59 protein-coding genes and 1 pseudogene (1 of these 60 cut by a window edge) are annotated in these 54931 nt (G+C 72.0%); 39 read left to right on the forward strand and 21 right to left on the reverse strand.

Annotated features, from left to right (window positions below; all coding sequences use genetic code 11):
- From ACFWI8_RS20140 to ACFWI8_RS20150, 3 genes are all read left to right on the forward strand, one after another.
- The coding region (locus tag ACFWI8_RS20140) for a carbohydrate ABC transporter permease (RefSeq protein ID WP_387093226.1) at positions 1-887 on the forward strand (887 nt) is incomplete at its 5' end.
- Positions 884-1753, forward strand: coding sequence for a carbohydrate ABC transporter permease (locus tag ACFWI8_RS20145; RefSeq protein WP_387093229.1), 870 nt, complete (start codon positions 884-886; stop codon positions 1751-1753). The genes ACFWI8_RS20140 and ACFWI8_RS20145, both read left to right, overlap by 4 nt.
- 20 nt (positions 1754-1773) lie before the next feature.
- Positions 1774-3117 carry an ABC transporter substrate-binding protein gene (locus ACFWI8_RS20150; protein ID WP_387093232.1) on the forward strand — a complete coding sequence of 448 codons (1344 nt, stop codon included), beginning with the start codon at positions 1774-1776 and terminating at the stop codon, positions 3115-3117.
- A gap of 12 nt (positions 3118-3129) precedes the next feature.
- On the opposite strand, the gene mqnC is transcribed toward ACFWI8_RS20150, so the two are convergent.
- Both mqnC and ACFWI8_RS20160 read right to left on the reverse strand, forming a co-directional pair.
- Positions 3130-4323, reverse strand: a complete 1194-nt coding sequence (mqnC, locus tag ACFWI8_RS20155; protein WP_387093235.1) for a cyclic dehypoxanthinyl futalosine synthase — start codon at positions 4321-4323, stop codon at positions 3130-3132.
- 76 nt (positions 4324-4399) lie between these two features.
- Positions 4400-5257, reverse strand: coding sequence for a menaquinone biosynthetic enzyme MqnA/MqnD family protein (locus ACFWI8_RS20160; protein ID WP_387093238.1), 858 nt, complete (start codon positions 5255-5257; stop codon positions 4400-4402).
- Positions 5258-5494: 237 nt separating this feature from the next.
- On the opposite strand from ACFWI8_RS20160, the gene ACFWI8_RS20165 reads away from it, so the two are divergent.
- Positions 5495-5701 carry a cold-shock protein gene (locus ACFWI8_RS20165; protein ID WP_132932419.1) on the forward strand — a complete coding sequence of 69 codons (207 nt, stop codon included), beginning with the start codon at positions 5495-5497 and terminating at the stop codon, positions 5699-5701.
- A 65-nt stretch (positions 5702-5766) separates the two neighbouring features.
- Here ACFWI8_RS20165 and ACFWI8_RS20170 read toward each other — a convergent pair whose 3' ends face one another.
- Positions 5767-6198, reverse strand: coding sequence for an RDD family protein (locus tag ACFWI8_RS20170; protein ID WP_387093241.1), 432 nt, complete (start codon positions 6196-6198; stop codon positions 5767-5769).
- A 36-nt stretch (positions 6199-6234) separates the two neighbouring features.
- Positions 6235-7074 (reverse strand): SDR family NAD(P)-dependent oxidoreductase, encoded by an 840-nt coding sequence (locus ACFWI8_RS20175; protein WP_387093243.1) that lies wholly within the window; start codon positions 7072-7074, stop codon positions 6235-6237.
- Positions 7075-7125: 51 nt separating this feature from the next.
- Here ACFWI8_RS20175 and ACFWI8_RS20180 point away from each other — a divergent pair, with 51 nt between their 5' ends.
- Both ACFWI8_RS20180 and ACFWI8_RS20185 read left to right on the forward strand, forming a co-directional pair.
- A complete protein-coding gene (locus ACFWI8_RS20180) occupies positions 7126-7764 on the forward strand; it encodes a TetR/AcrR family transcriptional regulator (RefSeq protein ID WP_387093246.1) in 639 nt (212 codons plus the stop codon).
- A 61-nt stretch (positions 7765-7825) separates the two neighbouring features.
- Positions 7826-7999: a hypothetical protein gene (locus ACFWI8_RS20185; RefSeq protein WP_311601136.1), complete on the forward strand. Its 174-nt coding sequence runs from the start codon at positions 7826-7828 to the stop codon at positions 7997-7999.
- A 6-nt stretch (positions 8000-8005) separates the two neighbouring features.
- Here the strand turns inward: ACFWI8_RS20185 and ACFWI8_RS20190 are convergent, their stop codons facing one another.
- A complete protein-coding gene (locus ACFWI8_RS20190; protein ID WP_387093249.1) occupies positions 8006-8383 on the reverse strand; it encodes a hypothetical protein in 378 nt (125 codons plus the stop codon).
- Between the two features lie 95 nt (positions 8384-8478).
- Here ACFWI8_RS20190 and ACFWI8_RS20195 point away from each other — a divergent pair, with 95 nt between their 5' ends.
- Both ACFWI8_RS20195 and ACFWI8_RS20200 read left to right on the forward strand, forming a co-directional pair.
- On the forward strand, positions 8479-9177 hold the full coding sequence (locus ACFWI8_RS20195) for a demethylmenaquinone methyltransferase (protein WP_387093252.1): 699 nt from the start codon (positions 8479-8481) through the stop codon (positions 9175-9177).
- A gap of 69 nt (positions 9178-9246) precedes the next feature.
- On the forward strand, positions 9247-10551 hold the full coding sequence (locus ACFWI8_RS20200) for a geranylgeranyl reductase family protein (RefSeq protein ID WP_387093255.1): 1305 nt from the start codon (positions 9247-9249) through the stop codon (positions 10549-10551).
- 17 nt (positions 10552-10568) lie between these two features.
- On the opposite strand, the gene ACFWI8_RS20205 is transcribed toward ACFWI8_RS20200, so the two are convergent.
- Entirely contained in the window at positions 10569-11030 is a 462-nt protein-coding gene (locus ACFWI8_RS20205) for a carboxymuconolactone decarboxylase family protein (protein WP_387093258.1), read from the reverse strand.
- A gap of 103 nt (positions 11031-11133) precedes the next feature.
- On the opposite strand from ACFWI8_RS20205, the gene ACFWI8_RS20210 reads away from it, so the two are divergent.
- The 4 genes from ACFWI8_RS20210 (at position 11134) to ACFWI8_RS20225 (ending at position 14993) form a co-directional block, all read left to right on the forward strand.
- Entirely contained in the window at positions 11134-12006 is an 873-nt protein-coding gene (locus tag ACFWI8_RS20210; protein ID WP_387093261.1) for a sigma-70 family RNA polymerase sigma factor, read from the forward strand.
- A gap of 38 nt (positions 12007-12044) precedes the next feature.
- Positions 12045-12554: a MarR family winged helix-turn-helix transcriptional regulator gene (locus ACFWI8_RS20215; protein WP_387093263.1), complete on the forward strand. Its 510-nt coding sequence runs from the start codon at positions 12045-12047 to the stop codon at positions 12552-12554.
- A gap of 2 nt (positions 12555-12556) precedes the next feature.
- Positions 12557-13807 (forward strand): MFS transporter, encoded by a 1251-nt coding sequence (locus ACFWI8_RS20220; RefSeq protein WP_387093418.1) that lies wholly within the window; start codon positions 12557-12559, stop codon positions 13805-13807.
- A gap of 145 nt (positions 13808-13952) precedes the next feature.
- Positions 13953-14993 carry an NAD(P)/FAD-dependent oxidoreductase gene (locus tag ACFWI8_RS20225; RefSeq protein WP_387093266.1) on the forward strand — a complete coding sequence of 347 codons (1041 nt, stop codon included), beginning with the start codon at positions 13953-13955 and terminating at the stop codon, positions 14991-14993.
- A gap of 2 nt (positions 14994-14995) precedes the next feature.
- Here the strand turns inward: ACFWI8_RS20225 and ACFWI8_RS20230 are convergent, their stop codons facing one another.
- Entirely contained in the window at positions 14996-15733 is a 738-nt protein-coding gene (locus ACFWI8_RS20230; RefSeq protein ID WP_387093269.1) for a class I SAM-dependent methyltransferase, read from the reverse strand.
- 92 nt (positions 15734-15825) lie between these two features.
- On the opposite strand from ACFWI8_RS20230, the gene ACFWI8_RS20235 reads away from it, so the two are divergent.
- Positions 15826-16218 carry a nuclear transport factor 2 family protein gene (locus ACFWI8_RS20235; RefSeq protein ID WP_387093272.1) on the forward strand — a complete coding sequence of 131 codons (393 nt, stop codon included), beginning with the start codon at positions 15826-15828 and terminating at the stop codon, positions 16216-16218.
- Positions 16219-16268: 50 nt separating this feature from the next.
- Here the strand turns inward: ACFWI8_RS20235 and ACFWI8_RS20240 are convergent, their stop codons facing one another.
- From ACFWI8_RS20240 to ACFWI8_RS20250, 3 genes are all read right to left on the reverse strand, one after another.
- On the reverse strand, positions 16269-16811 hold the full coding sequence (locus ACFWI8_RS20240) for a hypothetical protein (protein WP_387093275.1): 543 nt from the start codon (positions 16809-16811) through the stop codon (positions 16269-16271).
- A 121-nt stretch (positions 16812-16932) separates the two neighbouring features.
- Positions 16933-17517 carry a hypothetical protein gene (locus tag ACFWI8_RS20245; RefSeq protein ID WP_387093277.1) on the reverse strand — a complete coding sequence of 195 codons (585 nt, stop codon included), beginning with the start codon at positions 17515-17517 and terminating at the stop codon, positions 16933-16935.
- Complete coding sequence (locus ACFWI8_RS20250) at positions 17510-18064, reverse strand: SigE family RNA polymerase sigma factor (RefSeq protein ID WP_387093279.1); 555 nt, start codon at positions 18062-18064, stop codon at positions 17510-17512. The genes ACFWI8_RS20245 and ACFWI8_RS20250 overlap by 8 nt, the downstream gene beginning before the upstream one ends.
- A 172-nt stretch (positions 18065-18236) precedes the next feature.
- Here ACFWI8_RS20250 and ACFWI8_RS20255 point away from each other — a divergent pair, with 172 nt between their 5' ends.
- Positions 18237-18458 carry a hypothetical protein gene (locus tag ACFWI8_RS20255; RefSeq protein WP_387093282.1) on the forward strand — a complete coding sequence of 74 codons (222 nt, stop codon included), beginning with the start codon at positions 18237-18239 and terminating at the stop codon, positions 18456-18458.
- Positions 18459-18515: 57 nt separating this feature from the next.
- Here ACFWI8_RS20255 and ACFWI8_RS20260 read toward each other — a convergent pair whose 3' ends face one another.
- Together ACFWI8_RS20260 and ACFWI8_RS20265 are read right to left on the reverse strand one after the other, a co-directional pair.
- The gene (locus ACFWI8_RS20260) at positions 18516-19340 is read right to left on the reverse strand and encodes a C40 family peptidase (RefSeq protein WP_387093285.1); all 825 of its coding nucleotides are present in this window, start codon (positions 19338-19340) and stop codon (positions 18516-18518) included.
- A gap of 299 nt (positions 19341-19639) precedes the next feature.
- Positions 19640-20425, reverse strand: a complete 786-nt coding sequence (locus ACFWI8_RS20265; RefSeq protein ID WP_387093288.1) for a sulfite exporter TauE/SafE family protein — start codon at positions 20423-20425, stop codon at positions 19640-19642.
- Positions 20426-20749: 324 nt separating this feature from the next.
- Between ACFWI8_RS20265 and ACFWI8_RS20270 the strand changes: the two genes are divergently transcribed.
- The 14 genes and pseudogenes from ACFWI8_RS20270 to nuoN all read left to right on the forward strand — a co-directional run bounded on the left by ACFWI8_RS20270 (position 20750) and on the right by nuoN (position 36871).
- Positions 20750-21109 (forward strand): NADH-quinone oxidoreductase subunit A, encoded by a 360-nt coding sequence (locus ACFWI8_RS20270; RefSeq protein ID WP_387093291.1) that lies wholly within the window; start codon positions 20750-20752, stop codon positions 21107-21109.
- Positions 21110-21127: 18 nt separating this feature from the next.
- A complete protein-coding gene (locus tag ACFWI8_RS20275) occupies positions 21128-21682 on the forward strand; it encodes an NADH-quinone oxidoreductase subunit B family protein (RefSeq protein ID WP_132817368.1) in 555 nt (184 codons plus the stop codon).
- Positions 21616-22422, forward strand: a pseudogene (locus tag ACFWI8_RS20280) (NADH-quinone oxidoreductase subunit C); the annotation flags it as partial. The gene ACFWI8_RS20275 and the pseudogene ACFWI8_RS20280, both read left to right, overlap by 67 nt.
- Positions 22422-23780: an NADH-quinone oxidoreductase subunit D gene (locus ACFWI8_RS20285; protein WP_387093294.1), complete on the forward strand. Its 1359-nt coding sequence runs from the start codon at positions 22422-22424 to the stop codon at positions 23778-23780. The pseudogene ACFWI8_RS20280 and the gene ACFWI8_RS20285, both read left to right, overlap by 1 nt.
- The gene (nuoE, locus tag ACFWI8_RS20290; protein WP_387093297.1) at positions 23777-24634 is read left to right on the forward strand and encodes an NADH-quinone oxidoreductase subunit NuoE; all 858 of its coding nucleotides are present in this window, start codon (positions 23777-23779) and stop codon (positions 24632-24634) included. Before ACFWI8_RS20285 ends, nuoE begins: the two co-directional genes overlap by 4 nt.
- Positions 24634-25998, forward strand: coding sequence for an NADH-quinone oxidoreductase subunit NuoF (gene nuoF / locus ACFWI8_RS20295; RefSeq protein ID WP_387093299.1), 1365 nt, complete (start codon positions 24634-24636; stop codon positions 25996-25998). Before nuoE ends, nuoF begins: the two co-directional genes overlap by 1 nt.
- Entirely contained in the window at positions 25995-28532 is a 2538-nt protein-coding gene (locus ACFWI8_RS20300) for an NADH-quinone oxidoreductase subunit G (protein ID WP_387093302.1), read from the forward strand. Before nuoF ends, ACFWI8_RS20300 begins: the two co-directional genes overlap by 4 nt.
- Positions 28533-28561: 29 nt before the next feature.
- Positions 28562-29911: an NADH-quinone oxidoreductase subunit NuoH gene (gene nuoH, locus ACFWI8_RS20305; RefSeq protein WP_387093420.1), complete on the forward strand. Its 1350-nt coding sequence runs from the start codon at positions 28562-28564 to the stop codon at positions 29909-29911.
- The gene (nuoI, locus tag ACFWI8_RS20310; protein WP_387093305.1) at positions 29904-30515 is read left to right on the forward strand and encodes an NADH-quinone oxidoreductase subunit NuoI; all 612 of its coding nucleotides are present in this window, start codon (positions 29904-29906) and stop codon (positions 30513-30515) included. Before nuoH ends, nuoI begins: the two co-directional genes overlap by 8 nt.
- Positions 30512-31411, forward strand: coding sequence for an NADH-quinone oxidoreductase subunit J (locus ACFWI8_RS20315; protein ID WP_387093308.1), 900 nt, complete (start codon positions 30512-30514; stop codon positions 31409-31411). Before nuoI ends, ACFWI8_RS20315 begins: the two co-directional genes overlap by 4 nt.
- Positions 31408-31707, forward strand: a complete 300-nt coding sequence (nuoK, locus tag ACFWI8_RS20320) for an NADH-quinone oxidoreductase subunit NuoK (protein ID WP_387093310.1) — start codon at positions 31408-31410, stop codon at positions 31705-31707. Before ACFWI8_RS20315 ends, nuoK (ACFWI8_RS20320) begins: the two co-directional genes overlap by 4 nt.
- Positions 31708-31720: 13 nt before the next feature.
- Positions 31721-33616 (forward strand): NADH-quinone oxidoreductase subunit L, encoded by a 1896-nt coding sequence (nuoL, locus tag ACFWI8_RS20325; protein WP_387093313.1) that lies wholly within the window; start codon positions 31721-31723, stop codon positions 33614-33616.
- Between the two features lie 3 nt (positions 33617-33619).
- A complete protein-coding gene (locus tag ACFWI8_RS20330) occupies positions 33620-35239 on the forward strand; it encodes an NADH-quinone oxidoreductase subunit M (RefSeq protein ID WP_387093316.1) in 1620 nt (539 codons plus the stop codon).
- A gap of 24 nt (positions 35240-35263) precedes the next feature.
- A complete protein-coding gene (gene nuoN / locus ACFWI8_RS20335) occupies positions 35264-36871 on the forward strand; it encodes an NADH-quinone oxidoreductase subunit NuoN (protein ID WP_387093318.1) in 1608 nt (535 codons plus the stop codon).
- Between the two features lie 80 nt (positions 36872-36951).
- Here nuoN and ACFWI8_RS20340 read toward each other — a convergent pair whose 3' ends face one another.
- Together ACFWI8_RS20340 and ACFWI8_RS20345 are read right to left on the reverse strand one after the other, a co-directional pair.
- The gene (locus tag ACFWI8_RS20340) at positions 36952-37557 is read right to left on the reverse strand and encodes a hypothetical protein (protein WP_387093320.1); all 606 of its coding nucleotides are present in this window, start codon (positions 37555-37557) and stop codon (positions 36952-36954) included.
- A 209-nt stretch (positions 37558-37766) separates the two neighbouring features.
- Positions 37767-38357, reverse strand: a complete 591-nt coding sequence (locus ACFWI8_RS20345; RefSeq protein WP_387093322.1) for a hypothetical protein — start codon at positions 38355-38357, stop codon at positions 37767-37769.
- A gap of 252 nt (positions 38358-38609) precedes the next feature.
- Here ACFWI8_RS20345 and ACFWI8_RS20350 point away from each other — a divergent pair, with 252 nt between their 5' ends.
- The 3 genes from ACFWI8_RS20350 to ACFWI8_RS20360 all read left to right on the forward strand — a co-directional run bounded on the left by ACFWI8_RS20350 (position 38610) and on the right by ACFWI8_RS20360 (position 41387).
- Positions 38610-39620: a polyprenyl synthetase family protein gene (locus ACFWI8_RS20350; protein WP_387093325.1), complete on the forward strand. Its 1011-nt coding sequence runs from the start codon at positions 38610-38612 to the stop codon at positions 39618-39620.
- 191 nt (positions 39621-39811) lie between these two features.
- Positions 39812-40744 carry an outer membrane lipoprotein carrier protein LolA gene (locus ACFWI8_RS20355; RefSeq protein WP_387093328.1) on the forward strand — a complete coding sequence of 311 codons (933 nt, stop codon included), beginning with the start codon at positions 39812-39814 and terminating at the stop codon, positions 40742-40744.
- Between the two features lie 58 nt (positions 40745-40802).
- Positions 40803-41387, forward strand: a complete 585-nt coding sequence (locus ACFWI8_RS20360; protein WP_387093331.1) for a Uma2 family endonuclease — start codon at positions 40803-40805, stop codon at positions 41385-41387.
- 41 nt (positions 41388-41428) lie between these two features.
- Here the strand turns inward: ACFWI8_RS20360 and ACFWI8_RS20365 are convergent, their stop codons facing one another.
- The 7 genes from ACFWI8_RS20365 to ACFWI8_RS20395 all read right to left on the reverse strand — a co-directional run bounded on the left by ACFWI8_RS20365 (position 41429) and on the right by ACFWI8_RS20395 (position 49913).
- The gene (locus ACFWI8_RS20365; protein ID WP_387093333.1) at positions 41429-42325 is read right to left on the reverse strand and encodes a phosphotransferase family protein; all 897 of its coding nucleotides are present in this window, start codon (positions 42323-42325) and stop codon (positions 41429-41431) included.
- On the reverse strand, positions 42318-43274 hold the full coding sequence (gene rarD, locus ACFWI8_RS20370) for an EamA family transporter RarD (protein WP_387093336.1): 957 nt from the start codon (positions 43272-43274) through the stop codon (positions 42318-42320). The genes ACFWI8_RS20365 and rarD overlap by 8 nt, the downstream gene beginning before the upstream one ends.
- Before the next feature lie 109 nt (positions 43275-43383).
- Positions 43384-44496: a 2-oxoacid:ferredoxin oxidoreductase subunit beta gene (locus ACFWI8_RS20375; protein ID WP_387093339.1), complete on the reverse strand. Its 1113-nt coding sequence runs from the start codon at positions 44494-44496 to the stop codon at positions 43384-43386.
- The gene (locus tag ACFWI8_RS20380; protein WP_387093341.1) at positions 44486-46381 is read right to left on the reverse strand and encodes a 2-oxoacid:acceptor oxidoreductase subunit alpha; all 1896 of its coding nucleotides are present in this window, start codon (positions 46379-46381) and stop codon (positions 44486-44488) included. Before ACFWI8_RS20380 ends, ACFWI8_RS20375 begins: the two co-directional genes overlap by 11 nt.
- Positions 46382-46579: 198 nt before the next feature.
- On the reverse strand, positions 46580-47239 hold the full coding sequence (locus ACFWI8_RS20385) for a LuxR C-terminal-related transcriptional regulator (protein ID WP_387093344.1): 660 nt from the start codon (positions 47237-47239) through the stop codon (positions 46580-46582).
- Positions 47240-47361: 122 nt separating this feature from the next.
- A complete protein-coding gene (locus ACFWI8_RS20390; RefSeq protein ID WP_387093423.1) occupies positions 47362-48741 on the reverse strand; it encodes a sensor histidine kinase in 1380 nt (459 codons plus the stop codon).
- Positions 48666-49913, reverse strand: a complete 1248-nt coding sequence (locus ACFWI8_RS20395) for a sensor histidine kinase (RefSeq protein ID WP_387093347.1) — start codon at positions 49911-49913, stop codon at positions 48666-48668. The genes ACFWI8_RS20390 and ACFWI8_RS20395 overlap by 76 nt, the downstream gene beginning before the upstream one ends.
- 184 nt (positions 49914-50097) lie before the next feature.
- Between ACFWI8_RS20395 and ACFWI8_RS20400 the strand changes: the two genes are divergently transcribed.
- The 8 genes in view from ACFWI8_RS20400 to ACFWI8_RS20435 are tightly spaced (at most 44 nt apart) and all read left to right on the forward strand, a layout consistent with a single transcriptional unit that may run on beyond the window.
- Positions 50098-50493, forward strand: a complete 396-nt coding sequence (locus tag ACFWI8_RS20400) for an NADH-quinone oxidoreductase subunit A (protein WP_387093350.1) — start codon at positions 50098-50100, stop codon at positions 50491-50493.
- A 44-nt stretch (positions 50494-50537) separates the two neighbouring features.
- A complete protein-coding gene (locus ACFWI8_RS20405; protein ID WP_387093426.1) occupies positions 50538-51050 on the forward strand; it encodes an NADH-quinone oxidoreductase subunit B in 513 nt (170 codons plus the stop codon).
- On the forward strand, positions 51047-52237 hold the full coding sequence (locus tag ACFWI8_RS20410) for an NADH-quinone oxidoreductase subunit C (protein ID WP_387093353.1): 1191 nt from the start codon (positions 51047-51049) through the stop codon (positions 52235-52237). The genes ACFWI8_RS20405 and ACFWI8_RS20410 overlap by 4 nt, the downstream gene beginning before the upstream one ends.
- Positions 52237-53199: an NADH-quinone oxidoreductase subunit H gene (locus tag ACFWI8_RS20415; protein ID WP_387093355.1), complete on the forward strand. Its 963-nt coding sequence runs from the start codon at positions 52237-52239 to the stop codon at positions 53197-53199. Before ACFWI8_RS20410 ends, ACFWI8_RS20415 begins: the two co-directional genes overlap by 1 nt.
- Positions 53196-53711, forward strand: coding sequence for a NuoI/complex I 23 kDa subunit family protein (locus ACFWI8_RS20420; protein ID WP_387093357.1), 516 nt, complete (start codon positions 53196-53198; stop codon positions 53709-53711). Before ACFWI8_RS20415 ends, ACFWI8_RS20420 begins: the two co-directional genes overlap by 4 nt.
- Positions 53708-54229, forward strand: coding sequence for an NADH-quinone oxidoreductase subunit J (locus ACFWI8_RS20425; RefSeq protein WP_387093360.1), 522 nt, complete (start codon positions 53708-53710; stop codon positions 54227-54229). Before ACFWI8_RS20420 ends, ACFWI8_RS20425 begins: the two co-directional genes overlap by 4 nt.
- Positions 54229-54585, forward strand: a complete 357-nt coding sequence (gene nuoK / locus ACFWI8_RS20430; RefSeq protein ID WP_311601082.1) for an NADH-quinone oxidoreductase subunit NuoK — start codon at positions 54229-54231, stop codon at positions 54583-54585. Before ACFWI8_RS20425 ends, nuoK (ACFWI8_RS20430) begins: the two co-directional genes overlap by 1 nt.
- Positions 54582-54931 carry the 5' end (the start) of an NADH-quinone oxidoreductase subunit L gene (locus tag ACFWI8_RS20435; RefSeq protein WP_387093363.1) on the forward strand. Its footprint extends 1561 nt past the window's final position, so only the first 350 of its 1911 coding nucleotides appear in the window; it begins with the start codon at positions 54582-54584; its stop codon lies off the right edge, out of view. The genes nuoK (ACFWI8_RS20430) and ACFWI8_RS20435 overlap by 4 nt, the downstream gene beginning before the upstream one ends.

A 54931-nucleotide genomic window follows, 5' to 3' on the forward strand; every position in this document is an offset into this window, starting at 1 on the left:
GCCGTCCTTCCCGCCGTGGGCGGGAAGGACGGGTCGCGGCGGTGTTCCTCGCGCCGGCGGCCGTCGGGTTCGTCGTGTTCTACGCCTGGCCCGCCGCCCGCGGCGCGTACCTCAGCCTCACCGACTACGACCTGCTCTCCGCGCCCGAGTTCAGCGGGCTCGACAACTACCGTCGGCTGCTGTCCGACGACGTGTTCTGGAACTCGCTGCGCGTCACCCTCCAGTACGTCCTGATCAACATCGGCGTGCAGACCGTCGCCGCGCTGCTGCTCGCCCTGCTGGTGCACCGGCTCACCAGGTCGGTCGCCGTGCGGGGCGTGCTGCTGCTGCCGTACCTGGTCTCCAACGTCGTCGTCGGGCTGCTCTGGTACTGGATGGCCGACTACCACCTCGGCGTCGTCAACGAGGTGTTGGGCTGGGTCGGCGTCGACCGCGTCGCGTTCTTCGGCGATCCGGCCTGGGCGATTCCGACCATCGCCCTGGTGAACGTCTGGCGGCACCTGGGCTACACCGCGCTGCTGATCCTCGCCGGGCTGCAGACGATCCCGCGGCAGGTCCACGAGGCCGCGGCCGTCGACGGCGCCGGCGAGTGGCGGGCGTTCCGGAGCGTCACGTTGCCGCTGCTGCGGCCGGTGCTGGCGCTGGTGCTGGTGGTCACCCTGATCGGGTCCTGGCAGATCTTCGACACCGTGGCCGTCACCACCCAGGGCGGGCCGGTCGACGCCACCCGCGTCGTCCAGTACTACATCTACGACCAGGCGTTCACCCGCTTCGACTTCGGCTACGCGGCCGCCATCTCGGTGGTGCTCTGCCTGATCCTCGCCGGCGTCGCGCTGGCCCAGCTGCGGTTGCTGCGCGCGAACGAGCACGACGGGGCCGGGGCATGAGGCCGGGGCGCGTCGTCGCGTGGGGGGTGCTCGCGGTCGTCGTGCTGGTGACCGTCGCCCCGTTCCTGTGGATGCTCCGCACCGCGCTGTCCAACAACCGGGTGCTGTTCACGGACCCCGGCTCGCCGCTGCCGGTGGACCTCACCTGGGGTCCTTTGGAGCGGGTGCTCGGCACCGCGACCACGGCGGAGGCGCAGGCCGAGGGCGGCTCGGGCGCCTCGCTCCGCTTCTGGCTCTACCTGCGCAACTCGCTGCTGGTGTCCACGACCATCACCCTCGGCCAGGTCCTGTTCAGCGCGATGGCCGCCTACGCGTTCGCGCGGCTGCGCTGGCGGGGCCGGGACCGGGTGTTCCTGGTCTTCCTCGGCGCGCTGCTGGTGCCGCCGGTGTTCACCCTGCTGCCCAACTTCGTGCTGGTGAAGGAGCTCGGGCTGCTCAACACGCACGCCGGCATCGTCGCGCCCTACCTGCTGATGACGCCGTTCGCCGTGTTCTTCCTGCGGCAGTTCTTCCTCGGCGTGAGCCGCGAGATCGAGGAGGCGGCGCTGATCGACGGCGCGGGGCACGCCCGGATCTTCTTCCGGATCATCCTGCCGATGACCTCCGCCCCGATCGCGACCCTCGCCGTCCTCACCTTCGTCAACGCCTGGAACGAGTACTTCTGGCCGCAGCTGGTCGGCCAGGAGGAGGGGGTGCGGGTGCTGACCGTGGCGCTCGGCGCGTTCGTCGCGTCCACGCCGCAGACCGGCCCCGACTGGGCCGGGTTGATGGCCGCGGCCCTGCTCGCCGTGGTGCCGACGCTGCTGCTCCTGCTGGCCTTCGGCCGGCGGATCGTCGACGCCATCCAGTTCACCGGGCTCAAGTGACGCGACGGAGGAGGCACATCATGAGGAAGCCGACACGCGCCGCGCTCGCCGGGGCCGTGCTTGCGGCGGTCGCGCTCGCCGCCTGCGGCGTCCCCGGCGGCGGGGGCGACGGGCGGCGCACCGTCACCTACTGGTTGTGGGACGCCAACCAGCAGCCCGCGTACCAGGAGTGCGCCGACGACTTCGAGGCCGCCAACCCCGGGTACGAGATCCGGATCGAGCAGCGTGGCTGGGACGACTACTGGACGGCGCTCGCCCTCGGCTTCGTCGCCGAGGCGGCGCCCGACGTGTTCACCGACCACCTCTCCCGGTACCCGGAGTGGGTGAGCCGGGGGCTGCTGCTGCCGCTCGACCCGTACGTGGCGCGGGACGGTCTCGATCTCGGCCGGTACGAGGAGGGGCTTGCCGAGCTGTGGGTCGGCCAGGACGGCCGGCGCTACGGGCTGCCCAAGGACTGGGACACGGTCGCGCTCTTCTACGACCGGGAGATGCTGGCCGAGGCCGGCGTCGACGAGGCGGAGCTGGCCGGGCTCAGCTGGAACCCGGACGACGGCGGCACCTTCGAGGACCTGATCGCCCGGCTGACCGTGGACCGGAACGGGGTGCGTGGCGACGAGCCGGGATTCGACCCGGACGACGTCGCCGTGTACGGCCTGTGGCTGGAGATGAACGGCGGCTGGGCGTACGGCCAGACACAGTGGTCGATGTACGCGGCGGCCAACGGCTGGCTGGCGACCGACGTCAACCCGTGGGGCGAGCGCTTCAACTTCGACGACCCGGCGCTGCTGGAGACCGTCGACTGGTGGCGCGGCCTGATCGACAAGGGCTACATGCCGTCGCTCGCCGAGCAGGAGGGCGTCCAGTCGAGCGACCAACTCGCCGCCGGGAACACCGCCATGGCCACCAACGGCAGCTGGATGATCGGCACCTTCCACGGTTACGAGGGCCTCGACGTCGGTATGGCGCCCACCCCGAAGGGGCCGACGGGCGAGCGGGCCAGCATGTTCAACGGCCTCGCCGACTCGATCCACGCCGGCACCGAGGATCCGGAGGCCGCCTGGCGGTGGGTGGCCCACCTGGCGTCGCCGGAGTGCCAGCGGGTGGTGGCCGAGCACCGCGTCGTGTTCCCGGCCATCACCGAGGCGTGGGAGGCGGCCAGGGACGCGTTCGCCGCCGACGGCATCGACGTCGGGCCGTTCACCCGGCAGGTGACGGAGGGGACCACGTTCCTCTTCCCGATCACCGACCACGCGGCCGACGTCGCCGCCATCATGGAGCCGGCCTTCGAGGCGGTGCTCTCCGGCGCCCCGCTCGACACCCTGGTCCGGGCCAACGCGGAGGTCAACGCGCTGTTCGGGCCGTGAGTTCAGGTGAGTTCAGGAGTTGAGCACGGTCAGCTCCGGGTGGGCCGTGCCGCCCTCGATCGCGGTGGACGACAGGTGGGAGACCACGCGGTCGTCCACCGGGTCGTTGGCCGGGTCGTCGTGGACCACCAGGTGCTCGTAGGTGGTGGCGCGCTGCGCCGGCACCCGGCCGGCGGCCCGGATCAGGTGCAGCAGCTCCAGGCGGTTGGAGCGGTGCCTGGCGCCGGCCGAGGAGACCACGTTCTCCTCCAGCATCACCGAGCCCAGGTCGTCGGCGCCGTAGTGCAGGGAGAGCTGCCCCGCCTCCTTGCCGGTGGTCAGCCACGAGCCCTGGACGTGCGCCACGTTGTCGAGGAAGAGCCGGGCGATGGCGATCATCCGCAGGTACTCGAAGATCGTCGCCTGGGTGCGGCCCTTCAGGTGGTTGTTCTGCGGCTGGTAGAGGTAGGGGATGAACGCGCGGAAGCCGCCGGTGCGGTCCTGCGAGTCCCGGATCATCCGCAGGTGCTCGATCCGCTCCGCGTTGGTCTCGCCGGTGCCCATCAGCATCGTCGACGTCGACTCGACGCCGAGCCGGTGCGCGGTCTCCATGATCTCCAGCCAGCGCTCGCCCGACTCCTTCAGCGGGGCGATGGCCTGCCGCGGCCTGGCCGGCAGCAGCTCGGCGCCGGCGCCGGCGAACGAGTCGAGCCCGGCCGCGTGGATCCTGCTGATCGCCTCCTCGGCCGACACCCCGGAGATCCGCGCCATGTGGTCCACCTCGGAGGCGCCGAGCGAGTGGATCACCAGCTGCGGGAACGCCTCCTTGATGGCGCGGAAGTGGCGCTCGTAGTACTCCACGCCGTAGTCCGGGTGGTGGCCGCCCTGGAACATGATCTGGGTGCCGCCGAGCTCGACCGTCTCCGCGCAGCGCCGCAGGATGTCGTCGAGGTCGCGGGTCCACACCTTCTCGCTCTTGGGCGGGGCGTAGAAGGCGCAGAACTTGCAGGCCGTCACGCAGGCGTTGGTGTAGTTGATGTTGCGCTCGATGATGTAGGTCGCGATGTGCTCGATCCCCGCGTACCTGCGGCGGCGGGCCGCGTCGGCCGCCGCGCCCAGCGCGTGCAGCGGCGCGGAGCGGTAGAGCTCCAGCGCCTCTTCCGGGGTCAGCCGGCCGCCGTCCGCGGCACGGTCGAGCGTGGTCTGCAGCCCAGCGCGCTGGCCCATCGGGCATATCCCTTCGACGGCGGCGAAACGACCGCTCAAGCGTACGTCAGTGGTCGGACGGTGGCCGGTGGCGGCCTCAGGGCCGGCCGGCGGGGCCGTCGAGGAGGGCGATCCGGTCGGCCCGGTCGGCCTGCCCGATGCGGCGGGCGAACTCGGCGACGCCGGCCAGTTGCCGCTCGCCGAGGCTGAAGTCCAGGGTGGTGAAGTAGCGTTCGAGCGTCTCGGCGTCGAAGTCCTCCCAGCGGGCGGCCTGTTCCGCGACCTTGGCGACCTCGGTCAGCGACAGGTCGCGCGACTCGAGGAAGGCGCGGTGCAGCTCCCGCACGGTCTCCGGCTCGCGCGCCAGGTAGTCGCGCCGGACGCCCCAGATGGCGAAGACGAACGGCAGCCCCGTCCACTCGTGCCACATCCGGCCCAGGTCGTGCACCTCGAGGCCGAGCCGGGGCGCGTCGTGCAGCGAGGCGCGCAGCGCGGCGTCGCCGATCAGCACGGCGGCGTCGGCCTCCTGCATCATCAGGCCGAGGTCGGGCGGGCAGGTGTAGTAGTCCGGTTGGACGCCGTGGCGCTCGGCCAGCAGCAGCCGGGCCAGGCGCACGGAGGTGCGGGAGGTGGAGCCGAGCGCGACGCGCGCCCCGTCGAGCTGGTCGAGCGGCCGCTGGGAGACGATCACGCAGGACATCACCGGGCCGTCGCAGCCGACCGCGATGTCGGGCAGCGCGACCAGCTCGTCGGCGTGTCTCAGGTACTCGACCAGCGACACCGGGCCGATGTCGAGCTCGTCGGCGACCAGGTGCTCGCCGAGCTTCTCCGGGGTGTCCTTGGTGAGCTCGAAGTGGAGCACGCTGCCCGTTCTGGCGAGGCCCCAGTAGAGCGGGAGACAGTTGAGGAACTGGATGTGTCCGACACGGGGACGCCGCCGCTGGTGTGTACTCACGATTCGGAGGGTACGCCTGTGTACGTGCGAGCCGACGGTCAGGGAGAGGTCACCCTCAGGGGTGATTCGCGCCCTTCCGGCCGTGCACGCAGCGTGCTAGGCTCGACGCGAGTTGCAGTTTGGTTTCCCTTGCAGTACGAGCCTGCGGAGCATGTGACCGCGGGCTTTCGTCGTTTTCAGGCTTCGAAGCAGGTTCTGGAGCAGGGCGACCCTTTTTTAGGCCCAGGGAGGGCTTATATGGCTACCGGAACCGTCAAGTGGTTCAACGCCGAGAAGGGCTTTGGTTTCATCGCCCAGGATGGCGGCGGCCCCGATGTCTTCGTTCACTACTCCGCGATCAACGCGAACGGCTTCCGCTCTCTCGAGGAGAGCCAGGTCGTGAGCTTCGACGTCACCCAGGGCCCGAAGGGTCCCCAGGCTGAGAACGTCACGGTGACCGGCTGAGGTCGCACCCTCGGCCGCACCACAGGTGAGCCCCCGCCCAGCCCGGGCGGGGGCTCACCCGTTTCTCAGGCGTCTCGGTGGTAGCCGAAGCGGGCGTACTGCCGCAGGTCACGCCAGCGCACGGTGCGCAGGCCGCACGCCTCCCCGATGGGGTCGCCGTCCTCCAGCAGCACCATCAGCACGAAGCCGGCGTAGCCGACCAGCCACCGGCCGATCGACCGCCAGAACCCGGGCCGGCCGCCGTCCTTGGCCCCGACCACCCGCAGCCCCCACAGCAGCTTGCCGACGCTGCCGCGCAGCAGCCACATGCCGAGCACGTGGTTGACGAAGGACGTGGCCAGCGCGCAGCCGAAGAAGCTGATCGCGAGCAGGAACCCGTCGGCGTCGGGCGACACCAGCCGTGCGACGGCGAACCCCACGCCCAGCGCCAGCAGCGCGTCGGTGGCCACGGCTCCGCCAAGACACCCGCCGTCGGCCTCCCTCGGTGCCGTCGTCATGTGCTGTCCCCCGTTTCTCGTACGCCGACCGGGAATCTACGGGGCGGACGCCGGGGGTTCCGTGCCGGCCGGGTCACGGAACGGCGACAGCAGCCGGTCGGTGAGGGCGCGTAGCCGCGCGGCGGCCGCCGCGTCGAAGGCCCCGCCGTGGACGCCGATCCGCCGCCGCTCCACGAAGGCGCTCAGCGGCTCGGCCGGCGGGGTGTCCAGGAGCGCCAGGAGCCATCCGGCGACGAGGTCCGCGGGCTTGGCCTGTCGCTTCATCCGCTCCAGGAAGGCCAGGGTGTCCCGGTCGTACTCGCCGGAGAAGCCGGTCGCCGTGGTGCCCGGGTGGAACAGCGCGTAGCGGGTCCGATGGCCGCGGCCGGCGAAGTCGACGCCCAGCAGGTCGTTGAGCACGCCGCCCTGGAACATCGCCGCCTGGCCCTCGTAGCCGTGGGCCAGTTGGAGGTCGTCCCAGTGGACCAGGTCGAGGGGGGCGCCGGGGCCCGCCACGTTGAGGATGACGGGCGTCGGCGCGCGCTCCAGGGCGGGGAGCAGGCCGTGGGAGAGGAGGAAGCGGCTCAGGTAGAAGAGCGCGAAGTTGTGCTCGAAGCCGTCCCTGGTGGTCAGCCGGGTGGTGCGGTAGTGGCGGGCGCAGAGCACGAGCGCGTCCACGGTGTCGAAGCGCTCCTCGATCTCCTCGACGACCCGCTGGTTCTCGGCGACCAGGCTCAGGTCGGCCGGGAGGAAGTGGGTGAACTCGGCGCCCCTGGCCGGGTCCCGGCCGAGGACGACGACCCGGTCGCCGCGCGCTTCGAGGGCGCGGGCCACCTCCCTGCCGATGCCGTCGGTGCCGCCCTGGACGACCACCGTTCTGCTGGTTGATCGGTTCATGTGATTGAACTTATCAGTTCAGTTGGGCAGGCCCGGGAGTAGGATGCGGGGGTGAGCGGAGTGAGAGCGGCCCCGCGAGGGCGCATCGACAAGCGGCAGGCCATCCTCGACGCGGCGTTCCGGGTGTTCGCGCGCCAGGGGTACGCCAACGCCTGCGTGCAGGAGATCGCCGCGGAGGCGGGCGTCGCCAAGCCGACCGTCTACAACCACCTGGACAGCAAGGAGCGCCTCTTCCGGGAGGCCATGGCGGCCGCGGCCGCGAGCGCCACCGCCAGGAACCTGGCCGCCGTCGACCGGCTGCGCGCACCGGGCGACGACCTGCCCCCGGCGCTCCAGGAGGTCGCCCGCCGGCTGCTCGACTGCTACGTCGACGAGCGCTCCCGCGCGCTGTGGCGACTGCTAAACGCGGAGCTCGCCGCCTTCCCCGACCTGCTGGACGTCGTCTGGGGCGAGGGCACCAGCCGCATCACGGAGGCGCTGGCCGACCGTCTCGCCAGGCTCGCCCTCGCCGGCCGGCTCACGATCGCCGACCCGGCGCGCGCCGCCGAGCAGTTCTCCGGCCTCCTCATGGGCCCCGTCGACAGCCGCTCCCGCCTCGGCACCCGCCAGGTCCCCGAGGCGGAGCTCGACGAGCTGGCGGCGGCCGCCGTCGAGACCTTCCTCGCCGCCTTCGGCCCGGCGACGGCCTGAGCGGGCCCGCCTCGGCCCCCTTCGAGCTGCCGAACGGCCCCGTTCGCGGTGGAATGGGGGCATGGCTGACTTCATCGACCTGTGGACCGGCAAGCTGGTCGGCATCGCCGGCGGCGCGATCGACGAGAAGCAGGCGCGGGCGCTGGTGGCGGAGATCTACGAGGCCGCCGTGGTGCGCGGGGTGCGTCTCTACGAGGAGGAGATCGCGCTGCGCGAGGCCGAGCGCGACGAGTGAGTGGGCCTAGACCAGCTCGCCCACGAGCGGCAGGCCGCCGAGCAGTTCGCGGGACGTGGCGCCGTCCGTGATCGGGCCGGTCAGGTCGGCCGTGGAGATGGGTCGGAAGTCGGCGATCTGGGTGCCGACCGAGTTGGCCAGCGGGTCGGAGCCGGTGCCGGCCAGTGGGTCGAGCGGGAGGTCGAGGTTCGGGTTCACGGCGGCGAGCAGCGCCCCGGCGGCCGTGTCCGCGGCGCGGGTGACCGGGGCCAGCGGGTTCTCCTGGAGCGGCTCGGCGGACGCGGCGCTCCCGGCGGCGAGGACCGCGCCGGTCGCCGAGACGGTCAGGCCGGCGGCGAGACACAGCACACGGGTGAGGCGGGGGGTGCGGGCGAGCTCAGTCATGGGACGCACGGTAGTTGACCGATCGCGGACGGCTCATCCCGCGGCCCGGGCCTATCACCCGAACGGCGCAGCGGGGCATCCGGGAGAATGGGCGCGTGACACGAGCCTCGCTGGAGAAGCAGCCCAAGGATGTCGCCGCGATGTTCGACGCGGTCGCGGAGCGCTATGACCTCACCAACGACGTGCTGGCCCTCGGCCAGAACCGGCGCTGGCGCAAGGCCGTCGCCCGGGCGGTGGCGGCGCGCCCCGGGGAGCGGGTGCTCGACCTGGCGGCCGGCACCGGCACCTCGTCCGAGCCGTTCGCGGCGGCCGGCGCGTTCACGGTGCCGTGCGACTTCAGCCTCGGCATGCTGGCGAAGGGCAAGCGCCGGGTGCCCTGGCTGCCGTTCACCGCGGGCGACGCCACCCGGCTGCCGTTCCGCGACGGCTCCTTCGACGCCGCCACCATCTCCTTCGGCCTGCGGAACGTGCAGGACACGGACGGGGCGCTGCGCGAGATGCTGCGGGTGGTGCGGCCCGGCGGGCGGCTGGTGGTCTGCGAGTTCAGCCACCCGACGTGGGCGCCGTTCCGCACCGTCTACACCGAGTACCTGATGCGCGCGCTGCCCGCCGTGGCCACCCGCGTCTCCAGTAACCCGGACGCGTACGTCTACCTCGCCGAGTCCATCCGCGCCTGGCCCGACCAGCCGGCGTTCGCCGCTCGGCTCCAGGCGGCCGGCTGGGAGCGGGTGGCGTGGCGCGACCTGTCCGGCGGCGTCGTCGCCCTGCACCGGGCCACCCGCCCGAGCGCCTGACCGGCCTGCGTAGACTCCTTCAACTCGCCTTCGCCAACCCCCCGCCGCCGCCCGACCGATGGGAGAGCCGTGTCTGACACAGCCGAGACCGCCGAGGCCGCCGAGAGCCGAGAGACCGCCGACGTCATCGTCGTGGGGGCCGGGCCCGCCGGTTCGACGACCGCCTACCACCTGGCCCAGGCCGGCCTTGACGTGCTGCTGCTGGAGAAGACCGCCTTCCCGCGCGAGAAGGTGTGCGGCGACGGCCTCACCCCGCGCGCCGTCAAGCAGCTGGTCGCCATGGGCATCGACATCTCCGAGGAGGCCGGCTGGCTGCGCAACAAGGGCCTGCGGGTCATCGCCGGCGGCACCAGGCTCCAGCTCGACTGGCCCGAGCTCGCCTCGTTCCCCGACTTCGGTCTGGTGCGCCGGCGGGACGACTTCGACGAGCAGCTGGCGAGCGCGGCCGAGAAGGCCGGGGCCAGGCTGCACCAGCGGTGCAACGTCTCGGGGCCGATCAGGGACGACAGGACGGGCCGCATCGTCGGCGTCGAGGCCAAGGTCGGCGAGGAGAAGCGGCGGGCCACCTTCCGGGCCCCCGTGGTGGTGGCCGCCGACGGCAACTCTACCCGCCTCTCCCTCGCGATGGGCCTGCACCGGGACGAGAAGCGGCCGATGGGCGTCGCGGTGCGCACCTACTTCACCAGCCCCCGGCACGACGACGACTACCTGGAGTCCTGGCTCGAACTGTGGGACCGCCGCGGCGAGCAGGACAAGCTGCTGCCCGGCTACGGCTGGGTCTTCGGGATGGGCGACGGCACCTCCAACGTGGGCCTCGGCATCCTCAACAGCTCGTCCGCGTACAAGGAGTTGGACTGGCGCGAGGTGCTGCGCGCCTGGTGCGCTTCGATGCCGGCCGAGTGGCAGTTCACCGAGGAGTTCATGACCGGCCCGATCCGCGGCGCGGCGCTGCCGATGGCGTTCAACCGCCAGCCGCACTACTCGCGCGGCCTGCTGCTGGTGGGCGACGCGGGCGGCCTGGTCAACCCGTTCAACGGCGAGGGCATCGCCTACGCCATGGAGTCCGGCAAGATCGCGGCCGACGTGATCAGCCAGGCCCTGGCCCGACAGACGCCCGCCCAGCGCGAGTTGGCGCTGCGCGGCTACCCGAAGGTGCTCAAGGACACCTACGGCGGCTACTACACGATGGGCCGCGCCTTCGTGAAGCTCATCGGCAACCCGCGGGTGATGAAGATCGCCACCGAGCGCGGCCTCAACCACCCGCTGCTGATGCGCTTCGTCATCAAGCTGCTCGCCAACCTGACCGACCCGGTCGGCGGCGACGCCATGGACCGGATCATCAACGGACTGGCCAGGGTGACACCGAACGCGTAGCCTCCGGCCGGCGCGGCTCAGCTCCAGGTCGCGCCGGCCGGCTCCTCGACGGTGGTGTTGAGCCGGTTGAAGAAGTTGGTCGTGGCGACCATCAGGATGACGGCGGCCAACTGCTCCTCGGTGTAGTGGTCCGCGGCCTCGTCCCAGATCTCGTCCGGCACCGCCTTGCCCGATCGGTCCGCGATCCGGGTGGCGGACTCGGCGAGGGCCAGCGCTGCGCGCTCGGCGTCGGTGAAGCACGTCGCCTCGCGCCAGGCCGCGACCTGGTGCAGCCGCTCGTCGGTCTCGCCGGCCTTCTTCGCGCTGTCGATCCCGCCGTACACGCAGGCGCTGCAGCCGTTGATCTGGCTGACCCGCAGGTGGACCAGCTCCATGGTGTGCTGCGGGACGCCGCCGGCGTACATGGCCCTGAAGAGGTGCTGGATGCCCTTGGTGGCGTCGGGCAGCACCATCGCGGGGTTCTTCATGCGAGCGCTCATCGTGCTCTCCTTCTCTCCCGGAGTACGGTGGTCGGCGTCTCTCGCGCCGGCCGGTCGGTGATCCTTCACCCCACTGACGGATCGCGTCGCGAGGATGTGACAGGTGAGCGAGCAGGAATCTCTGGCCTCTCTGGCCGAGCGCTTCGAGGAGCAGCGGCCGCGGTTGCGCGCGGTGGCCTACCGCATGGTGGGCTCGCTCGGCGAGGCCGAGGACGCCGTGCAGGAGGCGTGGCTGCGGCTGAGCCGGGCGGACGTCTCCGAGGTGCGGAACCTGGGCGGGTGGCTGACCACCGTGGTCGGCCGGATCTGCCTCGACATGCTGCGCTCGCGTACCGCGCGCCGCGAGGAGCCGATGCCGGACCCGGTCCTCAGCGGGCCCGGCGGGGTGGATCCCGAGCAGCGGGCGCTGGTGGCCGACGAGGTCGGCATCGCGCTGATGGTGGTGCTCGGCACGCTGGCGCCGGCCGAGCGTCTCGCGTTCGTGCTGCACGACCTGTTCGCGGTGCCGTTCGACGAGATCGCCGAGCTGTTGGGCCGGAGCCCGGCGGCCACCCGGCAGCTCGCCAGCCGCGCCCGCCGCCGGGTGGAGGGGGCGGCGCCGGCGCCGGACACGGACGCCGCGCGCCGGGAGGAGGCGGTGGACGCCTTCCTGGCCGCCGCGCGGAACGGCGACTTCGAGGCGCTGCTGACGGTGCTCGACCCCGAGGTGGTGATCCGGGCGGACGGCGGGGCGCTGCGGCCGAGCGTGCTGCGGCGGGGGGCGACGAACGTGGCCTCGGGGGCGGCGACCTTCGCGCCGCTCATGGACGCCGGGCTGCGGGTGCTGGTCAACGGTCAGCCGGGGGTGCTGGGGCTCTCGGACGGCGAGGTCGTCTCGGTGATGGCCTTCACGGTCAGGGGCGGCCGGATCGCGGCCATCCACATCCTCAACGACCCGGAGCGGCTCCGGACCATCGATGTCCACGCCCTGCACTGAGCCCCACCCGAATCTCACAGCGCTGTTATATTAGCGCTGTGACAATTTCCGAAGGCGAGAGCGACCCGACCCGGGTGCCCGATCCATGGCGGCCGCTGCACGAGCTGCTGGCCGCCATGGACGCCGAGATCGAGCAGGTCTACCGCGCCCGCGGCATCGAGGGCGTTCGGCCGCGGTTCGCCTATCCGCTGATCAGGCTCGCCCACACCGGACCGCTGACCATCCGGGAGCTCGCCAAGTCCCTCGACCGCTCGCACTCGGCCATCAGCCAGACGGTCGCCGCGCTGCGCAAGGAGGGCCTCGTCACCACGGAGCCCGGCCCCGACGCCCGCACCAGGCGGGTCGAACTGACCGAGCGCGGGCGATCGTTGGTGCCCTTCCTGGAGGCCGAGTGGCGCGCCACCCACGCGACGGTGGCCGAGCTCGACGCCGAGGTCCCGCACGCGCTGACCGGCGTCGTCGAGGAGCTGCGCCGGGCCCTGGAACGGCGGTCGATGCGGCAGCGGATCCTCGATCACCTCGTCGAACCGGCCGAGCCACCGGCGTGAGCATGCGCTTCCTCGACACCCGCCCGCTGCGCACCAGCCGCCCGTTCCGCGACCTGTGGCTCGGCTCCGCGCTCTCCGGGATCGGCGGGCAGATAGCCAACGTCGCGGTGCTCGCCCAGGTCTGGGAGCTGACCGGCAGCCCGGTCGGCACCGGCGCCATCGGCCTCGTCACGGGCGTGGCCATGCTGCTGTTCGGGCTGGTCGGCGGGTCCCTGGCCGACACCTACGACCGCCGGGCCCTGGTCCGCGCCACCACCGCCGCCCAACTCCTCGCCTCCGCCGGCATGTTCTGGCAGGCGCTGGCGGGCAACGAGAGCGTGGTGCTACTGCTCGCGCTGGTCGGGGCGGGGACGGCGTTCGGCGCGCTCGGCGCGCCGGCCCGTCGCACCTTCCCGGTCCGGCTGCTGCCGGCCGACCAGGTCGCGGCCGGCCTCGCGCTCACCAGCGTCGCCTTCCAGGCGTCGATGCTCGTCGGTCCCGCGCTCGCCGGACTGGTCATCGCCCGCTGGGACTTCGCCGCCGCCTACGCCGCCCAGACCGTGGCCGTCCTCGTCTCGCTGCTGGCCGTCCTCCGCCTCCCCCCGATGCCGGTCGCCCCGGCGGCGGGCACCGGGCGGCGCCGCCCGCAGCGCGGCGGCTGGTCGGTCGTCCTGCGACGCCCCACGCTGTGGGGCTCGATGGCCACCGACCTGTCCGCGACGCTGCTGGCCATGCCGATCGCGCTCTTCCCCCTGGTCAACGAGCTCCGCTTCGACGGCAACCCGCGCACCCTCGGCCTGTTCCTCTCGGCCGTGGCGGTCGGCGGCATCACGGCGGGGCTGCTCTCCGGCACGGTGACCCGACTGCCCCGCGGCGGCCTCGTCCAACTGACGGCGGCCGCGACCTGGGGCCTCGCCCTGGCCGGCTTCGGCCTGGCCGGACCCCTGTGGCTGGCCCTCGCCTGCCTGGCCGTCGCCGGCGCGGCCGACACCATATCCGTGGTCACCCGCAGCGCCCTCGTCCAACTGGAGACCCCCGACGCGTTCCGCGGCCGCGTCTCCTCGGTCGAACACGTCATCGGCGTCGCCGGCCCCGAACTGGGCAACTTCCGCGGCGGCGTGCTGGCCTCCGCCACCTCGGCCCCCTTCGCCCTGGTGACCGGCGGCCTCTCGGCGGTCCTGGCCATCGCCGCCGTGGCCGCGACCAACGGCCCGTTGCGGGCCTACCGTGTGCCGCGCGCGGAGCCGGCGGCGGAGGTGACGCCGGCGGCCTGACGGCTCGGGCGGCACAGGCCGCACCGACCCCTGGCGGCAGGGCGAGGCGCCGCGTAATCCCGTTGCGCCCTTTCAGCAGCGACCCGACCATCTCGGTGTGGCCGCGGCACAGCCCGAGCGGTCGTCGACCTGGCGAAAGGACCCCATGTCAGCCGTTGTCGTAGTCGGTGCCGGGATCGTCGGCGCCTCGGTGGCCTACCACCTGGCGAGTCGACGCGTCCAGGTCACCCTGCTCGAACGGGGACCTGGGCCGGGCACCGGCGTCACCGCGGACTCCTTCGCCTGGGTCGGCGGGTCGGGAGGCGACTGGCCCGGCGGAGCGGAGGACCTGCGCGAGGACGTGCTGGCCGACTACCGGCGCCTGGAGGCCGAGCTGCCCGGCGTCACCCTCCGCCGGACGGGCTCGCTGAACTGGGGACTCCAACCGGACCAGGGGGCACGGCTGGGGCCCGGACAGTTCCGCGTCGGACGGAGCGACATCGCCGCCCTGGAACCCAACCTCCGGAACCCTCCCGACCAGGCCGTCCACATCCCCGGTGACGCCGGTGTCGACGCGACGGGGCTCACCGCCGCACTCGTGGCCGCGGCCGAGGCCCACGGAGCCACCGTGCGCTACGGAACCGCCGTCACCTCCCTGCACATGTCCGGTGAGCGCGTCGCGGGAGTGCTGTCCGCGACCGGGCTCCACCCCGCCGCGACCGTCGTGCTCACCGCCGGGACCAACGTCCCCGCGCTCTGCGGGCCGCTGCCGGTCGACCTGCCCGTCGCCGCCTCCCCGGCCGCCCTGGCGCGGATCACAGCGCCGCCCGGCCTGGTCAGGACCATCGTGGCCTGCCCCGAGTTCGAGGCCCGGGAAGTGCGCGACGGTGACCTTGTGCTGACCCTGCCGCACGTCGACGGCCCACCGGCGCTCCGTGAGCGGGCCGCGCAGGACGCACTCCGGCGCCTGCGGGCGGCCTTCCGTGGCGGCGACCAGTGCCGCCTGGTGGGCCACGGCACCGGCTGGCGCCCGGTGCCCGCCCACGGGCCTCTCATCGGGTACGCGAACCACGACCGGTCCGTCTACGTCGCGGTGATGCACTCCGGCGTCACCCTGGCACCCACCGTCGGACGGCTCGTCGCGGACGAACTCGTGACCGCAAGACCGGCTCGCGAGCTACTGCGTTGCCGGCCACGCGTCCACTGACCTCACCGAGGGAGTCGGTAGACGGAGACGTGGGAGCGCGACTCGGCCGTGAACTCGGCTTCCTGCCAGTCCGCGTGCCGGGACTCCAACTCGAACCCGGCCAACCGGCCCATGAGATCGAGTTCGGCCGGCCACACGTAGCGGTGCGGGCTGCGGAACAGCCGGGCCTCCCTGCCCTCGGCGAACCGGAAGTGGTGGGAGACGACGTGCTGCCGCAGGACGTCGTAGGTGTCGAGGAGGATGTAGCCGGCCTCGGACTGGCAGACGATCGCCTGCTGGCCGGGCGGGAGCTTCCGCAGCTCGGGGACCCACAGCTCGATGACGAACCGTCCGCCCGGCGCGAGGTGGCGGGCGGCGTTGCGGAAGCAGGCCACCTGCTCGGCCTGGGTGAGCAGGTTGGAGATCGTGTTGAAGACGAGGTAGACGAGCTGGAACGGACCGGGGACGCTGGCGGTCGCCATGTCGCCGACGACGACCGGGATCGTCGCCTCGTCCACCTTCTCCCGCAGTCGGTCGAGCATCGGCTGTGACAACTCGATACCGCTGACCGGCACTCCGCGCCGGGCGAGCGGAACGGCCACCCGGCCGGTCCCGACGGCGAACTCCAGGGCCCTCCCGCCGTCGGCCAGTTCGGCCAGCCGGTCCACCGTCGGCTCCAGAACCTCGGGCGCGAACATGCCGGTACCGGGAGTGTCGTAGTTCTGGGCGGCCTCGGCGTCCCAGATCTCGTCCTGTCGCATGCCGCCAACGATTCCCACCGCGGGGAGCGATGTCGACGGATTTTGGGCCCGTGGCCTACTGGAGGCCACGAGGCGGCTGGTACTACTGGGGCATGCAGGAAGAGATCGCGCGATCCGCCATCGACACGTTCATTTCCGCGTTCAACGCCTCGGACGACACCTATGTGACGTCGCTGCTCTCCCAGGCCCTGACCTCGGACGTGGTCTTCTGGGGGCCGTTGGGCCGCAGCGAGGGGGTCGAGGCGGTCGAGCGTTTCGTGCTCGACCTGCGGAGCCACCCGGCGGGGGCCGGCACGATGGTGCGCTGCTCGGCGGTGGACATGCCGGGCGAGTGGGCCCGTTACCAGTGGGTCTTCACCACGCCCGACGGCGGCCCCCGCCTGGCGGGAACGGACGTCGTCCACCTGCGGCGCAGCCTCATCGACCAGGTCATCGTCTTCGCCGGGGAGATCGAGCCGTCCGGCCGCCCCGCCGAAGACGGCTGACAGCGGCAGCGAACGGCCGGGTCGCCGTGGGCGACCCGGCGGCCGCGCGTTCAGGACGTGTACAGCGACTCCACCCTGGTCACCTGCCCCTCTCCGTCGAAGCTCAGGTCGTACCCGACGAGCGAGCGGTCCGATGACGACTGGGCCGTCAGCCGGCTGACGAACTCGGCCTGGGTGTATGACGAGGCCTGCGATTCGTCGCCGAGCGGGGCCGACAGCAGTACCTGGGCGTCATCGGCCAGCGGCACCTCGGTGTAGGGCCCCTCGCCGGGGACGACCACCCAGGCCTCGGAGTGGTCGGTGACGTGGGCCTCCTTCTGGGCGGGACGGACCGACAGGTACGTCCGTCCGTCGCTGGTCCAGGCGTCCTCGATCTGCACGAACTGTCTGGACCCCGCCCAGGCGGCCGCGTCGGCGTCCGGCTCGGTGGTCGGCACCGTCTCGTCGGCCGGGGCGGAGGACGTCGCCGATGACTCGGGTGCGGTGTCGGCCGCCTGCCCGTCGTCCGCGCCGCTGCACCCCGTCAGGGCGACGAGGCCGAGGCCGAGAGCGGCGAGGCAGCGCGCGGCGGCCCGGTGGCGTGAGAGAAGCATGGGCGAAGTCCCCCAGGGATCAGGTGTGTTCCGGATACGTGAGCTCTACGCGCCAGCCCACCCCCCGGGTTGCACCCCGATCCCGATTCTTCGCCGACCGCCGTGGAGTTCCTTCGGGGACTCACTCGGAGAGCCAGTACGCCTCCCGCAGCGACTGCACCCGACCCTCGCTGTCGTAGTCGATGACGAACACCCACTCCGGCCCGGCGGCCAACCGGCTCACCAACTCGTCGAGCCGTACGTCCGTGGGGTTCCCTTCGGTCAGCTGTCGGGCCTCGACGAGCATCCCCCGCCGCAGGGTCAGCGTGTGCACCACACCGAGGGACGTCGTGGTTCCCCCCTCGGCCCGGAGCTGCTCGACGGTGACCTGCACCGTGTCCCCCCTCAGCACCGCGTCGTACACATAGCCCAGCTCGCTGGCGTACTCCTCGCCCGGCGCGGGCGTCGGCGGCACGAACAGCGAGGCGGTCGGCGTCGGGTCGTGGGCGGGCGGCTCGGGCCCCTGGGCGGCCCGGGTCAGCGACACACCCCCCAGGACCAGGGTCGCGGCCAGCAGCGCGCCGCCGGACGCCAGAGCGGCCCGCCTGCGGCGCTGGCGCCGCGCACCGCGTGCCCGGATCCGCTCGGCGGCAAGTGGTTCCGCGTGCCGCCGACCCGCCTCGGCGAGGTCGGCGAGGTAGCCCTCCAGCTCCGTCTCGTCAGCCATGACGCACCTCCGACACGCGGGCAGTCCCTGGATCCAGCTCAGTATCGGCCAGCAGCCGTGCCAGCGCCGCCCGCCCCCGGCTCAGCTGCGCCTTGACCGTGCCGACGGGGGAGCCGACCTCGGCAGCCACCTGTTCGACCGTCAGGTCACACAGGTGGTGCAGCACCACGGCCCGTCGTTGGGGCTCGGGGATCTGTCGTAGCGCCCGCACCAGCAGCACGTGGTGCGGTTCCGGTGGCGGTACCGTCGCCGGCGGGCCCTGCCGTCGGGCGAAGGCGAGCGCGGTGCGCACCCGCCGCCACCGGCTGACCGCGAGCCGCCAGGCCACCGTGCGCACCCACGCCTCGGGCGCGGCGTCCAGGTCCAGCTCGTCCCGGCGTTCCCAGGCCCGGACGAAGGCCTCCTGAACCACGTCCTGCGCCTCGGCGAGGTCGCCTGTCATCGCGTACAGCTGACCGATGAGCCGGCCGACGCTCGCGGTGTAGAAGGCGTCGAACGCGTGCTCGTCCACACCTCGGCCGCCGTGTGGTTCTTCTGGTGGTCGCATACCTCTCCCCCGTCACGCTGCACGGTGCCACCCGCACTCCTGACGACACAAGAAGTCGGGACTCCGTGGGCGGCACTCACCGGTCTTCCGCGCGTTCGTCGTTCAGCGGTTCCGACGGCAGCCGAGAGTCAACCAGTAGTCCGGCCCGCCCGGGTGCGCCCGAGCTCCGTCCGTGACCTACGGCGCAAGCAGCGACCACAGTCGGCCGGCGGGCCTCGCGGCCCGCGGCAGCGGCGCTCGCTCCTTCGTCCTGTGGACCGACGAGCACCACCGGGAGCGCGTGGCCACCCTGGTGACCCTGTCCGCCACCGGCGGTGTCGCGACGTTTCACGGCGCGGTCATGACCCGGCGGGTGCGGCAGCAGCGGCAGACGGGGACCATGCCGCCTCCGTGACTGGTCGGCCGGCGCCCTACGGCGCCGGCCGGCCGACCGGTGGGCGGGGGTGGCGCGTCAGAGGACGCGGACCGCGCCCGACGGCATGTCCCAGTCGAGGTCGCGCTGGACCACGCCGGTGGAGGAGTTCTGGGCGCCGACGAACGTGCCGTCGCCCATGTAGACGGCCACGTGGTAGGCGCTGCCGGCGCCGCCCCAGTAGAGGATGTCGCCGGCCTGGAGGGCGTCGAGCGACACCTGGGTGCCGGCGGTCGACTGGTCCTGGGAGACGCGGGGGAGCGAGACGCCGGCCTGGGAGAAGGCGGCCTGCATCAGGCTGGAGCAGTCCCAGGCGTCGGGCCCGGTGGAGCCGAGCGAGTAGGCGTCGCCGACCTGGGCGCGGACGAAGTCGAGGACGGCGGCGACGCCGCCGCTCGCCGGGGCGGGGGCGGACGTCGAGGTGGGCGCGGAGACGGTCTCGGCCTCGGCGGCGGCCTCGCGGGCCGCCTCCTCCTCGGCCGCGGCCCGGGCCGCGGCCTCTGCCTCGGCGGCCTCGCGGGCCTGCCGCTCGGCCTCGGCCTCCTGGGCGGCCCGCAGCTCGGCGGCGGCCTGCTGGGCCTGGGAGATGGCCTGCTGCTGGGCGGTCGCCCGCACCTGCTGGAACTCGGCCTGGCTGACGTACGCCTGGGTGGCCGCGGCGGCACCGGCGGCGCTGCTGGCGAGCACGCCGTCCAGCAGAGGCAGTTCGCCGGTCCGCTCGCTCGGCTGCTCGGCGGCCATGGCGGGGGTCGCCGCGGCGCCGGCGACCGCGACGGTGCCCATCAGGACGCCGCCGCGTATCAGGCTGCTGGTGCGCGACCGGCTTGGCTTGCGGTGCCGGCCTCGGTAACGAATCGGGGACATGGACACCTTGGCTACCAGGCTCGTCCGGTTGACTCAATTAACGTGGCGTCCACCACAATTGACGAGTACGCGGCGAATTGGCGGGGTAATTGTCCGAAGTGCCGTTTCGCGCGGAAGTTGATCTTTCGTCGCGGTGTGCGGCCCTGTCCTGCGCGTTGTCCGGATTGTCCGAGGGGTGAACCCGGCCTAGCACGGCAAGGGTTGCCGGATCAATGATGCACGCTCGTTACCGTTTCGCGACGTGGGATACATCACCCCGTCATCACGCTGCGTCCATCGGCCTGTCCGTCACGTGTCCTTCACGCGAACCACTGGTCGTAACCGAGCCGGGCGACGAGCGCGGTGACCACCACGAGCAGCACCACCCGCACGAATCCGCTCCCCTTCTTCACGGCCATCCGCGCGCCGAGCCAGCCGCCCGTCATGTTGAACGCGGCCATGAACGGCACCAGTTGCCACAGCACGTTGCCGCCGAGGCCGAAGACGAGCAGGGCGCCCAGGTTCGTGCCGACGTTCACGACCTTGGCGGTGGCGGAGGCGGTCAGCAGGTTGAGGCGCAGCAGCGCGACCAGCGAGAGGACGAGGAACGTGCCGGTGCCGGGGCCGATGAGGCCGTCGTAGAAGCCGATGCCGACGCCGGTGAGCGCCAGCGCGCCCAGCCTGCGCCGGCGGGACAGCTCCTCGGCCGGGGCCGGCGCCATGCCGAACTGGGGCCTGAGCACCACGAACCCGGCCACCAGGAGCAGCACCACCATGATCAGCGGCTGCAGCACGGCCTTGTCGACCGCGGAGGCGAACGCCGCGCCGCCGGCGGCCGAGGCGAGGGCCAGCAGTCCCAGTCTGACCGCGAACCCGCGGTCCACCGGCGCCTTGCGTACATAGGTGACGGCCGCGATCGAGGTGCCGGTGACGGCGACCGCCTTGTTGGTGCCGAGCGCGTCGGCGGGGGGCTGGTCGGCGGGGAGGCCGAGGAGCATCGCGGGCAGCAGCACCAGGCCGCCGCCGCCGACCACGGCGTCCACCCAGCCGGCCGCGGCGGCGGCGACGCAGAGCAGGACGGCGGTGGTGAGGGTTATGTCAGACACGTGCCGAAGGCACTACCACCCAATCCGGTCCAGGGCCAATTTGCGCTGGTCGGCGCGGCGGTGGTAAAGGCCGACGCCCGGGAAGAGCGGGAGATTGTGCGCCGTATCCGCACATCGTGGCCGATCGACCACCTCGGGTGAATACGTCCGCGCCTGTTGGTCGGTGTTCGGCGACGGTCGGGTGTGGTGGGTGGGAGAGATCACAAAGTTGATGGGTGACCCCGTGTCGAAGGTCACAGGGGGCGGGGCATAGGATGCCTCCAGCTTTGTGAACTGACTCACATGCGACCAGCAGTCGCCGTCGACTGGAAGGAGCGAGGTGCGGTGAACGCGTACGTTCCCATCCTCGTGCTAGGGGCCCTGGCAACCGCCTTTGTCGTCTTCTCCGTGGTCGCCGCCGCGATCATCGGTCCCAAGCGCTACAACCGGGCGAAGCTCTCGGCCTATGAGTGCGGTGTGGAGCCCACGCCGCAGCCGGTGGGAGGCGGGCGCTTCCCCGTCAAGTACTACCTGACGGCGATGCTCTTCATCATCTTCGACATCGAGATCGTCTTCCTCTATCCCTGGGCCGTCCAGTTCGACTCCCTGGGGATGTTCGGGCTCGTGCAGATGTTGGTTTTCGTCGGCCTGATCGGCGTCGCCTACGCCTACGACTGGCGGCGCGGCGGCCTGGAGTGGGACTGAGGGAAGGGCGAACCTGAGATGGGTCTCGAAGACAAGATCCCCGGCGGCTTCCTGCTGGACACGGTGGAGAACCTGGCGGGCCTGGCCCGGAAGTCCTCGGTCTTCCCGGCCACGTTCGGCCTGGCCTGCTGCGCGATCGAGATGATGACCACCGGCGCCGGCCGCTACGACCTGGCCCGCTTCGGCATGGAGGTCTTCCGCGGCTCGCCGCGCCAGGCCGACCTGATGATCGTCGCCGGCCGCGTCAGCCAGAAGATGGCGCCGGTGCTGCGGCAGGTCTACGACCAGATGCCGAACCCCAAGTGGGTCATCTCCATGGGCGTCTGCGCGTCCTCGGGCGGGATGTTCAACAACTACTCGATCGTCCAGGGCGTCGACCACGTCGTCCCCGTCGACATCTACCTCCCCGGCTGCCCGCCGCGGCCCGAGATGCTGATGGACGCGATCCTCAAGCTGCACGCCAAGATCCGCGAGGAGAAGCTCGGCATCAACCGGGAGCAGGCGGCCCGCGAGGCGGAGGAAGCGGCGCTGAAGGCCCTGCCGACGATCGAGATGAAGGGGCTGCTCCGTTGAGCGACGAGTTGAGCGGCGACGCGCACGTGAATGGGAACACGAACACAAGCGGCGGGGTGCCGGCCGCCCGGGGCACGGCCGGCGAGCCCATCGCGCGGCGGCGCGGCATGTTCGGACCGCGCAACGGCGGGGACACCTCCGGCTACGGCGGCCTGGTGCGGACCGTTCGCATGCCGGCGGGGAGTTCGCGCCCCTACGGCGGCTACTTCGACGAGGTGGCCGACGAACTGGAAGGGGCGTTGGAGGAGCAGGGCCTCGACCCGGCCGTCGTGATCGAGCGGACCGTGGTGGACCGCGGGGAGCTCACCTTCCACATCGCCCGCGAGCACCTGAAGGCCGTGGCGCGCACGCTGCGGGACGACCCGGCGCTGCGGTTCGAGCTGTGCACCGGCGTCAGCGGGGTGCACAACCCGGAGGACCACGGGCGTGAGCTGCACGCCGTCTACCACCTGCGGTCGTTGACCCACGGCCGGCTGATCAGGCTGGAGGTCAGCGTGCCCGACGCCGACCCGCACATCCCGTCGGTCGTCGAGGTGTACCCCACCAACGACTGGCACGAGCGGGAGACCTACGACTTCTTCGGCCTGATCTTCGACGGCCACCCCGCGCTCACCCGGATCATGATGCCCGACGACTGGCAGGGCTTCCCGCAGCGCAAGGACTACCCGCTCGGCGGCATCCCCGTCGAGTACAAGGGCGCCCAGATCCCGGCACCCGACCAGCGGAGGTCGTACAGCTGATGTCCCCCACCGAGGCGAAAACTCACGCCACCCACGCGACCCGGGCCGCCGAGGCCAGGGAGACCACGGAAGGCACGGTCTACACCGTCACCGGCGGCGACTGGGACGAGATCACCCAGGCCGCGGCCGACCGCGCCGACGACGAGAAGATCATCGTCAACATGGGTCCCCAGCACCCGTCCACCCACGGGGTGCTGCGGCTGATCCTGGAGATCGACGGCGAGACGGTCACCGAGGCGCGCGCCGGCATCGGCTACCTGCACACCGGCATCGAGAAGAACCTCGAGTACCGGACGTGGACCCAGGGCACCACGTTCGTGACGCGGATGGACTACCTGACGCCGTTCTTCAACGAGACGGCGTACTGCCTCGGCGTGGAGAAGCTGCTCGGCATCACCGACGACATCCCGGACCGGGCCAGCGTCATCCGGGTGCTGCTGATGGAGCTCAACCGGCTCTCCTCGCACTTCGTGGCCATCGCCACCGGCGGCATGGAGCTCGGCGCCACCACGGTGATGATCTACGGCTTCCGGGACCGCGAACACTGCCTCGACGTCTTCGAGCTGATCACGGGGCTCCGGATGAACCACGCGTACGTCCGCCCCGGCGGCCTCGCGCAGGACCTGCCGCCCGGCGCCATCGACGCGCTCCGCGAGTTCGTCAAGAAGATGCGGAAGAACCTGCCGGAGTACGACAAGCTCTGCACCCACAACCCGGTCTTCCGCGGTCGCCTCAAGGACGTCGGCTACCTCGACCTCGCCGGCTGCCTCGCGCTCGGCGCCACCGGGCCGATCCTGCGCTCCGCGGGGCTCCCGCACGACCTGCGCAAGACCGACCCCTACTGCGGCTACGAGACCTACGACTTCGAGGTCCCGACCACCGACACCTGCGACTCCTTCGGCCGCTTCCTGCTGCGGCTCGAGGAGATGCGGCAGAGCCTGAACATCATCGAGCAGTGCATCGAGCGCCTCGAGCCGGGCCCGATCATGGTCGCCGACAAGAAGATCGCCTGGCCCGCGCAGCTCGCCCTCGGCCCCGACGGCCTCGGCAACTCGCTCGACCACATCAAGAACATCATGGGCACCTCGATGGAGGCCCTGATCCACCACTTCAAGCTGGTCACCGAGGGCTTCCGGGTCCCGGCCGGCCAGGTCTACACCGCCGTCGAGTCCCCCAAGGGCGAGCTCGGCGTGCACATGGTCAGCGACGGCGGCACCCGGCCCTTCCGGGTCCACTTCCGCGACCCCTCGTTCACCAACCTGCAGAGCATGGCCGCGATGTGCGAGGGCGGCATGGTGGCCGACGTGATCGTCGCCGTCGCGTCCATCGACCCCGTGATGGGAGGCGTCGACCGATGACGGACGTGAACCTCGGGATGCCCGAGCTGCCCGCGCCCGCCTACCCGGCGGACGTCCAGGAGCGGCTCGCGGCCGACGCGGCGCAGGTCGTCGCGCGCTACCCCGACAGCCGCTCCGCGCTGCTGCCGCTGCTGCACCTGGTGCAGTCCGAGGAGGGCTACGTCACCCGCACCGGCATGCAGTTCTGCGCCGACCAACTCGGGCTCACCACCGCCGAGGTGACCGCCGTCGCCACCTTCTACTCCATGTACCGGCGCAAGCCGTCCGGCGCGTACCAGGTGGGCGTCTGCACCAACACCCTGTGCGCGGTGCTCGGCGGCGACGCCATCTTCGCCGCCCTCCAGGAACACCTGGGCGTGGGCAACGGCGAGACCACCGAGGACGGCAAGGTCACCCTCGAACACATCGAGTGCAACGCCGCCTGCGACTTCGCGCCGGTGCTCATGGTCAACTGGGAGTTCTTCGACAACCAGACCATCGAGTCCGCCAAGCGCCTCGTCGACGAGCTGCGCGCCGGCGCCGAGGTCACCCCGACCCGCGGCGCCCCGCTGTGCGACTTCAAGCAGACGGCCCGGGTGCTGGCCGGCTTCCCCGACGAGCGCCCGGGCGCCGTCGCCGCCGGCGGCAGCGCGGGCCCCGCCTCCCTCGCCGGGCTCCGGCTCGCCCGCGGCGAGACGAGCGCCGGCACCGTCGTGCCGCCGCGCGACGGCGGCCAGCCGGCCGCACCCACCTCCGAGCCGGCCGAGCCAGGACGGCCGCCGGCCACCCACCCCAGCTCGCACGACGCTCCCCAGCCGAGTTCGGCCTCCGACCCCCAGCACCCCGCCGGGCCGGTGACCGAGGAGGACGAGTGATGACCGTGACCGCCGAAGAGCTCAACGAGGCAGGGCCCGAGAAGATCCTCGCGCCGGTGCTCTCCGCCACCTGGGACACGCCCGACTCCTGGACCCTGGACGTCTACCGCGCGCACGGCGGCTACCGGGCCCTGGGCAAGGCGCTGGCCATGGCGCCGGACGACGTCATCGCCTACGTCAAGGAGTCCGGGCTGCGCGGCCGCGGCGGCGCCGGCTTCCCCACCGGGATGAAGTGGCAGTTCATCCCGCAGGGCGACGGCAAGCCGCACTACCTGGTGGTCAACGCCGACGAGTCGGAGCCGGGCACCTGCAAGGACATCCCGCTCCTCTTCGCCAACCCGCACGCCCTGATCGAGGGCATCGTCATCGCCTGCCACGCCATCCGCTCCAACCACGCCTTCATCTACCTGCGCGGCGAGGTCGTCCCCGTGCTGCGGCGGCTGCAGTCCGCCGTGGCCGAGGCGTACGCCGCCGGCTACCTCGGCAAGGGCGCGCTGGGCGCGGGCGGCGACCTGGAGATCACCGTGCACGCCGGCGCCGGCGCCTACATCTGCGGCGAGGAGACCGCGCTGCTCGACTCGCTCGAAGGCCGCCGCGGCCAGCCCAGGCTCCGGCCCCCCTTCCCGGCGATCGCCGGCCTCTACGCCTGCCCCACCGTGGTGAACAACGTCGAGTCGATCGCGTCGGTTCCCGCGATCATCGACCGGGGCAAGGAGTGGTTCCGCTCCATGGGCAGCGAGAAGTCGCCCGGCTTCACCCTCTACTCGCTCTCCGGGCACGTCGCCCGCCCCGGGCAGTACGAGGCGCCGCTCGGCGTCACGCTCCGCGAACTCCTCGACCTCAGCGGCGGGATGCGCCCGGGACACCGGCTGAAGTTCTGGACCCCCGGTGGCTCCTCGACCCCGCTCCTCACCGAGGAGCACCTCGACGTGCCGCTGGACTACGAGGGCGTCGGCGCCGCCGGCTCCATGCTGGGCACCAAGGCCCTGCAGTGCTTCGACGAGACCACCTGCGTGGTGCGGGCCGTCACCCGCTGGACCGAGTTCTACGCGCACGAGTCCTGTGGCAAGTGCACCCCCTGTCGCGAGGGCACCTACTGGCTCGTCCAGCTGATGCGCGACATCGAGGCCGGCAAGGGCCTCCTCAGCGACATCGACAAGATCGCGGACATCGCCGACAACATCAACGGCAAGTCCTTCTGCGCGCTCGGCGACGGCGCGGCGAGCCCGATCTTCTCCTCGCTCAAGTACTTCCGCGACGAGTACGAGCAGCACATCACGGGCCGCGGCTGCCCCTTCGACCCGGCGAAGTCCACCGTCTGGGCGGACGACGACACTTCGGCTCACCTGGAGGTGAACGCATGACGGCCACCGCCGACGAGCTGACCGCCAAGGCCAAGGCCGAGGACCTGGTCACCCTCACCATCGACGGCATCGAGATCTCGGTGCCCAAGGGCACGCTCGTGATCAGGGCCGCCGAGCAGCTGGGCATCGAGATCCCCCGGTTCTGCGACCACCCGCTGCTCGACCCGGCCGGCGCCTGCCGGCAGTGCATCGTGGAGGTGGAGGGCCAGCGCAAGCCGATGGCCTCCTGCACCATCACCTGCACCGAGGGCATGGTGGTGCGGACCCAGCTCACCTCGCAGGTCGCCGAGAAGGCGCAGCGCGGGGTGATGGAGCTGTTGCTGATCAACCACCCGCTGGACTGCCCGGTCTGCGACAAGGGCGGCGAGTGCCCGCTGCAGAACCAGGCGATGTCCACGGGCGACCCGGAGACCAGGTTCGACGGCGTCAAGCGCACCTTCGAGAAGCCGGTGCCGATCTCCGCGCAGGTGCTGCTCGACCGGGAGCGCTGCGTGCTGTGCGCCCGCTGCACCCGCTTCTCGCAGCAGGTGGCGGGCGACCCGATGATCGAGCTTCTCGAGCGTGGCGCGCTGCAGCAGGTGGGCACCGGGCAGGGCGACCCGTTCGAGTCCTACTTCTCGGGCAACACCATCCAGATCTGCCCGGTGGGCGCGCTGACCTCGGCCGCCTACCGGTTCCGCTCCCGGCCCTTCGACCTGGTGTCGTCGCCCGGCGTCTGCGAGCACTGCTCGGGCGGCTGCGCGATCCGCACCGACCACCGGCGCGGCAAGGTGATGCGCCGCCTCGCCGAGAACGACCCCGAGGTCAACGAGGAGTGGATCTGCGACAAGGGCAGGTTCGCGTTCCGCTACGCGCAGCGGCCCGACCGGCTGACCGGACCGCTGGTGCGGGACCCGGAGACCGGCGAGCTGGCCCCGGCCAGCTGGCCGGAGGCGCTGCGGGCCGCGGCCGAGGGCCTGGCGGCCGCGCGGGAGCGGGGCGCCGCGGTGCTCACCGGCGGCCGTCTCACCGTCGAGGACGCCTACGCCTACGCCAAGTTCGCCCGGGTCGTGCTGGCCACCAACGACATCGACTTCCGGGCCAGGCCGCACAGCCAGGAGGAGGCCGCGTTCCTCGCCTCGCACGTCGCGGGCCACGGCGTCGACCTGGACGGCGGCGGCCCCGGCTACCGGGGTCTCGAGGCCGCGCCGGCCGTACTGCTGGTCGGCTTCGAGTCCGAGGAGGAGGCGCCCGGCGTCTTCCTGCGGCTGCGCAAGGCGGCCCGCAAGCGCGGCCAGCGGGTGTTCTCCATCGCCACCCACCTGACCCGGGGCCTGGCCAAGACCAACGGCACGCTGCTGCCGGCCGCCCCGGGCACCGAGCCCGACTGGCTGGAGGCGCTGGCCGGCAACGACGCCAACCTGGGCGAGGCCGGCGGCTCGGCCGCTGCCGCGCTGCGCGAGCCCGGCGCGCTGATCGTCGTCGGCGAGCGGCTCGCCGCCGTCGCCGGCGGCTACACGGCGGCCGTGGCGGCCGCCGGCGCGACCGGCGCGAAACTGGTGTGGATCCCGCGCCGGGCGGGCGAGCGGGGCGCGATCGAGGTGGGCGCGCTGCCCGGGCTGCTGCCCGGCGGCCGGCCCGCGACCTCGTCCCGGGCCCGCCGCGAGGTCGCCGAGGCCTGGGGCCTGGACGCGCTGCCCGAGGGCGAAGGACGCGACACGGCCGGGATCCTGGCGGCCGCGGCGGCCGGCGAGGTGGGCGCGCTGCTGGTGGGCGGCGTCGAGCCGGCCGACCTGCCTGACCCGGCGGGCGCGCGCGCCGCGCTGGACGCGGTGGCCCGCGACGGCTTCCTGGTCAGCCTCGAACTGCGGCCCTCCGAGGTGACCGAGCGCGCCCACGTGGTGCTGCCGGTGGCCGCGGTCGTGGAGAAGGAGGGCTCGTTCCTCAACTGGGAGGGCCGGGTCCGCCCGTTCGCCGCCGCCGTCAAGCCGGACCAGATGACCCGCCGCCTGGTGCAGACCGACGCCAGGGCGCTCACCATGCTCGCCGACGCGATGACAGCGATCGATGGTGGCTCCGCCACGGGGTCCCTGGGGCTGTCCGACGTGTACGCCGCGCGCCGCGAGTTGGACGCGCTGGCCGACTGGACGGGCGACCTGCCGCTCGGCCCGACCTCGCCGCCCGCCGAGCTGCCGAGCCCCGGCGCCGGCGAGGCCGTGCTGGCCGGCCACCGGCTGCTGCTCGACCAGGGCCGGCTGCAGGAAGGCGACCCGGCGCTGGCCGCCACCCGGCACGCGGCCGTCGCCCGGCTCAACGCGGCGACCGCCAGGGAGGCGGGCGTCGCCGACGGCGAGCCGCTGACCGTGACCGGACCCGCCGGCTCCCTCGAACTGCCGCTGGCCGTCACCGAGGAGATGCCCGACCGGGTGGTGTGGCTGCCGCTGAACTCCGTCGGCGGTGGCGTCGCCGCCGACCTGGGCGCCACCCCGGGCGCCGTGGTCTCACTCGCGGCCGCCCGGCAGGCTCCCGCCGCTGACGAGGAGGTGACCGCGTGATCGAGCTCGCGGAGGAGACCGATCTGACCATGTTCGGGGACGACCCGTTCTGGTTGATCGCGATCAAGGCGGTGTTCTGTTTCGCCTTCCTGCTGGTGCTGGTCCTGATCAGCATCGTCATGGAGCGCAAGGTCCTCGGCTGGATGCAGCTGCGCATCGGCCCCAACCGGCACGGCCCCTGGGGCATGCTCCAGTCGCTCGCCGACGGCGTGAAGCTGATGCTCAAGGAGGACATCGTCGTCAAGGGAGCCGACAGGTTCGTCTACCTGCTGGCGCCGCTGCTGGCCGCGATCCCGGCGTTCATGGCGATCGCGGTGATCCCCTTCGGCCCGAAGGACGACCCGGTCAGCATCTTCGGCACCGAGACCGTCCTCCAGCTCACCGACCTCCCGGTCGCCCTGCTCTACGTGCTGGCCACCGGCGCCATCGCCGTCTACGGCACGGTGCTCGCCGGCTGGTCGTCCAACTCGACCTACCCGCTGCTCGGCGGCGTGCGGGCGACGGCGCAGATCATCTCCTACGAGGTCGCCATGGGCCTCAGCTTCGCCGCCGTCTTCCTCTACTCCGGGTCGATGTCCACCTCGGCCATCGTGGACGCGCAGGAGGACCGCTGGTTCATGGTCCTGCTGCCGGTGTCCTTCCTGATGTACATGGTGGCGATGGTCGGCGAGGCGCACCGCCCGCCGTTCGACATGCCGGAGTCCGAGGGCGACCTGGTCGGCGGCTACCTCACCGAGTACTCGTCCATCAAGTTCGCCTTCTTCATGATGTCCGAGTACATCCACACGGTCGCCGTCTCCACCCTGATGGTCACCCTCTTCCTCGGCGGCTGGCGCGCCCCGGCGCCGCTCAGCTTCTGGGAGGGCGCCAACTCCGGCTGGTGGCCGATGCTCTGGTTCACGATCAAGGTCTGCGCCGTCATCTTCTTCTTCATGTGGATCAGGGCCTCGCTGCCCCGCGTCCGCTACGACCAGTTCATGGTGCTGGGCTGGAAGATCCTCATCCCGATCGCCCTGGTCTGGCTGATGCTGGTCGCCACCGTCCGCGCGATGCAGAACGAGGACTACGCCTTCCGCGACATCGTGCTCTGGGTCGGCAGCGGGGTGCTGGTCCTGCTGCTGCTCTCCTTCGTCGTCGACGTGTTCCGCGACCGCGCGGACCAGCGGCTCGAAGAGGAGGAGGCCGCGAAGGCGGCCGAGCCGTTCGACCCGATGGCCGGCGGCTACCCGGTGCCGCCGCTGCCCGGGCAGACCCTGCCACCGGTGCCGCGCCGGCCCTCCCGCGCCGAGCGGGTGCCGGCGGGCGCGGGCGGCACGGGCGGTCACACCACAGTCAACGGCAGCCACGACGGAAAGGGAGGCGAGGACGGCGATGCCTGAGTTCCACAATCCGCTGGGCGGCTTCGGACTGACCTTCAGGGCCATGTTCAAGAAGCGGCTCACGGAGCAGTACCCGGAGGAGAAGAAGCCGACCGCGCCCCGTTTCCACGGCCGGCACCAGCTCAACCGGCACCCGGACGGCCTGGAGAAGTGCATCGGCTGCGAGCTGTGCGCCTGGGCCTGTCCCGCCGACGCCATCTACGTGGAGGGCGCCGACAACACCGAGGAGGAGCGGTACTCCCCGGGCGAGCGCTACGGCCGCGTCTACCAGATCAACTACCTGCGCTGCATCCTGTGCGGCCTGTGCGTCGAGGCGTGCCCCACCAGGGCGCTGACCATGACCAACGAGTACGAGCTGGCCGACCGCACCCGCGCCTCCCTGATCTACACCAAGGAGGAGCTGCTCGCCGGCCTCCAGGACGGCATGGTCGAGGCCCCGCACGCCATGTACCCCGGCACCGACGAGCAGTCGTACTACCGGGGCGAGGTGACGCGGGCCGCCCCCGGCACCGTCCGCCAGACGCCGGGCGTCGTCCAGGACGAGGTCGACGACGACCCGATCACCGCCGCCTCCAAGCTGCACGAGCCGGGAGTGAAGGCATGAGCGCTCTCGTCCCCCTCACCTCGCTCGCCGCCGAGACCTCCACCTCCACCGGCGAGGCCGTCCAGTTCTGGATCCTCGCCCCGCTGGCGGTGGCCGGCGCGCTCGGCACCGTGCTGCTGCGCAGGGCCGTCCACGCGGCGCTCTCGCTGGCCGGCACCATGGTGCTGCTCGCCCTCTTCTACCTGGCCAACGGCGCCTACTTCCTCGGCGTGGTGCAGATCGTCGTCTACACCGGCGCCGTGATGATGCTCTTCCTGTTCGTGCTGATGCTGGTCGGCGTCAGCGCCACGGACTCGCTCAAGGAGACGCTCTCCGGGCAGCGCTGGCTGGCGGCCGGCTGCGGGCTCGGGCTCGGCGTCCTGCTGATGGCCGGCATCGGCCAGGCCGTCACCGGCTCGTTCACCGGCCTGACCCAGGCGAACGCCGGCGGCAACGTGCAGGGCCTCGCCTCGCTGCTGTTCACCCGCTACGTGGTGGCCTTCGAGGTGACCGGCATCCTGCTGACCATCGCCGCCGTCGGGGCCACGCTCCTCACCCACCGCGAGCGCATCGAGCGCAACAAGACGCAGCGCGAGCAGTCCGAGGACCGGGTGCGCGCCGGCACCCACGTGCCGCCGCTGCCCGCGCCCGGCGTCTACGCCCGGCACAACGGCGTCGACATCCCGGGCCTGCTGCCCGACGGCACCCCGTCCGAGCTGACGGTCAACGCCACGCTGCGCGCCCGCGGCCAGGTCCGCGAGGTGCACCGGGAGGCGGTCGAGGCCGTCGCCGCCATCGAGCGGCGCACCGCCGACTACCACGGCCAGCCGCGCCCGCCGAAGCCGCTGGCGCTGCCCGGGCCCGACGCCGGGCGGAGCGAGGCCGAGGACGGCGAGAAGACGGAGGCCGCCAAGTGAACCCGGAGAACTACCTCTTCCTCTCCGCGCTGCTGTTCACGGTGGGCGCCTGCGGAGTGCTGCTGCGGCGGAACGCCATCGTGCTGTTCATGTGCATCGAGTTGATGCTCAACGCCTCGAACCTGGCGCTGGTCACCTTCTCCCGCATGCACGGCAACCTGGACGGCCAGATCATGGCGTTCTTCGTGATGGTGGTGGCCGCCGCCGAGGTCGTGGTGGGTCTGGCGATCATCATCATGGTGTTCCGCTCCCGCCACTCGGCCTCGGTCGACGACGCCAGCCTGATGAAGCTGTAAGGGGAACGAACCAGTGGAGTCATTGATCGCACTGCTCATCGCGGCGCCGCTGCTGGGCGCCGCCGTGCTCCTGACGGGAGGGCGGCGGCTCGACCGGTTCGGCCACTGGCTGGGCACGGCCCTCGCCGCGGTGTCGTTCGTCCTCGCCGTCGTGCTCTTCTTCGACCTCCTGGGCCGGGAGGGCGAGCACCGCACCCTGCACCAGCACCTGTTCAGCTGGATCCCGGTGGGCGGGTTCCAGGCCGACGTGGCGTTCCAGCTCGACCAGCTGTCGATGACCTTCGTCCTGCTGATCACGGGCGTCGGCACGCTGATCCACCTCTACTCCGTCGGCTACATGGAGCACGACGAGCGGCGGCGCCGCTTCTTCGGCTACCTCAACCTGTTCCTGGCGGCCATGCTGCTGCTGGTCCTGGCCGACAACTACCTGCTGCTGTACGTCGGCTGGGAGGGCGTGGGTCTCGCGTCCTACCTGCTGATCGGCTTCTGGCAGCACAAGCCGAGCGCGGCCACCGCGGCCAAGAAGGCGTTCGTGGTCAACCGGGTCGGCGACGTCGGCCTCTCGATCGCGATCTTCCTGATGTTCACCACCTTCGGCAGCTTCGCCTTCGACACCGTCCTCCCCAATGCGACGTCCACCAGCGAGGCGACGCTCACCGGCATCGGCCTGATGCTGCTGCTCGCCGCCTGCGGCAAGTCCGCGCAGGTGCCGCTCCAGTCCTGGCTCGGCGACGCGATGGAGGGCCCGACCCCCGTCTCGGCCCTGATCCACGCGGCCACCATGGTGACCGCCGGCGTCTACCTGGTGACCAGGTCCGCCGACGTCTTCAACGCGGCGCCCGACGCGCAGACCGTCGTCATCACCGTCGGCGCGGTCACGCTGCTCTTCGGTGCCGTCGTCGGTTGCGCCAAGGACGACATCAAGAAGGCGCTGGCCGGCTCCACCATGTCGCAGATCGGCTACATGATGCTGGCCGCGGGCCTCGGCCCGCTGGGCTACGCCTTCGCCATCATGCACCTGGTCACCCACGGCTTCTTCAAGGCCGGGCTCTTCCTCGGCGCCGGCTCGGTGATGCACGGCATGAACGACGAGGTCGACATGCGGCGGTACGGCGGGCTGCGGAAGCACATGCCGATCACCTTCGTCACCTTCGGCCTCGCCTACCTGGCGATCATCGGCTTCCCCTACCTCTCCGGCTTCTTCTCCAAGGACGAGATCATCTACGCCGGGTTCTCCAAGGGCGGCGGCCAGGGCTGGCTGCTCGGCGGCGTGATGCTGCTGGGCGCGGCGCTCACCGCGTACTACATGACGCGCATCATGCTGCTGACGTTCTTCGGCGAGAAGCGCTGGCAGCCGGACGCCAACGGTCACGAGCCGCACCCGCACGAGTCCCCGCTGTCCATGACCATCCCGATGATGGTGCTGGCCGTGGGCTCGGTGGCCGCCGGCTTCTTCTTCAACCTGGGCTCCTCGTTCGAGCACTGGCTGGAGCCGGTCACCGGCATCGCGCACGGCGACTCCCCGGTCAGCCACGGCATGGTGTCGATCGCCGCCACCGGCGTGATGGTGCTCGGCGTGGCCGGCGCCTGGTTCCAGTACGGCCGCCAGCCGGTGCCCGTGGTGGCTCCGACCGGCTCCCTGCTGACCCGGGCGGCCAGGCGCGACCTGCTCCAGGACGACTTCAATCACGCGGTGCTCGTCCAGCCGGGCAACTACCTCACCCGCGGCCTGGTCTACGTCGACCACAAGCTGGTGGACGGCGTGGTCAACGGCACGGCCGCCGCGTTCGGCGGTCTCTCCGGGCGGCTGCGGCGGGTGCAGAACGGGTTCGCCCGCTCCTACGCGGTCTCGATGTTCGGCGGCGCGGTCCTGCTGGTCGCCGCGACCCTGCTCATGAGGGCGGTCTGAGTCATGTCATTTCCCCTGCTGACGGCCACGGCCGTGGCACCGGCCATCGGCGCCGTGGCCACCGCCGCCGTGCCGGCCGCGCGGCGGACCGCCGCCAAGTGGCTGGCGCTCGGCTTCTCGCTCGTCACCCTCGGCTTCGCGCTCGCGGTGCTGCTGCGCTTCGACACGAGCCCGGGGGCCGACCGGTTCCAGCTCACCGAGTCCCACTGGTGGGTCAGGGACTTCGGGATGCGGTACGAACTCGGCGTGGACGGCGTCGGCGTGGCGCTGATCGCGCTGACCGCCGTGCTGATCCCGTTCCTGATCGGCGCCGGCTGGAACGACGCGGACCCGGCCGAGAAGGAGGCGCCCGCCACCCGCCGCTGGCGGCCCACCCAGGGCTTCTTCGCGCTGATCCTGCTCGTCGAGGCGATGGTCATCATGTCCTTCGCCGCCACCGACGTCTTCCTCTTCTACGTGTTCTTCGAGGCCATGCTCATCCCGATGTACTTCCTCATCGGCGGCTTCGGGGACCGGGCCGGCAGCGGCGACGAGGCGGGCCAGGCGCGGCAGCGCAGCTACGCGGCGGTCAAGTTCCTGCTCTACAACCTGGTCGGCGGCCTGGTGATGCTGGCCGCGGTGATCGGCCTGTTCGTCGCGACGGCCGACCAGCTGCCGGAGGGCACCTTCTCGCTCCAGGCCATCCTGGAGGCACGCGCCTCGGGTGAGCTCGACTTCGCCACGAACACCGAGCGTTGGCTGTTCCTCGGCTTCTTCCTGGCCTTCGCCATCAAGGCGCCGCTGTGGCCGCTGCACACCTGGCTGCCCAACGCGATGGGCGAGTCGACGGCCCCGGTGGCCGTGCTGATCACCGCGGTGGTCGACAAGGTCGGCACCTTCGCGATGCTCCGCTTCTGCCTGGGCCTCTTCCCCGACGCCAGCCACTGGGCGACCCCGGTGGTGATCACGCTGGCGCTGGTCAGCATCCTCTACGGCGCGCTGCTCGCCATCGGCCAGCGGGACATGAAGCGGCTGATCGCCTACGCCTCGATCAGCCACTTCGGCTTCATCGTGCTGGGCATCTTCGCGATGACGAGCCAGGGCCAGGGCGGCGCCACGCTCTACATGATCAACCACGGGGTGGCCACGGCCGCGCTGATGCTGGTGGCCGGCTTCCTGATCTCGCGGCGCGGCTCGCGGCTCATCGCCGACTACGGCGGGGTGCAGAAGACGGCCCCGGTGCTGGCCGGCACCTTCCTGGTCGGCGGCCTGGCCACGCTCTCGCTGCCCGGCACCGGCCCCTTCGTGAGCGAGTTCCTGGTGCTGGTGGGCACGTTCAGCCGCTACCAGGTGGCCGGCATCGTGGCCAGTACGGGGATAGTGCTGGCGGCGCTGTACGTGCTGATCCTCTACCAGCGCACCATGACGGGCCCGGTGAAGGCGGGGCTCGACAAGCTGCCCGACCTGCGGGTGCGGGAGCTCGCGGTGGTGGCGCCGCTGATCGCGCTGGTGATCTTCCTCGGCGTCTACCCGCGGCCGCTCACCGACATCGTCAACCCGGCCGTCGAGCACACCCTGTCCGACGTCGACCGGCAGGACCCGGCGCCGCAGGTGCCGGCGGAGGCGGAGGCCGCACATGAGTAACTCTCGTAACGCAGGAGGGGTTGCATGAATCCCGGGGATCTGACCGCTCCCGACATCGAGTGGATCGCGCTCTCGCCGAGCCTGATCGTGTACGGGGCGGCCGTCGTCGGCATCCTGATCGAGGCGTTCGCGCCCCGTAAGGCCCGCTACCCGGCCGAGGTGGTGCTGGCAACGCTCGCGCTCGCGGCGTCGTTCGCCGCGGTGGTCGGCCTGGCGGCCGGCGACCGGGGCACGTCGAGGTCGCAGGTGGCCGGCATGGGGTCGCTGGCCGTCGACGGCCCGGCGCTCTTCCTCCAGGGCGTGATCGTGCTGGTCGGCCTCGTCTCGGTGTTCCTGTTCGCCGAACGGCGTCTTGAGCCGGCGGCGCACGGGGCGCGCGTCGACTCGTTCGCGGCGCAGCCGGCGGCCGTGCCGGGCGGCGCGGCCGAGCGGGAGGCGGTGCGGGCCGGGCACACCACCACGGAGATCTTCCCGCTGCTGCTGTTCGCGGTGGGCGGCATGCTGCTCTTCACGGCGGCCAACGACCTGCTGGTGCTGTTCATCGCGCTCGAACTGCTCTCGCTGCCGCTGTACCTGCTGTGCGCGCTGGCCCGCCGCCGGCGGCTGCTGTCGCAGGAGTCAGCCGTCAAGTACTTCCTGTTGGGCGCGTTCGCCTCCGCCTTCCTGCTGTTCGGCATCGCGCTGCTCTACGGCTACGCGGGCACGGTCTCCTACGCGGGCATCAGGGACGTCATCGCGGGCAACCCGGCCGCCATCGACCCGGGGCTCGCCTCCACCATGGGCAACGATGCGCTGCTGCTCATCGGCGGCGCGATGGTGCTGATGGGCCTGCTGTTCAAGGTGGGCGCGGTGCCGTTCCACATGTGGACCCCGGACGTCTACCAGGGCGCCCCGACCCCGGTCACCGGCTTCATGGCGGCGGCCACCAAGGTGGCGGCCTTCGGCGCGATGCTGCGGCTGCTGTACGTGGTGCTGCCCGGCATGCGCTGGGACTGGCAGCCGGTGCTGTGGGGCGTGGCCATCGCCTCGATGGTGGCGGGCGCGGTGATCGCGATCACCCAGACCGACGTGAAGCGGCTGCTGGCGTACTCGTCGATCGCGCACGCCGGGTTCATCCTGGCGGGCGTGGTGGCGGTCTCCGAGGACGGCGTCTCGTCGGTGCTGTTCTACCTGGGCGCCTACTCCTTCGTCACGCTCGGCGCGTTCGCCGTGGTGACGCTGGTGCGGGACGCCGACGGCGAGGCCACCCACCTGTCCAAGTGGGCCGGGCTCGGGCGGCGTTCGCCGCTGCTGGCGGCGGTCTTCGCGCTCTTCCTGCTGGCCTTCGCCGGCATCCCGCTGACCTCCGGCTTCGCGGGCAAGTTCGCGGTCTTCCGGGCGGCGGCCGACGCGGGCGCGATGGGCCTGGTGATCGTCGGTGTGATCGCCTCGGCGATCGCGGCGTTCTTCTACATCCGGGTGATCGTGCTGATGTTCTTCAGCGAGCCGAAGGCCGAGGGCCCCTCGGTGGTGATCCCGAGCCCGCTGACGATGTCGGTGGTGGCGCTGGCCGCCGTGGTGACGCTGGTGCTTGGCGTGGCGCCGCAGTACTTCCTCGACCTGGCGGGACAGGCGGGCACGTTCGTGCGGTGAGCGTGGCATGACACGGCGAGGGCCCGGAGCCCCCCTCGGGGAGGTTCCGGGCCCTCGGCTTGCCGGGCGCCTGAGTGGACTCAGCCGGCGTTGTACTCCTCGATGATGCGGCCGATCTCCGCCTGCTCGTCGGCGCTGAAGCCGCCGGTGGACAGGTTCCGCATGGTGGCGGTCTGCCCGCCGGACCAGGTCACGGTGAGGTTCTCACCGTCGAACTCGGTCACGGTGGCGGACATGTCGCTCCAGGAGCCGCCGTAGGACTGGCAGTCGTTCAGGGTGAACGTGCCGTCGGCGTAGGAGCCGGTGCAGTAGTCGGTGGCGTTGGGGTCGAAGCTGGAGTAGAAGAGGACCTCGCCGGTGGCGGCGTCGATCTCGAAGTTGGTGGTGTCGACGGTGGCGCTCTCGTACCAGTCGCCGTCCAGCTCCTCGATGGTCGGGCCCGTGGTGACCTCGCCGCCGGAGCCGCCGTCGGTGGTGGAGCCGGTGTCCCCGCCGGTGGTGCCGGCGTCGCCGGTCTCCTCGCCGCCGGTGGTGCTGCCCGGGTCCTCCGTGCTGCTCTCCTCCGAACCGCCCGAGCTGCCGCCGACGCTGCCGAAGGCGCCTTCCTCGTCGTCGTTGCAGCCCGTGAGCGCGAGCGCCGTGGCCGCGGCGACGACGGGCAGAGCGAGCCGTATTGCCTTACGCATGGATTCCCCTAGTACGGTTGAACTCGATGCAGGCAGGTTATATGCCCGCAGTGGTGGGTAGGTCGTTGTGTTACACGCCTGAGGCAATCCACGCTGGACTGATACCTGTGTGGCGATTGGCGGGTGAATGTGCCCTCGCACGCCGGTGGCCCGGGTCCCCCCGTGGGACCCGGGCCACCGTTGCCTCCTGCGATGGCTTGCGCCTGGGGTCAGTACCCCATCTCCTCCAGCTCCGCCTCGAGGTCCTCCAGCTCGCTCAGGTCCATGTCACCGAGGTCACCGAGGTCACCGAGGTCGCCCATGTCCGCCAGCATGTTGCTGTAGGTCTCGGTCAGGCCGGACGCCCAGGTGACGGAGATCGTGCCGTCGCCGGGCCACGCGACGGTGGCCGACATGTCGGTCCACTCCTCGGAGCCCAGCACGGTGCAGTCCGTCAGGGTGATGGTGCCGTCGGCGTAGGTGCCGTCGCACATGTCGCCCTCGGCGCCGGCGTCCTCGAAGAAGGTGACGCTGCTGCCGTCGAAGATGTCGAGGTTGTGCGACGTCTCCGTGGCGTTCAGGTCGACGTACCAGCTGCCCATGATCTGCTCGGCCGTCGGCGCCGGACCCTGGCCGTTGCCGTCGTTGTCGCCGGCGGCGTCGTCCGCCGCCTCCTCGCCCTCGCCGCCGCCGGTGGTCTCGGAGGCGCCGTTGTCGCTGCCGCCGTTCGAGTTGGACTCCTCGTCCTCACCACAGGCGGTGAGGGCCAGGGCCAGGGTCGCGGCGACGGCGGGCAGGGCGAGCCGTATTGACTTACGCATGAATTCCCCTCGTGCGTACAAGCGTTGTACTCGGTGCCGGAAGATTATCTGCTCGGCGAGGGGGGTAGATCGCTGTGTTACGCGCTCATGGCAATCGGTGCCGTACTGATACGTATGTGAAAGCAGTGTCGTCCTGGTGCCCATGAGGGGGAGGGGACGGGGCGCCGTGGACGGCGGTACGTCCTGGTGGTGATCCACTTCCGACCGGCTACGCTGCGGGGGGTATCGGACCGGAAGACAGGGGAGTCACTCGTGACCGTCGTGGGACCCTTCGGGGACAGCGTGCGGGACCCGGCCCTGGAAGCCGAACTCCAGGCAGGGTTGACGGCTGTCGAGGCGGGGCTGGTCGAGGCCACCAAGAGCGACGTCCCCTTTATAACGGAGACGGCGCAACACCTGGTGCGGGCGGGCGGGAAGCGGTTCCGTCCGCTGCTGCTGCTGTTGGCGGCCCGGTTCGGTGATCCGGAGGCGCCGGGCGTGGTGCCGGCGGCCGTGGTGGTCGAGCTGACCCACCTGGCCACCCTCTACCACGACGACATCATGGACGAGGCCGAGGTGCGGCGCGGGGTGCCGAGCGCCAACGCCCGCTGGAGCAACTCGGTGGCGGTGCTCACCGGCGACTTCCTCTTCTCCCGGGCCTCGTCGATAGTGGCCGACCTGGGCCCCGAGGCCGTGCGCATCCAGGCCGAGGCGTTCGAGCGCCTGGTGACGGGACAGATCCAGGAGACCGCGGGGCCGCTGCCCGGCGAGGACCCGGTCGCCCACCACCTGGAGGTGATCGCGGGCAAGACAGGATCGCTGATCGCCGTCGCGGGTCGGATGGGCGCGATGATGTCGGGCGCCCCCGATTCGGTGGTCGACACCCTGGCCCTGTACGGCGAGCGGATCGGCGTGGCCTTCCAACTCGCCGACGACGTGCTGGACATCGCCAGCGACGGGCGCGAGTCGGGGAAGACGCCAGGCACCGACCTGCGGGAGGGCGTCCCCACGCTGCCGGTGCTGCGGCTCCGGGAGATGGCCAGGGAGGGCGGCTCGCCGGCCGACAAGGAGCTGTGCGAGCTCCTGGACGGCGATCTGACGGACGACGCCAGGCACGCCGAGGCCCTGGAGCGGCTGCGGGCCCATCCGGCGCTCGAACGGGCCAGGCGCGACGCGCTGTCCTTCGCCGAGCAGGCCCGCAGGACGCTCGACCCGCTGCCCGACATACCGGCCAGGCGGGCGCTCGCCGACCTCTGCGACATGGTCGCCGACCGCACGGCGTAGCCGCCCACCGCTCCGTCGTTCCCCTCGGCCCGACCCCGGGTAGAACCCCTACGGGACGGGCCGTGTTCCTCCCCCTCCGGTCATCCTCTGGTAGTACCGGGATTGACTCCCGACGGTGGATGCCGGAAAGGCCCCAGCCTGTTGCAATTGGTGGTGCCGGGCGCGAAGCGTCGTGAGTGGAGGGGCAACTGATGGCAGTGCACAGGAATGTTCGCCGGGCCGCCGTGCCGGTCGCGGTGGTGGCCGGGGTGGCCGCGGTGGGTGCGGGGGTCTGGCCCGCGATCGCGAGCGACGGCGGCCCGGACCTGCCGGACGTGACGGCCGAGGAACTGGTCGTCAGGGTCGTGCAGTCGGAGACGGAGCAGCTGTCCGGCACGGTGCGGGTCGAGGCCGACCTCGGGCTGCCGGACCTCGGGCCCATGCTGGACGGCGTGTTGGACGGGGCGGGGCCCGCCGGCCGGCTGGCCGGGCTCGCCACCGGGGACAGCACGCTGCGGGTCGCCATGGACGGCCCCGAGCGGCAGCGGGTGGCGCTGGCGGACGGCTCGGACGAGTTCGCCGTGATCCGCAACGGGGACGACCTGTGGGCCTACGACAGCGCCGGCGACACCGTGCTGCACGCGACGGCCCCGGCCGAGGCCCGCGAGGCGGAGCCCGAGGCGGCGCCGTTCGCCGGCCTCACACCGCAGGAGGCGGCCGAGCGGCTGCTGGCGGCCGCCGGTGAGCACGCGGACATCTCGGTGGACGGCACCTCCCGGGTGGCGGGACGCACCGCCTACCAGCTGACGGTCGAGCCGACCGACCCATCGAGCGGCGTCTCCCTGGCCCGGCTCGCGGTCGACAGCGAGACGGGCGTGCCGCTCGCCGTGTCGGTCCAGGGGGAGCGCGGCTCGCTCGACATCGCCTTCTCGCGGATCGACTACGCCCAGCCGGCCGGCTCCGTCTTCGACTTCACCCCGCCCAGCGGCGCCGAGGTCGTCGAGATCGACCCCGAGACCGGCCTCGAAGGACTGCTGACGGGCCTCGGCCCGGACGTCACCGGCGAGCTGCCGTTCCACGACGGCCAGTTCGAGGGCGGGTTCGACCCCGAGGAACTCGACCTCTCGGAGCTCCTCGGCGGATAGCGCGCCCGTCCCCTGGCCGGGGCCTATGCTGAGCACGTCGCTCGGGAAGGACTGCATCATGGCGCTGCCGGTTGCCGAGGCACAGGACATCGAGGAGGCGGTCCTGGAGGTTGCCGTGGAGCTTGACGTGCCCGAGGGCTACCGGGTCCAGGTTCTTGACGGCAGGATCATCGTGACCCCGCCGCCCGACGGCGGCCATGCCGTGGCTCTGTCCGAGTTGATGCTGGCCCTTCTCACCGCTGGGGCAGAGGAGAACGGTCAGCATGTCGTCCAAGGACTGGGGATGCACCTACGGCCAGGGCAGAAGGGCCTCGTCATCCCTGACCTGGCCGTGCTGGACGGAGACTTCCGGGACCACCAGCTTTCGTACAACTGCTACCCGCCCACCGTCTTCCGTCTGGTCGCCGAGGTCACCTCGTCCAACTGGCGGGACGACACGGGCAGCAAGGTCACCGCGTACGCCACGGTCGGCGTGCCCGTGTACCTGATCGCGGACCGGGAGCACGGCAAGGTCCTGGTGCTCACTCGTCCGCACGAGGGCGCGTACCAGAGCACGGCGGAGTACCTTCCGGGCGACAAGGTGGAGATCCCGGGCGACCTTCCCTGCCAGGTCGCCGTGGAGAAGCTGCTCCAGATCCGCTGATCAGCTCGCGCGGAACTCGTCGCCGGAACGGGGCCGGGCGGTCAGGAGTAGCGCTCGACGAGCGCGGCCAGGTAGTCCTCAAGACGGGTCCGCAGCAGGGCCGGCGTGAGGTCGGTGCGGCCGAGGTCCCGCCACGGCCCGGCGACCTTCTCGGCGTCCGGGGCGAAGGCGAGGGTGTCGAGCAGCCGCCAGTAGAGGTGGTCGCGCGGATCGGCGGACAGCTCGCCGCCGGCGGCCGTGTAGTGGTCGGCGAGGCGGAGGCCGGCGTCCGGGCCGTGCAGCAGGGCGAGGGCGGTCGCGCAGTGGGCCACGTCGAGGTCGGCCGGGCCCCAGGACGTCTCGACCCAGTCGACGACGCCGGTGATGTCGCCCCCGGCGAAGAGGACGTTGCCGGGGTGGAAGTCGCGGTGCAGGAAGCGGCCGGTGAAGGGCGGGGGTTCGCGGCGGATGGCGTCCACGGCGTTCACCCAGAGGGTCGGCCGGTCCGTGTCGGACGGTACCGCGACGCGGTCCGGGGCCGTCCAGGGCTGGTAGCGGCGGGGGCGGTCGGCCGGCGCGATGGTGTGGACGCGGACCAGCAGCGTGGCCAGGGCCGCCCCGGTGTCCTCGGTCAGCCGGACGGCGCCGGGGAGCCGGGTCATCAACAGGGACGGCACGGCGCAGTGCTCGCCCGTCGGGTCGACCGCGAGCGGCTCGGCCGCCGGGACGTCGGTGTCGCGCAGCAGGGCCAGGACCTCGGCCTCCCTGGTGAGCAGTCCTGGCGCGTGGCGGCGGAAGAACGGGGTCAGGAAGGAGCGGAGCACCAGATCCCGGTCGTCCGTGGTCCGCACCGCGCAGATCCTGGAGGTCCAGCCGCCGCGCAGCGGGCGGGCGTCGGCGACGGCCTCGCCCGGCGCGAGGTGGCGTTCGAGCCAGGCCAGCGTGGCCGGCTCAAGCATCACGCGCGGCGGCCGGCTCGGTGGCGGCGGTGTCGGGGAGGTGGCGGGCGACGGTGCGGCGGGTCCTGCGGACGTTCCGCAGGGCGTCCCAGGTGAGGATCGACAGCGCGGTCCAGACGAGCAGGAAGCCGGCCCAGCGCTCCGGTGGCATCTCCTCGTGGAAGACGAGCACCCCGAGCAGGAACATCGAGGTGGGGGCGAGGTACTGCATCAGGCCGAGCGTGGAGAGCGGGAGGCGCACGGCGGCCGCGCCGAAGAAGATCAACGGCAGCGCGGTGGCCAGGCCGCTGCCGACCAGCAGCGCCGTGTGCGCGGTGCCGTCCGTGGTGAACGTCGACTCGCCGCGCCCGGCCAGCACCAGCACGAAGCCGAGCGCCGGCAGGAACTGGAGCGCCGAGTCGGCCGTGAAGCCCTCCAGGCCGTCGAGCCCGGTCTTCTTCTTGACCAGGCCGTAGGCCGCGAAGCTGACGCTCAGGGCGAGGGAGATCCACGGGACCTGGCCGTAGGCGACGCTCATCACCACCACCGCCGTCGCGCCGACCCCGACCGCCGCCCACTGGGCCGGCCGCATCCGCTCGCGAAGCACCAGCACGCCGATGGCGATGGTCAGCAGCGGGTTGATGAAGTACCCGAGGGACGCCTCGAGCACCCGGCCCTCGCCCACCGCCCAGATGAAGATGTACCAGTTGACGGAGATCAGCGTGGCCGAGACCAGCAGCAGCCCGAGCCGGCGCGGATCACGCAGCAGCGGCCGGATCCACCTCCAGTTGCGGACGGCGGCCAGCAGCGCCAGGGCGGTCGGCAGCGACCACAGCATCCGGTGGGCCAGCACCTCGGAGGCGCCGGCGGACTCCAACTCCCGCCAGTAGATCGGCAGCAGGCCCCAGAGCCCGAAGGCGCCGAGGCCGAAGACCAATCCGGACCTGCTTCCCGCACTGCCCGCTGCCACCCTTGCCTCCCACGACCACGGCCCGACGCCTCCTCGAAGGTAGCGCCGGGCCGGGCGACTGTCATTCCCGTATTCGCGTGACGGTCCTGACAGGGAAGAGCTCTCGGGGTCAGCCGGCGACCGTCCAGGTGTCGTTGCCCGCGAGCAGCGCCGCCAGGTCGCCCTTGCCGCGCGACTCGACGGCCCGCTCCAGCTGCTCGGCCATCAGGTCCTCGTAGGCCGGCCGCTCGACGCTGCGGAACACGCCGATCGGGGTGCGGTGCAGGGTGTGCGGGTCGGCGAGCCGGGAGAGCGCGAAGGCGGTGACCGGGGTCGCCGCGTGCGCGTCGTGCACGACCAGCGCGTCGGTGCCGGCCTCGGCCACGGGCACCACACGGAGCTCGCCGGTGGCCGGGTCGCGGACCACGCCCTGCTCGCCGAGACCGTCCCCTCCGTCCTCTTCGCGGAATGGCAGGCCGAAGCGGATCGGCTGGCCGTGCTCCAGGCGGATCACGGCCTCCTGGGCGCGCTGCTTGTCCTTGAGGGCTTCGAAGGCGCCGTCGTTGAAGATGTTGCAGTTCTGGTAGATCTCGACCAGCGCCGAGCCGTGGTGCTCGGCGGCGGCCCGCAGCACGCCCGTGAGGTGCTTGCGGTCCGAGTCGATGGTCCTGGCGACGAAGGACGCCTCGGCGCCGAGCGCCAGCGACACCGGGTTGAACGGGGTGTCGAGGGAGCCCATCGGCGTGGACTTGGTGATCTTGCCGGGCTCGGAGGTCGGCGAGTACTGGCCCTTGGTGAGCCCGTAGATCCGGTTGTTGAACAGCAGGATCTTCAGGTTCACGTTGCGGCGCAGCGCGTGGATCAGGTGGTTGCCGCCGATGGACAGCGCGTCGCCGTCGCCGGTGACCACCCAGACCGACAGGTCACGGCGGGCGGCCGCCAGGCCGGTGGCGATCGCCGGGGCGCGGCCGTGGATGGAGTGCATCCCGTAGGTGTTCATGTAGTACGGGAAGCGGGAGGAGCAGCCGATGCCGGAGACGAAGACGATGTTCTCCCTGGCCAGGCCGAGCTCCGGGAGGAAGCCCTGCACGGCGGCCAGCACCGCGTAGTCGCCGCAGCCGGGGCACCAGCGGACCTCCTGGTCCGACTTGAAGTCCTTGGCGCTCTGCCGCGACTCGGTGCGCGGCACGAGCGACAGGGCGGTGCGGGCCCCGGCCGAGGTGGTGGGAGCGTCAGCGGGCATCGTCGGCGGCCTCCTTGAAAGCGGATGCGAGCTGCTCGGCCTTGAACGGGAGGCCGGTGACCTGCGTGATGGACCGGACGTCCACCAGATACCTGGCGCGCAGCAGGGTGGCGAGCTGGCCGAGGTTCATCTCCGGGCACAGCACCCGGTCGTAGGAGCGCAGCACGTCCCCGAGGTTGGCGGGGAGCGGGTTGAGGTGGCGCAGGTGTGTCTGGGCGATCCGGCCGCCGGCGCGGCGGATCCGCCGGACGGCGGCGGTGATCGGGCCGTAGGTGGAGCCCCAGCCGAGCACCAGCGTGGTCGCCTCCCCGCTCGGGTCGTCGACCACGAGGTCCGGCACGTCGATGCCGTCGATCTTGGCCTGCCGGGTCCGCACCATGTGCTCGTGGTTGGCCGGGTCGTAGGAGATGTTGCCCGTGCCGTCCTGCTTCTCGATGCCGCCGATGCGGTGTTCGAGACCGGGGGTGCCGGGCACGGCCCATGGCCTGGCCAGGGTCCCCGGGTCCCGCTTGTAGGGCCAGAAGACCTCGGTGCCGTCGGCCAGCGTGTGGTTGGGCGCGGTGGTGAACTGGACGCGCAGGTCCGGCAGTTCGTCGACCTCCGGGACCCGCCAGGGCTCGGAGCCGTTGGCCAGGTAGCCGTCGGAGAGCAGGAAGACGGGGGTGCGGTAGGTCAGCGCGATCCGCGCCGCCTCCAGCGCGGCGGTGAAGCAGTCGGCGGGAGTGGCCGGCGCGACGATCGGCACCGGGGCCTCGCCGTTGCGCCCGTACATCGCCTGGAGCAGGTCGGCCTGCTCGGTCTTGGTCGGCAGCCCGGTGGAGGGGCCGCCGCGCTGGATGTCGACGATCAGCAGCGGCAGTTCGAGCGAGACGGCGAGCCCGATGGTCTCCGACTTCAGCGCCACGCCGGGGCCCGAGGTGGTGGTCACGCCGAGCGCGCCGCCGAAGGCCGCGCCGAGCGCCGCGCCGATGCCGGCGATCTCGTCCTCGGCCTGGAAGGTGCGCACGTCGAAGTTCTTGTGCCTGGACAGCTCGTGCAGCACGTCCGAGGCCGGGGTGATCGGGTAGGAGCCGAGGAACAGCGGCAGGTCGGCGCGCTGGCCGGCGGCGATCAGGCCGTACGCCAGGGCCAGGTTGCCGGAGATGTTCCGGTAGACGCCGGCGGGGAAGGCACTGGCGGCCGGGGCGACCTCGTAGGAGACGGCGAAGTCCTCGGTGGTCTCGCCGAAGTTCCACCCGGCGCGGAAGGCCGTCAGGTTGGCCTCGGCGATCTCCGGGCGCTTGGCGAACTTGGCGCGCAGGAAGGCCTCGGTGCCCTCGGTCGGCCGGTGGTACATCCAGGAGAGCAGGCCGAGCGCGAACATGTTCTTCGAGCGGCCGGCCTCCTTGCGGGTGAGGTCGAAGCCCTTCAGCGCCTCGACGGTCAGCGCGGTCAGCGGCACCGGGTGGACGCTGTACCCGTCGAGCGAGCCGTCCTCCAGCGGGTTGCTGTCGTAACCCACCTTGGCCAGGGCGCGCGAGGTGAACTCGTCGGTGTTGACGATGATCTCGCCGCCGCGCGGCACGTCGGGCAGGTTCGCCTTGAGGGCCGCCGGATTCATCGCCACCAGCACGTTGGGGGCGTCGCCCGGCGTGAGGATGTCGTGGTCGGCGAAGTGCACCTGGAAGGAGGAGACGCCGGGGAGCGTGCCGGCGGGGGCCCGGATTTCGGCGGGAAAGTTCGGCAGGGTGGACAGGTCGTTGCCCAGTGACGCGGTCTCCGAGGTGAATCGGTCACCCGTGAGTTGCATTCCGTCGCCGGAATCCCCCGCGAAGCGGATGATTACCCGGTCAACACGCCTGACGTCCTTCGTGTCCCGGCTCGCCTGGTCGACCTCAGTGGTCACTGCTGTAGCCCTCCTTCGAGGCGACTCTTGTCCGCCATGGTACGCGGGTGAGGGTTACCTTACTGATGAAGATCGGATCAAAGGGCAGGTGACGAGGTTCGAAACCGCCTGCCGTCATGACGACCCGCCCCCTGCGAGACATGGCGGTGCGCACCGCTGACGCACCACTGGAACCCTGGTTCCAGCGTCGCAGGCGCGCTAGGAATTCAGATAGGTCAGAACCGCCAGAACCCGCCGGTGATCTGTGTCACTCTGTGCCAAGCCGAGCTTCATAAAGATGTTGCTCACGTGCTTTTCGACCGCGCCGTGACTCACCACGAGCTGCGCCGCGATCGCCGAGTTGGTGCGACCCTCGGCCATTAGTCCTAGGACTTCCCTTTCCCTGGGCGTGAGCCCACCGAGAACATCCTGTTTGCGGCTGCGGCCGAGCAACTGCGCCACCACCTCGGGGTCGAGCGCCGTGCCGCCCGAGGCCACCCGCGTCACCGCCTCCACGAACTCGCTGACGTCCGCCACCCGGTCCTTCAACAGGTAGCCCACGCCCCGGCTCGAACCGGCGATCAGCTCCGTCGCGTACTGCTCCTCCACGTACTGCGACAGCACCAGGACCCCCAGCTCCGGGAAGCTCCCGCGAAGCCGCACGGCCGCCCGCACGCCCTCGTCGGTGTGGGTCGGCGGCATCCGCACGTCCGCCACCACCACGTCGGGCAGCGACCCGGCCGCCGCCAGCTCCCGCACCGCCTCGACCAGCGCCTCGCCGTCCCCGACCCCGGCGACGACCTCGTGGCCCCGGTCGACGAGCAGCCGCGTCAGGCCCTCCCGCAGCAGCACCGAATCCTCGGCGATCACCACGCGCACGTTCTGTTCTCCCCCGATCTCACCGTTCTCGCCGTTCTCGTCGTTCTCACCGGTCCTGCCGTACTCGGCGCCGTCCGCCGGCGGTCAGCATCTCACCCCGGCCCACGACGTCCCACCCGGTCTCAGCGGGCGGGCACGCCGGCCGCCGCCCGGTCCCGCCACGGCAGCTCCGCGGTGACGGTGGTGGGGCCGCCGGCGGGGGAGTGGACGGCGAGCAGGCCGTCGACGGCGGCGAGCCGGTCGGCGAGGCCGGCCAGTCCCGATCCGGCGGTGGGGTCGGCGCCGCCTCGGCCGTCGTCGGTGACCTGGAGCATCAGCCGGTCGCCGGCCCGCCACACGTCCACCGTGGCCTGGTGGGCGCCGCTGTGCTTGCTGACGTTCTGCAGCAGCTCGGATGCGGTGAAGTAGGCGATGCCCTCGATCGCCTCGGCCGGCCGCAGCGGCAGCTCCACGTCCACCGTCACGGGGACCGTGCAGCGGGAGGCGACGGCGGAGAGTGCCGGGCCGAGGCCGCGGTCGGTGAGGATGGCCGGGTGGATGCCGCGGGCCAGGTCGCGTAGCTCGCGCAGGGCCTGCTTGACCTCGCCGTGCGCCTCGTCGACGAGCCTGGCCGCCGCCTCCGGGTCCCGCGTGATGGTCTCCTTCGCCATGCCGAGCTCCATCGCCAGCGCCACCAGACGGGCCTGCGCGCCGTCGTGCAGATCACGCTCGATCCGCCGCAGGTCGGCGGCCGAGGCGTCCACCACCACCGAGCGGTCCTCCTCCAGCTGGAGCACCCGGTCGGCCGCCGCCGAGCGACCAAGGAGCGTGCCGACCAGCAGCCGGTCCACCATCGCCATCCCCCTGATCAGCGGCGCGGCGGCCACCATGACCAGCGCGCCCACCAGGGCCACCAGCGCGTACTCCCAGGGGCTGTCCCAGATCCAGCCGTTGCCCTCGCCGTCCACGTTGACGCCGATGCCCGGCTCGTCGCTGTACCGGGGGATCGTCCAGCCCCACGCCGGGAACGTCAGCGCGAACAGGCCGAGACCCCAGAGCACCGTCACCGTCGTGAACGTGAACAGCGCCCACCACGGGTGCAGCAGCGCGTACGCCGTGCTCCGCCACGACACGTTGCTGCGCAGCACCGCGCCCATCCACGCGACCGGACCGCGCTGACCGCGCCGCAGCCGCAGCGGCTCAGGATCGGCCACCTCGACCCTCAGGAAGTACCTGGCCCTGGCCCGCTCCAGGCGCGCGTAGAGGCGGATCAGCAGCAGCACCAGCGTCAGCAGCGGCAGCCCGACCACCAGGAAGAGCAGGGCGCCGCTGACCGCGAGGCCGACCACCGCGACCAGGAAGCCGGCCAACGCCACCGGGAAGTTCAACAGGGCGTGCAGCCCCTCCCGCCAGGTGCGGAGTGTCAGCGGCATGCGCAACACGGTGGTCATGACGTGGTCCCTCGGTTCTTCTCTGCGAGCGTGTCTGCGAGCCTGGTCGGCGGCGCCGTGCGGGCGCGCCAGGGGAGTTCCGCGGTGACGGTGGTGGGGCCGCCGGCGGGGGAGTGGACGGCGAGCAGGCCGTCGACGGCGGCGAGCCGGTCGGCGAGGCCGGCCAGTCCCGATCCGGCGGTGGGGTCGGCGCCGCCTCGGCCGTCGTCGGTGACCTGCATCATCAGCCGGTCGCCGGCCCGCCACACCTCGACCGTGGCCTGGTGGGCGCCGCTGTGCTTGCTGACGTTCTGCAGCAGCTCGGAGGCGGTGAAGTAGGCGATGCCCTCGATGGCGTCCGCCGGCCGCTCGTCCAGCTCGACGCTCACCGTCACGGGGACCGTGCAGCGGGAGGCGACGGCGGAGAGTGCCGGGCCGAGGCCGCGGTCGGTGAGGATGGCCGGGTGGATGCCGCGGGCCAGGTCGCGTAGCTCGCGCAGGGCCTGCTTGACCTCGCCGTGCGCCTCGTCGACGAGCCTGGCCGCCGCCTCCGGGTCCCGCAGGACCGTCTCCTTCGCCATGCCGAGCCCCATCGCCAGCGCCACCAGACGGGCCTGCGCGCCGTCGTGCAGATCACGCTCGATCCGCCGCAGGTCGGCGTTGGCCGTGTCGGTGACCGCCGCCCGGCCCGACTCCAGCTCCGCGATCCGCCGCTCCAGGCTGTCCGACGGCGACAGCAGCCCGCGCACCAGCGCCCGGTCCACGTTGGTGAACCAGCGCACGATCCACGGCAGCGCCGGCCAGGCCACGACGCCCGCGATCACCGTCAGCCAGCACGTCAGGGTGGCCACCGGCAGCCGCACCACGAAGTACAGCGCGGTCCGCCAGCCCACCGGATCCCGCAGCCCGGACCACAGCCGGGTCAGCAGCCCGCCCTCGCGGGCCCTGGGCAGCGCGCTCGGCTCGTCCACGGAAAGACCGAGCAGCGCCCTGGCGCGCGCCCGTTCCCACGCCCCGACGCGCCGGCAGCCGGCGAGCCCCGCGGCCAGCACCGGCAGGCCGACGACCGTCACGGACAGCAGCGCACCGGCGTAGATCCAGACCACGACGCACACGAACGTGACCACGGCCAGCGGGAAACTCAGCAGCAGATAGGCGCACTCGCGCCAGGCGCGTGCATCGAGCGCCGGGCGCGGTGGCGGCGGCTTCTCCCACCCTTCCGGGGCGCCGCCACCGGCCGGCGTGGTGCTGGTCGAGCTGGTCATGCCCCCAAGCCTGCCGGGCCCTCCCGGCGGTCGCCATGGGGTGGGTCGGTCAACGACGGTGGGGCTACCCCCACCACGGCCCACCCCCGCGCTCGCGAGAGCGGTGGTCACAAGCGGCCCGGCAACCCCTAGACTCACCGGCAGTCCCCATCCCGTCCCCGGTCTGGTCGTCGGAGGCCTGAACGTGCCCGACTCACTCTCCGGCTCGCTCCCCGGCTACTTCCAGGGGTACACGGTCGTCGGTCTGGTCGCGGTGGCCGGCGTGCTGTTCGTCACCGTGGCCTTCGGCGCCGGCCGGCTGCTGCGGCCCACGGTGCCGACCCCCGAGAAGCTGCTGCCGTACGAGTGCGGCGTGGACCCGGTCGGCGAGGGCTGGGCGCACACGCAGATCCGCTACTACGTCTACGCCTTCCTCTACGTGATCTTCGCCGTCGACTCGGTCTTCCTCTTCCCGTGGGCGACGGTCTTCGCGGCGGACGGCTACGGCGGGGTCACGCTGGTCGAGATGTTCGTCTTCCTCGGCTTCCTCTCCGTGGGCCTGCTCTACGCCTGGAAGAAGGGCGTCCTGACGTGGACGTGACTCCCCGCTCCCTGGGCCCGCTGTCGCGGCTCGCCCCCCGGCCCATGAAGGTGATCCTCAACTGGGGGCGCCGCTACAGCCTGTGGGTGTTCAACTTCGGGCTCGCCTGCTGCGCGATCGAGTTCATCGCGGCGTCGATGTCCCGGCACGACTTCATCAGGCTCGGCGTGATCCCCTTCGCGCCAGGGCCGCGGCAGGCCGACCTGATGGTCGTCTCGGGCACCGTGACCGACAAGATGGCGCCGGCGGTCAAGCGGCTCTACGAGCAGATGCCGGAGCCGAAGTACGTGATCTCCTTCGGCGCCTGCTCCAACTGCGGCGGCCCCTACTGGGACTCCTACTCGGTCACCAAGGGCGTCGACCAGCTGATCCCGGTCGACGTCTACGTGCCGGGCTGCCCGCCGCGGCCCGAGGCGCTGCTGCACGGCATCCTCAAGCTCCAGGAGAGGATCGCCGCCGAGTCGCTGCCGAACCGCTACGCGCCACGGCCGTCCGCGGCCGCCCTCACCAGCGGCCTGGTGGCCCCGCCGCCGGCCCCCGAGGAGGAGCGCCGGTGACCGCTGCCTGGCTGCCGGCGGAGCCGGCCGCGCTCTTCGGCGCCGACGCCACGGCCTCCTTCGCCTATGAGGTGCTGACCGTCGACGTGCCGGCCGCCGCCTGGGCCGACGCCCTCACCGTGGCCCGCGACGAGCTCGGCTGCACCTTCTTCGACTGGCTCAGCGCCGTCGACGAACCCGGCACCGGCTTCCTCGTCTGCGCCCACGTGGTGGCACTCGGCACCCCGCCCCGCCGCCTCCTGCTGCGGACCACGGTGCCGCACGAGAACGCGGCGCTGGCCACCGCCACCGGCGTCTACCCGGGCGCGGCCTGGCACGAGCGCGAGACCCACGAGATGTTCGGCGTCGACTTCCCCGGCCACCCGGGTCTCGCGCCGCTGCTGCTGCCGGAGAGCTTCGAGGGCTACCCGCTGCGGAAGGACTTCGTCCTGGCCGCGCGGGTCGCCAAGGCGTGGCCCGGCGCGAAGGAGCCGGGCGAGTCGGACCACGGCGGCCCCCGCCGCCGCCAGATGCTGCCGCCGGGCGTCCCCGACCCCAACGAATGGGGCCCCCTGGCCGGCACACTCCCCCCGGCGCCGCGCCGCGAGGGGGCGCGCAGCGCCCCGAGCGACCGTCCGCGGCGTAGCCGCGAGGGGGCGCCGGGCGCCCCGACCGACCGACCACGCCGTAGCCGCTCCGCGGCGGACGGCTCGGCCAGTCAGCGCCCTGCCTCGCCGGCGGAGCCGGGCGAGGCCGGGCCGGCCCGTCGCGGCCGGTCGGCGGCCGATGGTTCGGCGAGCCAGCGCCGTGCCGGCGAGGCCGCGCCGCCGACGGAGGCCGGCGAAGCCGGGCCGCCCCGGCGTAGCCGGTCGGTTGCGGATGGCTCTGCGAGCCAGCGCGCCGCCTCCCCGGCGGAGCCGGGGCAGTCCGAGCCGCCGGAGGCGACCCGTTCCGCGAGGCAACGTGCCGCCCGCGAGGTCGAGGCCGCCGCGCCGGACGCCGATGGCGCGGAGCCGCCGGAGGCGACTCGCTCCGCGAGCCAGGACGCCCCCGGCGAGGGTGAGGCCGCCGCCCCAGGCACCGATGGTCCGGGTTCGGAGTCGGCCGAGCCGCCGGACGCTGCGTCGCTGCCGGACGGCGATCCGTCGGCGCGGCGCCGTCAAACCTCGGCCGAGCCGCCGGAGGCTGCCTCGGGGGAGGGTGCGTAGTGGACGTGTTGGACGTGGCCGTGCGGGTCGCCGCGGTGCTGGTCGCGTTTCTCGTGTTGCCGCTGCTCGTCGGGCAGACCGAGCACAAGGTGATGGCGCACATGCAGGGCCGGCTCGGCCCCATGCACGCCGGTGGGTTCCACGGGTGGGCGCAACTCATCGCCGACGGCGTCAAGTTCGCGCAGAAGGAGGACACCGTGCCGGCCGGCGCCGACCGTCGGGTGTTCCAACTCGCGCCGGCCGTCGCGCTGATCCCGTACCTGATCGTGCTCGTCGCCATCCCGCTCGGACCCGACGGCATGGTCGGGCAGGTCGTCGACGCCGGCATCTTCTTCGTGCTCGCCGTCCTCGGCGTCGGCGTGCTCGGCTCGTTGATGGCCGGCTGGGCGTCGGCCAACAAGTACTCGCTGCTCGGCGCGCTCCGCACCGCCGCCCAACTCATGGCGTACGAGCTGCCGTTGCTGCTGTCCGCCGCCTCCGTCGCGATGGCCGCCGGGACCCTCTCGCTCACCGGGATCCTCGGCGAGTTCGAGTGGTGGTGGGTGCCGTGGCAACTCGTCGGCGGCCTCGTGTTCTTCACCGCCGGGCTCGCCGAGCTGCAACGCCCGCCGTTCGACGCGCCCATCGCCCCGGAGGAGATCATCTTCGGCGCGTACACCGAGTACTCGGGGCTCCGCTTCGCGCTCTTCCTGCTCGCCGAGTACGCCGGCATCGTCGTCGTCTCCGCGCTCACCGCCGTGCTGTTCCTCGGTGGTTGGCACGGGCCGTGGGCCGACCAGCTCGGCTGGCTGTGGATGCTGCTGAAGACCGGTGCGCTCAGCTTCCTCGTCATCTGGGCCCGTGTCGCCTGGCCCAGGCTCCGCGTCGACCAGATCCAGAAGTTCGCCTGGACCGCGCTGGTGCCGCTCGCCCTGGCCCAGATCGCGTTGACGGGCGTGATCAAGGTGGTGGTGTCGGGATGAGCCTCGGGTCAGGACTCGCCCGCGGGTTGGCGATCACGCTGCGCGCCATGACGCGCCGCGCGGTCACCCAGCAGTACCCGGAGCGGAGCCCCGAACTGCCGCCCCGCAGCCGGGGCGTCATCGCGCTCTTCGAGGAGAACTGCACCGTCTGCATGCTCTGCGCCCGCGAGTGCCCGGACTGGTGCATCTACATCGACTCGCACAAGGAGACCCTGCCGCCCGCCGCCCCCGGCGGCCGCGAACGCAGCCGCAACGTGCTCGACCGGTTCGCCATCGACTTCTCGCTCTGCATGTACTGCGGGATCTGCGTCGAGGTCTGCCCGTTCGACGCCCTCTTCTGGTCGCCCGAGTTCGAGTACGCCAGCACCGACATCCGCGAACTCACGCACGAGCGTGAGGCGTTGCGCGACTGGATGTGGACCGTGCCCGAGCCGCCAACGCTCGACGCGGCGGGCGAGGAGCCCAAGGAGATAGCCGCCGCCCGCAAGGCCGTCGAACGGGGGGGCACGTGACCGGGCAGGAGGTCGTCTTCCTCGTCGTCGGGGTCGTCGTCCTCGGCGCCGCCGTCCGCTGCGTCACCACCAGGGAGCTGGTGCACGCCGCGCTCTGGCTGGTGGTCGCGCTCGGCGGTCTTGCCGTCCAGTACCTGCTGCTCACCGCCGAGTTCGTGGCCTGGGTGCAGGTGTTGATCTATCTCGGCTCGGTCGTGGTGCTGCTGCTCTTCGGCCTGATGCTCACCCGGGCGCCCATCGGCCCGTCGCCCGACGCGGACTCGGGCAACCGGCCGGTGGCGCTCGCCGTGTCGCTCGGCTCGGCCGCCGCCCTGGTGGTCCTCGTCGTCGACGCCTTCCGCGGCGCGTGGATCGAACTCGACCGGCCGCACGGCGAGTCGGGACAGATCGGCGAGAGCCTGTTCCGTGACTGGGTGCTGCCGTTCGAGGCGCTGTCCGTGTTGCTGCTCGCCGCCCTCGTCGGGGCCATCGTCGTCTCCCGCACCCGGGCCGCCGGGCGGAACGGCGGTGAGGGCTGATGCACCTGCTCTACCCGGCCGTGCTGGCCGTGCTGCTCTTCTGCACAGGGCTGTACGGCGTGTTGGCCAGACGGAACGCCATCCTGGTGCTGATGTCGGTGGAGTTGATGCTCGCCGCCGTCAGCCTCAACCTGGTGGCGTTCGACGTGTGGCTGCGCGACGCCATGCACTCGGGCCAGGTCCTCACACTCTTCCTCATCGCCCTCGCCGCGGCCGAGATCGGCATCGGCCTCGCCATCGTGCTGCTCGTGTACCGCGCCCGCGGCACCTCCGCCATCGACCAACTCCGCGAGCTCGGCGAGCCACGAGGGCTCGGGGAGCCCGAGGAGCGGACCTCGGAGACCCGTCACTCGTGAACACCACGACCGCCGCCGTCCTCGTGCCGCTGCTGCCGTTCGTCGCCGCCGCGGTGATCCTGTTGAGCGGCCGGCGCGCGCCAGGATTCGTCCGCCCGCTCGCCGTGCTGCCGACGCTCACCTCCGCCGGCCTCGCGATCTACGTCGCCGTGCGGCAGGGCGGCGACGAGCCGGTCACCGCCGCTACCCGCCTCACGGTCACCGGCAACGACGCCCTCGACGTCCAACTCGCGCTGAACCTCGACGGGTTCGCCGTGCTGGTGGCCGTTCTGGTGGCGGTCGTCGCCGGCTGCGTGCAGCTGTACTCGACCGGCTACCTGGGCGGCGACCCGCGCTACCCCTCCTA

The organism is Streptomyces sp. NPDC127098 (assembly GCF_042722465.1).
In the GTDB taxonomy this organism is placed as follows: domain Bacteria; phylum Actinomycetota; class Actinomycetes; order Streptomycetales; family Streptomycetaceae; genus Streptomyces; species Streptomyces millisiae.

Coding starts and splice junctions, on each gene's coding strand:
- ACFWI8_RS20145 (WP_387093229.1), top strand. CDS start 884: ATGAGGCCGGGGCGCGTCGTCGCGTGGGGGGTGCTCGCGGTCGTCGTG.
- ACFWI8_RS20150 (WP_387093232.1), top strand. CDS start 1,774: ATGAGGAAGCCGACACGCGCCGCGCTCGCCGGGGCCGTGCTTGCGGCG.
- mqnC (WP_387093235.1), bottom strand. CDS start 4,323: ATGGGCCAGCGCGCTGGGCTGCAGACCACGCTCGACCGTGCCGCGGAC.
- ACFWI8_RS20165 (WP_132932419.1), top strand. CDS start 5,495: ATGGCTACCGGAACCGTCAAGTGGTTCAACGCCGAGAAGGGCTTTGGT.
- ACFWI8_RS20170 (WP_387093241.1), bottom strand. CDS start 6,198: ATGACGACGGCACCGAGGGAGGCCGACGGCGGGTGTCTTGGCGGAGCC.
- ACFWI8_RS20175 (WP_387093243.1), bottom strand. CDS start 7,074: ATGAACCGATCAACCAGCAGAACGGTGGTCGTCCAGGGCGGCACCGAC.
- ACFWI8_RS20185 (WP_311601136.1), top strand. CDS start 7,826: ATGGCTGACTTCATCGACCTGTGGACCGGCAAGCTGGTCGGCATCGCC.
- ACFWI8_RS20190 (WP_387093249.1), bottom strand. CDS start 8,383: ATGACTGAGCTCGCCCGCACCCCCCGCCTCACCCGTGTGCTGTGTCTC.
- ACFWI8_RS20205 (WP_387093258.1), bottom strand. CDS start 11,030: ATGAGCGCTCGCATGAAGAACCCCGCGATGGTGCTGCCCGACGCCACC.
- ACFWI8_RS20220 (WP_387093418.1), top strand. CDS start 12,557: ATGCGCTTCCTCGACACCCGCCCGCTGCGCACCAGCCGCCCGTTCCGC.
- ACFWI8_RS20225 (WP_387093266.1), top strand. CDS start 13,953: ATGTCAGCCGTTGTCGTAGTCGGTGCCGGGATCGTCGGCGCCTCGGTG.
- ACFWI8_RS20230 (WP_387093269.1), bottom strand. CDS start 15,733: ATGCGACAGGACGAGATCTGGGACGCCGAGGCCGCCCAGAACTACGAC.
- ACFWI8_RS20235 (WP_387093272.1), top strand. CDS start 15,826: ATGCAGGAAGAGATCGCGCGATCCGCCATCGACACGTTCATTTCCGCG.
- ACFWI8_RS20240 (WP_387093275.1), bottom strand. CDS start 16,811: ATGCTTCTCTCACGCCACCGGGCCGCCGCGCGCTGCCTCGCCGCTCTC.
- ACFWI8_RS20245 (WP_387093277.1), bottom strand. CDS start 17,517: ATGGCTGACGAGACGGAGCTGGAGGGCTACCTCGCCGACCTCGCCGAG.
- ACFWI8_RS20250 (WP_387093279.1), bottom strand. CDS start 18,064: ATGCGACCACCAGAAGAACCACACGGCGGCCGAGGTGTGGACGAGCAC.
- ACFWI8_RS20260 (WP_387093285.1), bottom strand. CDS start 19,340: ATGTCCCCGATTCGTTACCGAGGCCGGCACCGCAAGCCAAGCCGGTCG.
- ACFWI8_RS20275 (WP_132817368.1), top strand. CDS start 21,128: ATGGGTCTCGAAGACAAGATCCCCGGCGGCTTCCTGCTGGACACGGTG.
- ACFWI8_RS20285 (WP_387093294.1), top strand. CDS start 22,422: ATGTCCCCCACCGAGGCGAAAACTCACGCCACCCACGCGACCCGGGCC.
- nuoE (WP_387093297.1), top strand. CDS start 23,777: ATGACGGACGTGAACCTCGGGATGCCCGAGCTGCCCGCGCCCGCCTAC.
- nuoF (WP_387093299.1), top strand. CDS start 24,634: ATGACCGTGACCGCCGAAGAGCTCAACGAGGCAGGGCCCGAGAAGATC.
- ACFWI8_RS20300 (WP_387093302.1), top strand. CDS start 25,995: ATGACGGCCACCGCCGACGAGCTGACCGCCAAGGCCAAGGCCGAGGAC.
- nuoH (WP_387093420.1), top strand. CDS start 28,562: ATGTTCGGGGACGACCCGTTCTGGTTGATCGCGATCAAGGCGGTGTTC.
- nuoI (WP_387093305.1), top strand. CDS start 29,904: ATGCCTGAGTTCCACAATCCGCTGGGCGGCTTCGGACTGACCTTCAGG.
- ACFWI8_RS20315 (WP_387093308.1), top strand. CDS start 30,512: ATGAGCGCTCTCGTCCCCCTCACCTCGCTCGCCGCCGAGACCTCCACC.
- ACFWI8_RS20330 (WP_387093316.1), top strand. CDS start 33,620: ATGTCATTTCCCCTGCTGACGGCCACGGCCGTGGCACCGGCCATCGGC.
- nuoN (WP_387093318.1), top strand. CDS start 35,264: ATGAATCCCGGGGATCTGACCGCTCCCGACATCGAGTGGATCGCGCTC.
- ACFWI8_RS20340 (WP_387093320.1), bottom strand. CDS start 37,557: ATGCGTAAGGCAATACGGCTCGCTCTGCCCGTCGTCGCCGCGGCCACG.
- ACFWI8_RS20345 (WP_387093322.1), bottom strand. CDS start 38,357: ATGCGTAAGTCAATACGGCTCGCCCTGCCCGCCGTCGCCGCGACCCTG.
- ACFWI8_RS20355 (WP_387093328.1), top strand. CDS start 39,812: ATGGCAGTGCACAGGAATGTTCGCCGGGCCGCCGTGCCGGTCGCGGTG.
- ACFWI8_RS20360 (WP_387093331.1), top strand. CDS start 40,803: ATGGCGCTGCCGGTTGCCGAGGCACAGGACATCGAGGAGGCGGTCCTG.
- ACFWI8_RS20365 (WP_387093333.1), bottom strand. CDS start 42,325: ATGCTTGAGCCGGCCACGCTGGCCTGGCTCGAACGCCACCTCGCGCCG.
- ACFWI8_RS20375 (WP_387093339.1), bottom strand. CDS start 44,496: ATGCCCGCTGACGCTCCCACCACCTCGGCCGGGGCCCGCACCGCCCTG.
- ACFWI8_RS20395 (WP_387093347.1), bottom strand. CDS start 49,913: ATGACCAGCTCGACCAGCACCACGCCGGCCGGTGGCGGCGCCCCGGAA.
- ACFWI8_RS20405 (WP_387093426.1), top strand. CDS start 50,538: ATGAAGGTGATCCTCAACTGGGGGCGCCGCTACAGCCTGTGGGTGTTC.
- ACFWI8_RS20420 (WP_387093357.1), top strand. CDS start 53,196: ATGAGCCTCGGGTCAGGACTCGCCCGCGGGTTGGCGATCACGCTGCGC.
- nuoK (WP_311601082.1), top strand. CDS start 54,229: ATGCACCTGCTCTACCCGGCCGTGCTGGCCGTGCTGCTCTTCTGCACA.